This window comes from Actinoallomurus spadix (genome assembly GCF_024055725.1).
Taxonomy (GTDB): domain Bacteria; phylum Actinomycetota; class Actinomycetes; order Streptosporangiales; family Streptosporangiaceae; genus Actinoallomurus; species Actinoallomurus spadix.
The window spans coordinates 226677-281870 of record NZ_JAMXMX010000009.1; the positions used below are offsets into that span (position 1 = coordinate 226677).

At 73.0% G+C, this 55194-nt stretch carries 57 protein-coding genes (2 of these 57 running past the window's edge); 29 read left to right on the forward strand and 28 right to left on the reverse strand.

Annotated features, from left to right (window positions below):
* Positions 1–53, forward strand: the 3' portion of a protein-coding gene (locus tag NE235_RS16190; RefSeq protein ID WP_252803586.1) for an MFS transporter. 1405 nt of this gene lie to the left of the window's left edge; only the last 53 of its 1458 coding nucleotides appear in the window; its start codon lies off the left edge, out of view; it ends in the stop codon at positions 51–53.
* A gap of 42 nt (positions 54–95) precedes the next feature.
* Here NE235_RS16190 and NE235_RS16195 read toward each other — a convergent pair whose 3' ends face one another.
* A complete protein-coding gene (locus NE235_RS16195) occupies positions 96–986 on the reverse strand; it encodes a MarR family transcriptional regulator (protein WP_252803588.1) in 891 nt (296 codons plus the stop codon).
* Between the two features lie 61 nt (positions 987–1047).
* Between NE235_RS16195 and NE235_RS16200 the strand changes: the two genes are divergently transcribed.
* Positions 1048–1284, forward strand: coding sequence for an NAD(P)-binding domain-containing protein (locus NE235_RS16200; RefSeq protein ID WP_252803590.1), 237 nt, complete (start codon positions 1048–1050; stop codon positions 1282–1284).
* On the forward strand, positions 1281–2771 hold the full coding sequence (locus NE235_RS16205) for an MFS transporter (RefSeq protein WP_252803592.1): 1491 nt from the start codon (positions 1281–1283) through the stop codon (positions 2769–2771). Before NE235_RS16200 ends, NE235_RS16205 begins: the two co-directional genes overlap by 4 nt.
* A gap of 13 nt (positions 2772–2784) precedes the next feature.
* Here NE235_RS16205 and NE235_RS16210 read toward each other — a convergent pair whose 3' ends face one another.
* A complete protein-coding gene (locus NE235_RS16210; protein WP_252803594.1) occupies positions 2785–3423 on the reverse strand; it encodes a hypothetical protein in 639 nt (212 codons plus the stop codon).
* Between the two features lie 79 nt (positions 3424–3502).
* On the opposite strand from NE235_RS16210, the gene NE235_RS16215 reads away from it, so the two are divergent.
* Together NE235_RS16215 and NE235_RS16220 are read left to right on the forward strand one after the other, a co-directional pair.
* Positions 3503–3916 carry an RpiB/LacA/LacB family sugar-phosphate isomerase gene (locus NE235_RS16215; RefSeq protein ID WP_252803602.1) on the forward strand — a complete coding sequence of 138 codons (414 nt, stop codon included), beginning with the start codon at positions 3503–3505 and terminating at the stop codon, positions 3914–3916.
* Between the two features lie 25 nt (positions 3917–3941).
* Positions 3942–4478, forward strand: coding sequence for an NUDIX domain-containing protein (locus NE235_RS16220; RefSeq protein WP_252803610.1), 537 nt, complete (start codon positions 3942–3944; stop codon positions 4476–4478).
* 1 nt (position 4479) lies between these two features.
* On the opposite strand, the gene NE235_RS16225 is transcribed toward NE235_RS16220, so the two are convergent.
* The 6 genes from NE235_RS16225 to NE235_RS16250 all read right to left on the reverse strand — a co-directional run bounded on the left by NE235_RS16225 (position 4480) and on the right by NE235_RS16250 (position 11651).
* Positions 4480–5763, reverse strand: coding sequence for a protein kinase domain-containing protein (locus NE235_RS16225; RefSeq protein ID WP_252803612.1), 1284 nt, complete (start codon positions 5761–5763; stop codon positions 4480–4482).
* Between the two features lie 62 nt (positions 5764–5825).
* On the reverse strand, positions 5826–6860 hold the full coding sequence (locus NE235_RS16230) for a LacI family DNA-binding transcriptional regulator (RefSeq protein WP_252803614.1): 1035 nt from the start codon (positions 6858–6860) through the stop codon (positions 5826–5828).
* An 88-nt stretch (positions 6861–6948) separates the two neighbouring features.
* The gene (locus NE235_RS16235; RefSeq protein WP_252803616.1) at positions 6949–8376 is read right to left on the reverse strand and encodes a GH1 family beta-glucosidase; all 1428 of its coding nucleotides are present in this window, start codon (positions 8374–8376) and stop codon (positions 6949–6951) included.
* Positions 8373–9269 (reverse strand): carbohydrate ABC transporter permease, encoded by an 897-nt coding sequence (locus tag NE235_RS16240; protein ID WP_252803618.1) that lies wholly within the window; start codon positions 9267–9269, stop codon positions 8373–8375. Before NE235_RS16240 ends, NE235_RS16235 begins: the two co-directional genes overlap by 4 nt.
* Positions 9266–10231, reverse strand: a complete 966-nt coding sequence (locus tag NE235_RS16245) for a carbohydrate ABC transporter permease (RefSeq protein WP_252803620.1) — start codon at positions 10229–10231, stop codon at positions 9266–9268. The genes NE235_RS16240 and NE235_RS16245 overlap by 4 nt, the downstream gene beginning before the upstream one ends.
* Before the next feature lie 94 nt (positions 10232–10325).
* Positions 10326–11651 carry an ABC transporter substrate-binding protein gene (locus tag NE235_RS16250; protein WP_252803622.1) on the reverse strand — a complete coding sequence of 442 codons (1326 nt, stop codon included), beginning with the start codon at positions 11649–11651 and terminating at the stop codon, positions 10326–10328.
* Between the two features lie 234 nt (positions 11652–11885).
* On the opposite strand from NE235_RS16250, the gene NE235_RS16255 reads away from it, so the two are divergent.
* Positions 11886–12302: a TIGR03668 family PPOX class F420-dependent oxidoreductase gene (locus NE235_RS16255; RefSeq protein WP_252803628.1), complete on the forward strand. Its 417-nt coding sequence runs from the start codon at positions 11886–11888 to the stop codon at positions 12300–12302.
* A gap of 14 nt (positions 12303–12316) precedes the next feature.
* Here NE235_RS16255 and NE235_RS16260 read toward each other — a convergent pair whose 3' ends face one another.
* Positions 12317–12913, reverse strand: coding sequence for an HAD family hydrolase (locus tag NE235_RS16260; protein WP_252803630.1), 597 nt, complete (start codon positions 12911–12913; stop codon positions 12317–12319).
* 158 nt (positions 12914–13071) lie between these two features.
* Here NE235_RS16260 and NE235_RS16265 point away from each other — a divergent pair, with 158 nt between their 5' ends.
* A complete protein-coding gene (locus NE235_RS16265; RefSeq protein ID WP_252803633.1) occupies positions 13072–13743 on the forward strand; it encodes a TetR/AcrR family transcriptional regulator in 672 nt (223 codons plus the stop codon).
* Positions 13744–13877: 134 nt separating this feature from the next.
* Here NE235_RS16265 and NE235_RS16270 read toward each other — a convergent pair whose 3' ends face one another.
* The 4 genes from NE235_RS16270 to NE235_RS16285 all read right to left on the reverse strand — a co-directional run bounded on the left by NE235_RS16270 (position 13878) and on the right by NE235_RS16285 (position 19153).
* Positions 13878–14447, reverse strand: a complete 570-nt coding sequence (locus NE235_RS16270; RefSeq protein ID WP_252803635.1) for a ferritin-like domain-containing protein — start codon at positions 14445–14447, stop codon at positions 13878–13880.
* Between the two features lie 74 nt (positions 14448–14521).
* Positions 14522–16669, reverse strand: coding sequence for an MMPL family transporter (locus tag NE235_RS16275; protein ID WP_252803637.1), 2148 nt, complete (start codon positions 16667–16669; stop codon positions 14522–14524).
* A gap of 149 nt (positions 16670–16818) precedes the next feature.
* Positions 16819–17979, reverse strand: coding sequence for a sensor histidine kinase (locus NE235_RS16280; protein WP_252803640.1), 1161 nt, complete (start codon positions 17977–17979; stop codon positions 16819–16821).
* A gap of 64 nt (positions 17980–18043) precedes the next feature.
* Positions 18044–19153 (reverse strand): thiolase C-terminal domain-containing protein, encoded by a 1110-nt coding sequence (locus tag NE235_RS16285; RefSeq protein ID WP_252803642.1) that lies wholly within the window; start codon positions 19151–19153, stop codon positions 18044–18046.
* Positions 19154–19325: 172 nt separating this feature from the next.
* On the opposite strand from NE235_RS16285, the gene NE235_RS16290 reads away from it, so the two are divergent.
* Both NE235_RS16290 and NE235_RS16295 read left to right on the forward strand, forming a co-directional pair.
* Positions 19326–19817: an Lrp/AsnC family transcriptional regulator gene (locus NE235_RS16290; RefSeq protein WP_252803644.1), complete on the forward strand. Its 492-nt coding sequence runs from the start codon at positions 19326–19328 to the stop codon at positions 19815–19817.
* A 109-nt stretch (positions 19818–19926) separates the two neighbouring features.
* Positions 19927–20907 carry a DMT family transporter gene (locus NE235_RS16295; RefSeq protein ID WP_252803646.1) on the forward strand — a complete coding sequence of 327 codons (981 nt, stop codon included), beginning with the start codon at positions 19927–19929 and terminating at the stop codon, positions 20905–20907.
* On the opposite strand, the gene NE235_RS16300 is transcribed toward NE235_RS16295, so the two are convergent.
* Both NE235_RS16300 and NE235_RS16305 read right to left on the reverse strand, forming a co-directional pair.
* Positions 20861–21160, reverse strand: a complete 300-nt coding sequence (locus NE235_RS16300; RefSeq protein WP_252803647.1) for a Dabb family protein — start codon at positions 21158–21160, stop codon at positions 20861–20863. The genes NE235_RS16295 and NE235_RS16300 overlap by 47 nt on opposite strands.
* Before the next feature lie 73 nt (positions 21161–21233).
* Positions 21234–22466, reverse strand: a complete 1233-nt coding sequence (locus NE235_RS16305; protein ID WP_252803649.1) for an amidohydrolase family protein — start codon at positions 22464–22466, stop codon at positions 21234–21236.
* Positions 22467–22530: 64 nt separating this feature from the next.
* On the opposite strand from NE235_RS16305, the gene NE235_RS16310 reads away from it, so the two are divergent.
* From NE235_RS16310 to NE235_RS16320, 3 genes are all read left to right on the forward strand, one after another.
* Complete coding sequence (locus NE235_RS16310) at positions 22531–23043, forward strand: MarR family winged helix-turn-helix transcriptional regulator (RefSeq protein WP_252803650.1); 513 nt, start codon at positions 22531–22533, stop codon at positions 23041–23043.
* A gap of 328 nt (positions 23044–23371) precedes the next feature.
* The gene (locus NE235_RS16315) at positions 23372–24430 is read left to right on the forward strand and encodes an LLM class flavin-dependent oxidoreductase (RefSeq protein WP_252803651.1); all 1059 of its coding nucleotides are present in this window, start codon (positions 23372–23374) and stop codon (positions 24428–24430) included.
* 49 nt (positions 24431–24479) lie between these two features.
* Positions 24480–25985 (forward strand): AMP-binding protein, encoded by a 1506-nt coding sequence (locus NE235_RS16320; protein WP_252803652.1) that lies wholly within the window; start codon positions 24480–24482, stop codon positions 25983–25985.
* Between the two features lie 3 nt (positions 25986–25988).
* On the opposite strand, the gene NE235_RS16325 is transcribed toward NE235_RS16320, so the two are convergent.
* The gene (locus NE235_RS16325) at positions 25989–26894 is read right to left on the reverse strand and encodes a cyclase family protein (RefSeq protein WP_252803653.1); all 906 of its coding nucleotides are present in this window, start codon (positions 26892–26894) and stop codon (positions 25989–25991) included.
* A 27-nt stretch (positions 26895–26921) separates the two neighbouring features.
* Between NE235_RS16325 and NE235_RS16330 the strand changes: the two genes are divergently transcribed.
* Entirely contained in the window at positions 26922–28127 is a 1206-nt protein-coding gene (locus NE235_RS16330; protein ID WP_252803654.1) for a serine hydrolase domain-containing protein, read from the forward strand.
* A gap of 11 nt (positions 28128–28138) precedes the next feature.
* Here the strand turns inward: NE235_RS16330 and NE235_RS16335 are convergent, their stop codons facing one another.
* Together NE235_RS16335 and NE235_RS16340 are read right to left on the reverse strand one after the other, a co-directional pair.
* Positions 28139–28870, reverse strand: coding sequence for an SDR family NAD(P)-dependent oxidoreductase (locus NE235_RS16335; RefSeq protein WP_252803655.1), 732 nt, complete (start codon positions 28868–28870; stop codon positions 28139–28141).
* A 10-nt stretch (positions 28871–28880) separates the two neighbouring features.
* Complete coding sequence (locus tag NE235_RS16340) at positions 28881–29504, reverse strand: isochorismatase family protein (RefSeq protein WP_252803656.1); 624 nt, start codon at positions 29502–29504, stop codon at positions 28881–28883.
* 79 nt (positions 29505–29583) lie between these two features.
* Here NE235_RS16340 and NE235_RS16345 point away from each other — a divergent pair, with 79 nt between their 5' ends.
* Complete coding sequence (locus NE235_RS16345) at positions 29584–30279, forward strand: endonuclease V (RefSeq protein ID WP_252803657.1); 696 nt, start codon at positions 29584–29586, stop codon at positions 30277–30279.
* A gap of 55 nt (positions 30280–30334) precedes the next feature.
* Positions 30335–30763 (forward strand): MarR family winged helix-turn-helix transcriptional regulator, encoded by a 429-nt coding sequence (locus tag NE235_RS16350; protein WP_252803658.1) that lies wholly within the window; start codon positions 30335–30337, stop codon positions 30761–30763.
* A gap of 82 nt (positions 30764–30845) precedes the next feature.
* Here the strand turns inward: NE235_RS16350 and NE235_RS16355 are convergent, their stop codons facing one another.
* On the reverse strand, positions 30846–32486 hold the full coding sequence (locus NE235_RS16355) for a penicillin-binding transpeptidase domain-containing protein (protein WP_252803659.1): 1641 nt from the start codon (positions 32484–32486) through the stop codon (positions 30846–30848).
* Between the two features lie 128 nt (positions 32487–32614).
* Here NE235_RS16355 and NE235_RS16360 point away from each other — a divergent pair, with 128 nt between their 5' ends.
* From NE235_RS16360 to NE235_RS16395, 8 genes are all read left to right on the forward strand, one after another.
* Entirely contained in the window at positions 32615–33013 is a 399-nt protein-coding gene (locus tag NE235_RS16360) for a Zn-ribbon domain-containing OB-fold protein (protein ID WP_252803660.1), read from the forward strand.
* Entirely contained in the window at positions 33010–33348 is a 339-nt protein-coding gene (locus tag NE235_RS16365) for a VOC family protein (RefSeq protein ID WP_308206088.1), read from the forward strand. The genes NE235_RS16360 and NE235_RS16365 overlap by 4 nt, the downstream gene beginning before the upstream one ends.
* A 39-nt stretch (positions 33349–33387) precedes the next feature.
* Positions 33388–34962: a class I adenylate-forming enzyme family protein gene (locus NE235_RS16370; RefSeq protein ID WP_252803661.1), complete on the forward strand. Its 1575-nt coding sequence runs from the start codon at positions 33388–33390 to the stop codon at positions 34960–34962.
* A complete protein-coding gene (locus tag NE235_RS38200; protein WP_252803662.1) occupies positions 34959–37226 on the forward strand; it encodes an acetate--CoA ligase family protein in 2268 nt (755 codons plus the stop codon). The genes NE235_RS16370 and NE235_RS38200 overlap by 4 nt, the downstream gene beginning before the upstream one ends.
* Positions 37226–37987, forward strand: coding sequence for a glucose 1-dehydrogenase (locus NE235_RS16380; RefSeq protein ID WP_252803663.1), 762 nt, complete (start codon positions 37226–37228; stop codon positions 37985–37987). The genes NE235_RS38200 and NE235_RS16380 overlap by 1 nt, the downstream gene beginning before the upstream one ends.
* A 151-nt stretch (positions 37988–38138) precedes the next feature.
* Positions 38139–38639, forward strand: a complete 501-nt coding sequence (locus NE235_RS16385; RefSeq protein WP_252803664.1) for a hypothetical protein — start codon at positions 38139–38141, stop codon at positions 38637–38639.
* Positions 38585–39757: a sensor histidine kinase gene (locus NE235_RS16390; RefSeq protein WP_252803665.1), complete on the forward strand. Its 1173-nt coding sequence runs from the start codon at positions 38585–38587 to the stop codon at positions 39755–39757. Before NE235_RS16385 ends, NE235_RS16390 begins: the two co-directional genes overlap by 55 nt.
* Before the next feature lie 7 nt (positions 39758–39764).
* Entirely contained in the window at positions 39765–40433 is a 669-nt protein-coding gene (locus tag NE235_RS16395) for a response regulator (protein WP_252803666.1), read from the forward strand.
* A gap of 81 nt (positions 40434–40514) precedes the next feature.
* Here the strand turns inward: NE235_RS16395 and NE235_RS16400 are convergent, their stop codons facing one another.
* Together NE235_RS16400 and NE235_RS16405 are read right to left on the reverse strand one after the other, a co-directional pair.
* Positions 40515–41060 (reverse strand): hypothetical protein, encoded by a 546-nt coding sequence (locus tag NE235_RS16400; protein ID WP_252803667.1) that lies wholly within the window; start codon positions 41058–41060, stop codon positions 40515–40517.
* A 308-nt stretch (positions 41061–41368) separates the two neighbouring features.
* On the reverse strand, positions 41369–42877 hold the full coding sequence (locus NE235_RS16405; protein ID WP_308206089.1) for an amidase: 1509 nt from the start codon (positions 42875–42877) through the stop codon (positions 41369–41371).
* Between NE235_RS16405 and NE235_RS16410 the strand changes: the two genes are divergently transcribed.
* Both NE235_RS16410 and NE235_RS16415 read left to right on the forward strand, forming a co-directional pair.
* Entirely contained in the window at positions 42865–43422 is a 558-nt protein-coding gene (locus NE235_RS16410; RefSeq protein WP_252803670.1) for a TetR/AcrR family transcriptional regulator, read from the forward strand. The two genes, NE235_RS16405 and NE235_RS16410, sit on opposite strands and share 13 nt — an antisense overlap.
* Before the next feature lie 439 nt (positions 43423–43861).
* Positions 43862–45307 carry a helix-turn-helix domain-containing protein gene (locus NE235_RS16415; protein ID WP_252803671.1) on the forward strand — a complete coding sequence of 482 codons (1446 nt, stop codon included), beginning with the start codon at positions 43862–43864 and terminating at the stop codon, positions 45305–45307.
* 18 nt (positions 45308–45325) lie between these two features.
* Here NE235_RS16415 and NE235_RS16420 read toward each other — a convergent pair whose 3' ends face one another.
* Together NE235_RS16420 and NE235_RS16425 are read right to left on the reverse strand one after the other, a co-directional pair.
* The gene (locus tag NE235_RS16420) at positions 45326–45808 is read right to left on the reverse strand and encodes a YkvA family protein (RefSeq protein ID WP_252803673.1); all 483 of its coding nucleotides are present in this window, start codon (positions 45806–45808) and stop codon (positions 45326–45328) included.
* Positions 45724–46041 carry a DUF397 domain-containing protein gene (locus NE235_RS16425; protein WP_252803675.1) on the reverse strand — a complete coding sequence of 106 codons (318 nt, stop codon included), beginning with the start codon at positions 46039–46041 and terminating at the stop codon, positions 45724–45726. The genes NE235_RS16420 and NE235_RS16425 overlap by 85 nt, the downstream gene beginning before the upstream one ends.
* A 167-nt stretch (positions 46042–46208) precedes the next feature.
* Here NE235_RS16425 and NE235_RS16430 point away from each other — a divergent pair, with 167 nt between their 5' ends.
* Positions 46209–46865, forward strand: coding sequence for an enoyl-CoA hydratase/isomerase family protein (locus NE235_RS16430; protein WP_252803677.1), 657 nt, complete (start codon positions 46209–46211; stop codon positions 46863–46865).
* 233 nt (positions 46866–47098) lie between these two features.
* Here the strand turns inward: NE235_RS16430 and NE235_RS16435 are convergent, their stop codons facing one another.
* From NE235_RS16435 to NE235_RS16450, 4 genes are all read right to left on the reverse strand, one after another.
* A complete protein-coding gene (locus tag NE235_RS16435; protein WP_252803679.1) occupies positions 47099–47932 on the reverse strand; it encodes a TIGR03619 family F420-dependent LLM class oxidoreductase in 834 nt (277 codons plus the stop codon).
* Positions 47929–49536, reverse strand: a complete 1608-nt coding sequence (locus tag NE235_RS16440; RefSeq protein ID WP_252803681.1) for a hydantoinase B/oxoprolinase family protein — start codon at positions 49534–49536, stop codon at positions 47929–47931. Before NE235_RS16440 ends, NE235_RS16435 begins: the two co-directional genes overlap by 4 nt.
* Positions 49533–51590 carry a hydantoinase/oxoprolinase family protein gene (locus tag NE235_RS16445; RefSeq protein ID WP_252803683.1) on the reverse strand — a complete coding sequence of 686 codons (2058 nt, stop codon included), beginning with the start codon at positions 51588–51590 and terminating at the stop codon, positions 49533–49535. The genes NE235_RS16440 and NE235_RS16445 overlap by 4 nt, the downstream gene beginning before the upstream one ends.
* Before the next feature lie 71 nt (positions 51591–51661).
* Complete coding sequence (locus NE235_RS16450; RefSeq protein ID WP_252803685.1) at positions 51662–52213, reverse strand: hypothetical protein; 552 nt, start codon at positions 52211–52213, stop codon at positions 51662–51664.
* Between the two features lie 190 nt (positions 52214–52403).
* Between NE235_RS16450 and NE235_RS16455 the strand changes: the two genes are divergently transcribed.
* Together NE235_RS16455 and NE235_RS16460 are read left to right on the forward strand one after the other, a co-directional pair.
* Positions 52404–52949 (forward strand): hypothetical protein, encoded by a 546-nt coding sequence (locus NE235_RS16455; protein ID WP_252803687.1) that lies wholly within the window; start codon positions 52404–52406, stop codon positions 52947–52949.
* Positions 52950–53166: 217 nt separating this feature from the next.
* Positions 53167–53781 (forward strand): hypothetical protein, encoded by a 615-nt coding sequence (locus tag NE235_RS16460; RefSeq protein ID WP_252803688.1) that lies wholly within the window; start codon positions 53167–53169, stop codon positions 53779–53781.
* A gap of 8 nt (positions 53782–53789) precedes the next feature.
* On the opposite strand, the gene NE235_RS16465 is transcribed toward NE235_RS16460, so the two are convergent.
* The gene (locus NE235_RS16465) at positions 53790–54431 is read right to left on the reverse strand and encodes a PaaI family thioesterase (RefSeq protein ID WP_252803690.1); all 642 of its coding nucleotides are present in this window, start codon (positions 54429–54431) and stop codon (positions 53790–53792) included.
* Positions 54432–54592: 161 nt separating this feature from the next.
* Between NE235_RS16465 and NE235_RS16470 the strand changes: the two genes are divergently transcribed.
* A protein-coding gene (locus NE235_RS16470; protein ID WP_252803692.1) for an alcohol dehydrogenase catalytic domain-containing protein crosses the window boundary here: on the forward strand, positions 54593–55194 show its 5' portion. 517 nt of this gene lie beyond the right edge of the window; only the first 602 of its 1119 coding nucleotides appear in the window; its start codon is at positions 54593–54595; its stop codon lies off the right edge, out of view.

Genomic DNA, 55194 nt, shown 5'->3' on the forward strand with positions numbered 1-55194 from the left:
AGGTCGCGGCGCCGCTGTCCGCCCAGGAGGAGCCGGAGAAGGTCGGCGCCTGAGAAACGCGCGGCCGAGGCCGGCCGCCGCTCCGCAGGAGGAGATCAGACGAGATAGGTCGCCTCGCCGCCGATGGCGCGGCCCGGCGGCCTCTCGTCGGTGGATCCGGGATGCAGATCCAGGACCGCGTCGAACTCGGCATCGGCACCGCGTACGGCCGAGAGCGTCAGCTTCCCGGAGTCCCGGCCCCGGCTGACGGCCGTGTACAGCGTGGTGACCGACCGCAGCGGCCGGCCGTCGGCGCGGACGAGGACGTCCCCGGTTCTGAGACCGGCGCGGTCGGCACGGCTCTCCGGCTCGACCACGCGGACGAGGAGTCCGATGGTCTCGGGCAGCCCCACACTACGGCGGATCTTCACCGTGACGTGGGCGGGAGCGAGGGTCAGCCCCAGGTGGGGGAAGGTCTCGTCGGTCGTCCAGCCCTCGAAGGAGATGAGGAGCCGTCGCAGGAGTGTGGCGAGCGCGTCCCGCTCCTCCTCGTCGAGCGCGGCGAGAAGGCGGTTCTCGGTCGCGACGTGCGCCGGAGTGACGCGCTCGAACAGCGACCGGCCCGCGTCGGTGAGCCTGACGAGGCTGTTGCGCCGGTCCGTCGTGTCCGGTGACCGGGTGACGAGTCCTCGCTCTGCCAGGCGCTCCACGCGAACGCTGACCGTGCCGGAACTGAGGTTCAGCTCCCGCATCAACCGGCGCTGGGAGACGCCGCCGGGTCGATCGAGCCGGCGGAGCGTCACCAGCGCGTAGAAGTCCGCGCCGTTGAGATCGAACTCGGAGTAGGTCGCCGCGAGCTCGGTGTCGAAGATCTGGCGGAGCCGTCCGAGCCGTGCGACGACCGCCACGGGCGAGAGGTCGAGGTCGGGCCGCACCGCCGCCCAGCCCGCCAGCAGCCGGTCCACCGAGTCGTGCGGACCGCGCATCATCGGGGCCGATTCTGACATGGCCGTAGTGTACGCTCGGCGAAAAAGCTTTGGCCCAAGCGTTCCCCCCAAGTGAGGCTTTATGAAGATCGGTGTCATCGGTGCCGGCCGGATCGGCGGCAACGCCGCGAAGCTGTTCGCCGCCGCAGGGCATGACGTGCTCCTCTCCTTCAGCCATGACCCGGTGCGCCTGCGCGAGAAGGCCGCGGCCTTAGGGGAGTACCGGCCCACCGAGGCGCGGCAGGTGGTCGAGGCTCTTCGCGACGGCCACCCGCTCCCGCCCCCTCCGGACTACCGCCGGGAGGGGAACGCGCGGTGAGCACCTCCGAGGAAAAGATCTCGCCGCACCTGTCCGCCACCGATCCGGCGCGTACCACCCCTTCCCGCGAGGGGGGCACGGGTCTCGCGCTCGCGCTCATGGTGACGGCCCAGTTCATGGTGATCCTCGATTCTTCGATCATCAACGTGGCGCTGCCGACAATCCAGCGATCACTGGGCTTCACCGCCCTCGGCGCCGAGGGCGTGATCACCGCCTACGCCACCGCCTTCGGCGGTCTGCTGATCCTGGGAGGCAGGCTCTGTGACCTGTTCGGCCACCGCCGGATCTTCGTCACCGGCCTGCTCGCCTTCGGCGTGACCTCGCTGGCCTGCGGTCTGGCGATCTCCCCGGCGTTCCTGGTCATCGCCCGTGTCGCGCAGGGTGCGAGCGCCGCCCTCCTGGCGCCCTCGGCCCTGGCGCTGCTGACCACGACCTTCCCCGAAGGCGCCGCGCGCAACCGGGCCCTGGGCGTCTTCGGCGCCGCCACGTCGCTGGGCTTCGTCGCCGGGCAGATCCTCGGCGGGGTGCTCGCGCAGACCGTGGGGTGGCGCAGCGTCTTCCTCATCAACGTGCCGATCGCGGCCCTCGCCGCCGCGCTGACCGTACGGGTGATCGCCGGCTTCACCCCGTCGGGCGGCCGTCGGACGCCCGACGTCCTCGGGGCCGTCCTCATCACGTCCGCCGCCGCTCTGCTGGTGTGGGCGCCGACGTACGGGTCGGGCCACGGTTGGACCTCAAGCGGCTTCCTCGGCGTCGTGGTGGCCTCGATCGTCCTTGCGGGGATCTTCGTGCTGATCGAGAGATCCCGGCGCGATCCGCTCATCCGCTTGTCGCTGCTGCGTTCCAGGTGGCTGCTCGGCACGAATCTCGCGACCGCGGTCACCGGCGCGCTCAACGGCGCGGTCGTCCTGCTGTGCAGCCTCTTCCTCCAGCAGGCGCACCACTACAGCCCGCTCCGCGCGGGTCTGGCGTTCGCGCCGACCGGCGTGGCCGGCCTCGTCGCCGGAGTCCGCCTGGCGGGGCCTCTGGTCACCCGGCTGGGCGTCCGCTCGGTGCTGACCTGGATGCCGCTGATCTCCGCGGTCGCGATCGCCGGGCTGAGCCGCCTCCCCGGTCACGCGCCGTACTATCCGCCGCTGCTCCCGTGGCTCGTGGTGATCGGGGTCTCGTTCACCACCGCCGCGGTCGCGACGACGGTCGCGGTCTCGACCGGTGTCGCGCGCGGTGAGCAGGGGATGGCCGCCGCCCTGCGTCAGACTGCGTTCCAGCTGGGCGTCGCCCTGGGCGTGGCGGTCTTCGTCTCCCTGGCGGCGAGTCACACCGCCGCGCTGCTCGGCCACGCGCACGCGCCGAGCCGGGAGGCGGCGCTCACGGCAGGGTTCCGCCTGTCCCTGGTCGTCCTGGCCTTTCTCTCGGCCGCCGGAGGTCTGATCGCGTTCGCGCTGCTCCGCTCTTCGGAAGAGAGCGCGGAGCCGGCCGGAGGCTAAGACCGGCCGGAGACTAAGAGACGAGGCGGGCGACGGCGGTCATCGTGCCGGGGGCGACCTCGGTGAAGCCGCCGTCCCGTACGGCCACGTCGGCCTCGGCGACGCTGCGGGCCCAGTCGTCCGCCTCGACGACCCGGACCCGCAGCCCCGGCCACTCGCCCTTGGCGCGCAGCAGCAGCTGCGCGGCGTGGCCGGACTGCGCGGCGGACTTCCCAGTGGTCATGGCGACGCCGGGGTCGAGGGTGACCAGGGCGTACGGCGCCTCGGGCGGCGGTTTCGGCTCGTCGTCGCGCGGCAGGTCGGTGCCGCCGACCTGCAGCTTGGAGATCTCGGGCGGCACCTCCGTGACCGGTCCGGGCACGAAGGCCCGCGCCGGCGCGCCGTCGTGGTCCACCAGCACCCCGGGCAGGGCCGCGAGGGCCTCCCAGCGCGCGCCCCGCGCCCGCCGCGCCACCTTGCGGATACGCCGCGACTCCCATGCCGCCACCGCGTCGTGCCACTCCCCGCCGGGAGCGGAGCGCGGATCGGTGAGCAGCCGGACGACGGCCATGGCGGCCGCCTCGCAGACCGCCAGGTGCGACGGCGGCGCGGCCTTCTCGATGCGCAGGGCGAGCTGCATGGCCCAGGCGGGCTCCTCGGGTTCGTCGGTCACGTCCCAATGTCTACCAGCCCCGCGATCCGGGCCGTCCGCCACCTCGCGCCCCGCCGCGCCGGCGTGGCAGGGTGGGCCCATGAGGGTGGTGTTCGGCGCGGACGACGAGAACGACTGCACGCGGGCGGTGCTGGAGCACCTGGGCAAGGTCGCGGATCTGCGGGTCATCGACGGTCTCCCGGCGTGGCCCGACTTCTCGCGGGAGGCGGGCCGGGCGGTGGCGAGCGGCGAGGCCGACTTCGGCGTGCTCATGTGCTGGACCGGCACCGGCACGTCGATCGCGGCGAACAAGGTCCCCGGCGTGCGCGCCGCGCTCGCCTGGGAGCCCTGGATCGCGCGGAACGCCCGGCTGTGGAACGACGCGAACGTCCTCGCGCTCAGCCTGAAACGCCTCGCCCCGGACGTCGCGGTCGAGTGCGTCACGGCGTTCCTCGAGACCGAGCACGAGGACCCCGAGGAGACCGCCACCATCGACCTGATCCGCGACCTGTGAGGATCCCTGTGGGACGCTGAACCGCATGATCCAGGTCTCCAGTCGCGTGGTCTATCAGAACCGGTGGATGACGGTCCGCGAGGACGACATCCGTCATCCGGACGGCTCCCCCGGGATCTACGGCGTGGTGGACAAGCCCACCGCGGCGCTGATCATTCCGATGGAGGACGACGGGTTCCACCTCGTCGAGCAGTACCGCTACACGCTCGCCCGCCGGTCGCTGGAGTTCCCGCAGGGCACCTGGCCGGACGACCGGGAGACGAGCACGGAGGAGCTGGCGCGCGCCGAGCTCGTCCAGGAGACGGGCCTGCGCGCCGAGACGCTGAAGCGGATCGGGTCGTTCGCCATCGGCCCGGGGTTCACGAGCCAGCGCTGCGACGTCTTCCTGGCCACCGGCCTGACCGCGGGAGAGGCGGCCGACCGCGACCCGGAGGAGCAGGAGATGACGCAGCGCTGGGTCGCCCGGCCGGACCTGGAGCGGATGATCCGCGACGGGGAGATCGTCGACGGCTGCACCATGGCCGCCTACACCCTGCTGGGGCTCGGCGAACCCTCCCGGTAGGTCAGACGGAGGGCAGTTCGCGGAGCAGCGCGTCGGCGCGGCCGCGGGTCAGGCCGCCCTCACCCAGCCGCGTGATGATCTTCTGGCGGAGATCCGTGATCCGCTGCCGCAGGTCGACGCGCCGTCCGGCGGCGACCTCGTTCGTCAGCGCCGTGATGATGTTGTCGAGGTCCACGGCCACGTCGGAGCGGACCTCCCGGGCGGCCGTGCCCTCGTCCACCGTGCGCCGCATCCGGGTGAGCGCCTCGACCGTGCCGGCCGGGGCCGGCGCGGTCCGGGTCCTGACCTGGCGGGCCGTCGGCGGTGGCGCGGGCGGCGGGGCTGCGCTGGTCACCGAACCGGGGGTCCTGGCGTCCGGTGCGGGCGTCACGGGTTCGGAGGTCCTGGGCGCGGCCGACGACGGCGCCGTGGACGCCACGGGGCCGGATGGGGCGGTCAGCGCGGCCCGGGAGCCGTCGTCGCCGGAGCTGAGGACGACGGCGATCACCGCCGCCGTGATCGCGGCTGCGGCGCCCGCCGCCATCGGCACCCGGCGCCGCCGGACGGCCGGGGCGGTCAGGACGCGGGTGATCGGATGCGCGGGTCTCCTCGGCGTGACCGCGCCGGGGCCGGCGACGGGCTCGGCGTCGGCCCCGAGCGCCGCGGCGACCTCGGCGGCGGTCGGCCGGTCCGCGGCGGACCGGGCGACGCAGCGCGCCTGCAGGCCGCCGAGGGTCTCCCCCGGCTCGGGGCGGTGGCCCTTCACCGCCTCGAACCACACGATCCCGAGGGAGTACACGTCGGCGGAGGGCGACAGGTCGTTCTCGGGCGGCAGGTAGTCGGGCGTCCCCATCCGCGCGTCACCGGCGATGCCGAAGTCGAGGACCTTCACCCCGGACGCCGTGACGAAGACGTTGGTGGGCTTGATGTCGCGGTGGACGATGCGCGCGGCGTGCGCGGCGGCCAGCGCCGAGGCGATCTGGCCGATCACCCGCTCGGCGTCGGCGACCGGGCGCAGGTCGGCGAGCGTCGAGCCGGTGAGCAGCTCCATCACGATGTACGGCGTGTCCTCGGACTCTCCGTAGTCGTGCACGGTGACGATGTGCGGGTGGGACAAGGCGGCCGCGGCGCGCGCCTCGTCCCGGAACCTCCTGCGGAACTCCGGGTCCCGGGCCAGCTCCGGGTCGATGAGCTTGACCGCGACGTCGCGGACCAGGACCTCGTCCCGGGCCAGCCAGACGGATGCCATGCCACCACGGCCGATCCGCTCGCGGAGGCGGTACCGGCCGGCCAGATGCGACTGCATCGGCTCAGTCTTCCCCAACTCCCGCGCTTCGCACGAGCGATCTCGTATCCCGCCCGATCTCCTCAGCGTCCTCCCGATCTCGCGCTGCCGAGGGAGGACTCTCGGGCCACCAGGTGGGTGTCCAGGATGACGACGGGGCGTTCGAGCTCCTCTCCGCGGATGCGGGCGACGAGCAGCCGGGCCATCTCCCGGCCCATCGCCTCCAGTGGCTGGTGCACGGAGGTGAGGGGCGGGTCGGTGTGCCGTGCCGTCGAGGAGTCGTCGAATCCCGCGACCGCGACCTGCCGGGGAATGGGGATCCCGCGGTCCTTCAGCACCCGCATGGCGCCGACCGCCATCGGGTCCGACGCCGCGAACACGGCGTCCAGTTCCGGTTCGCGGGCGAGGAGTTCGAGCATTCCACGTTCGCCGGACTCCTCGCTGAAGTCCCCGTGCACGATCGGCCCGGTGAGCCCGGCCGCGGTGAGGGCGTCGTGGTACCCGTTGAGACGGTCGACACCGACCTGCATGTCCTGCGGGCCGGTGATCGTGCCGATCCGGCGGCGCCCCAGGCCGATGAGGTGTTCGACGGCCTGCCGGGCGCCGCCGCGGTTGTCGGCGTCAACGCAGCTCACCGGGACCACGCCGACGGGCTTGCCGCCGAGCACGGTCGGCACGCCGTTCTCCTCCAGGTGAAGCGGCAGCGGGTCGCCGCCGTGCAGGGAGATCAGCAGGACCCCGTCGACGTGCTGGCCGGTGAGGTAGCGCTCGAACCGGGCGTGTTCGTCCTCCGACTGTGCGATCACCAGCAGCAATTGCAGGCCGGTGTCCGCAAGGCCCGCGCTGATCCCGCGGATGATGCCGGCGAAGTACGGCTCGCCGAAGACGCGTTCCTCCGACTCCGACACGAACAGCGCCACGGTGTCCGTACGGCGCGTGACCAGGGCGCGGGCCGCGCGGTTCGGGACGTACCCGAGCTCGTCGATGGCCCGCAGGACGGCCTCACGCGCCTCCGGGCTGACCTTCGGCGAGCCGTTGATCACCCGGGAGACGGTGCCGCGGCCCACGCCGGCCCGTGCGGCGACGGCCTCGAGGGTCGGTCGCCGCCCGCTCGTCACGGGACCTCCGGCCGGGGCGCAGAGAGCGCTCTCTGGCCCGGCGGAAGAGCCCGCGACGGCGGGCGGCTCGATGGTCGGTCGACAGTGTTCACGTGTTAATTGTGCCGAGCCCGCCCTGACCGATCACGGAGGAGTACCACTGCGCGCTGGTCTTGGGGATCCGGGCCTGGGTCAGGAAGTCGACGTAGACGAGCCCGAACCGCTTGGCGTATCCCCAGCCCCACTCGAAGTTGTCCAGCAGTGACCAGCAGAAATAGCCGCGCAGCGGCACACCCGCGCTGATCGCCGTGTGGCAGGCGCGCAGGTGCGCCTCGATGTAGGCGACGCGGTCGGGGTCGTCGACCCGCGGCCCGTCGCCGTTCTCGCCCTCCGCGACGACGTCGTCGAAGGCCGCGCCGTTCTCCGTGACGTACAGCGGCACGGAGGGGTACTCCTCCGCCACCCGGGTCAGCACCTCGGAGAGCCCGGACTCGTCGATCTCCCAGCCCATCGCGGTGACCGGCCGGCCGACCTGGACGAACCCGACGTGTTCGCTGGCGGGCCACGGCGAGGCCTCGGCGAACGGCGAGGTGATCGCGCGCGCCGCGCCCTCCTTGCCGGTGACGAAGAACCGGTTGTAGTAGTTGATCCCGAGCTGGTCGACCGACCCGCCGATGATCTTCATGTCGCCGTCGTGGACGTCCGGCGCGAAGTCGCCGAGGTCCGCGATGACGTCCTCGGGGTACGTGCCGCGCAGCAGGGCGTCCAGGAAGAGGCGGTTCTGCAGCCCGTCGATACGCCGGGCGGCGTCGACGTCCTCCGGGGCGTCGCTGGCCGGTGACACGGCGTACAGGTTGACCGACGCGCCGACGTTCCTGCCCTCCCCGCGCAGGGACTGCGCGGCGAGGCCGTGGCCGAGGAGCAGGTGGTGGGCGGCGTTCAGGGACGCCCCCGGCTCGCGGCGGCCCGGCGCGTGGTCCCCGGACGCGTACCCGAGGAACGCCGCGCACCACGGCTCGTTGATCGTCGTCCAGTTGACGACCCGGTCACCGAGCGCGTCGCAGAGGAGCTGGGCGTACTCGGCGAAGCGGTACGCCGTGTCGCGTGCCGGCCAGCCACCGGCGTCCTCCAGCGGCTGCGGCAGGTCCCAGTGGTACAGCGTCGGCCAGGGCTGGATGCCGGCCTCGAGGAGGGTGTCCACGAGGCGCCGGTAGAAGTCCAGGCCCTTGGCGTTGACCGGTCCGGTGCCGCCCGGGCGCACCCGCGACCAGGAGATCGAGAACCGGTACGCCGTCAGGCCGAGGGAGGCCATCAGCGCCACGTCCTCGCGGAACCGGTGGTAGTGGTCGGTGGCGACGTCGCCGGTGTCGCCGCCCAGCACCTTGCCCGGCGTGTGAGCGAAGGTGTCCCAGATCGACGGCCCGCGCCCGTCCTCGCTCACCGCCCCCTCGATCTGGTACGCCGCGGTCGCCGCGCCCCAGATGAAGTCGGTCGGGAACTTGAGCTCTGTCTCCGCGCGTGATCTCTGAATCGTCATGCCTTGACGGCCCCTTCCATGATTCCGCTGATGATCTGGCGGCCGAATACGACGAAGACGACGAACAGCGGGATGGTCGCCACGACAGTGCCGGCGAACATCAGCGTGTAATCGTTGAAGTAGGCGCTGTTCAGCAACGCCAGGGAGTACTGAACGGTCGGGTTCTCCGGGTTCAGGACGGCCCGTGGCCAGATGAACTCGTTCCAGGTCGACATGAACGTGAAGAGCGCCAGCACGGAGGCCGCGGGTCGCAGCGCGGGCAGCACCACGCTCCAGAAGATCCGGAACGTCGACGCGCCATCGACGCGGGCCGCCTCGACGAGGGCGTCCGGGATGGCCTGCGAGGCGTACTGCCGCATCATGAACACGCCGAACCCGGTGACGAGGAACGGCACGATCACCGCCTGGAGCTTGCCGGTCCAGTGCAGGTGCACCATCACCATGTACAGCGGGATGATCCCCATCTGCACCGGCACCATCATCGTGGCGACGACGATCAGCAGGAGCGCGTTGCGGCCCTTGAAGCGCAGCTTCGCGAAGGCGAAGCCGGCCAGCGACGCGAAGAACACCGTCGACAGGGCCACGACGGCCGAGGCGATCCCCGAGTTGATCAGCGCCTTGGCGAAATGCGCCTGCTCGTTCTCGAACACCCGGCGCAGGTTGCCGCCGAGGTGCTGACCGGCGATGAACGGCGGCGGCACGGCGCCGACGACCGCGTTGGTCCGCGTGGCCACGACGAACATCCAGTACAGCGGGAACGCCGATAGGACGATCGCGAAGATCAGCACGATGTACGTGAGCGGGCTGGCCTGCCACAGCCGCGCCGAGCCGGCGACGGCCTGCCGGGAACCGCGGACGACGGCGCGCCGGGAACGTTTCGCGGCATGCTTCATTTGTCCTCACCTCCGGCGAAGCGGCGGATCAGCAGGAAGTTGACGAGTGAGAACAGCAGGATCATCAGGAAGAGCATCCAGGCGACCGCGGAGCCGTAGCCGTACTGGAAGCGGTTGAAGGCGTTCTCGAACATGTACATCGCCACGGTCTGCGACTGCCGCAGCGAACCGCCCTGCATGTAGCCGAAGTTGAACAGGAGCGGCTCGGTGAACAGTTGCAGGCCCCCAATGGTGGAGATGATGGTGGTGAAGATGATGGTCGGACGCAGCATCGGCACGGTGATGCGCCAGAACTGCTGCCGCCGGGACGCGCCGTCGATCGCCGCGGCCTCGTACAGGTCGCGCGGGATCGCCTGCATGCCGGCGAGGAAGATCAGCGAGTTGTAGCCGGTCCATCGCCAGTCGACCATGGTCGAGACGGCGACCCAGGAGCCCCACCGGTTCGCCTGCCAGTCGATCTTGTGGACCCCGAAGAAGTGCAGGATCCAGTTGATCATGCCGTAGTCACGGCCGTAGAGCTGGGTGAACACGATGGCGACCGCCGCGACGGACGTCACGAGCGGCAGCAGCACACCCATCCGGAACAGCGTCTGGAAGCGCAGCCGCCGGTTGAGCGCGTTGGCCAGCATCAGCGCCAGGATCAGCTGCGGCACGGTGGCGATGGCGAACATGCCGAGCGTGTTGACGACGGCGTTCCAGAACTGGTCGTCGGTCATCAGCCGCGTGTAGTTGCGCAGGCCGATGAAGTTGTGGCCGCCGATGATCTCCCAGTGGTTCAGGGAGACCCAGAACGTGTAGCCGAGCGGGAAGAGACCGAACGCCAGGAAGATGATGTAGAACGGCGAGATGTAGAGGTACGGCGAGTACTTCAGGTCCATCCGGGCGAGCCGGGCGCGCAGAGAGCGCCGCCCGGGAGGTGCGGCGCGAGGTGCGGCCGTTGCGGGCCGCATGTCGACAGCCATCCAACAGGTCCTTTCAGGGAAGAAGACGGGCGGGTGTGGAGACGGGCGGCGCCGGCCGACGCGTCCTGGGGAAGGCCGGCGCCACCCGCCGGTCTCAGAGGCCCGCCGCCTTCTTGGCGTCGGAGACGGCCTTGTTCCAGCCGGCCGACGAGGACAGCTTCTTCTGTGCGATCGCGCGCAGGTCCGCCTCGACCGCCTGCCGGACCTCCTGGTTGTCGGCCCCGAGGTAGACCGGCTTGAGGTTCAGCGCGGTCGTCCCGTAGATCTGGCCGACCGGGGCGTTGTTGAAGTAGTCGTTGCTGAATCCCTTGACCGCCGCGTCATTGAGCGCCTGCGGGCTGGAGGGGAGGTTGTTGGCCGACTTGAACGCCGCGATCTGGCCCTGCGGGCTGGTCAGGAACTTGGCCAGCTCGGCCGCCTCCTTGGGGTGCTTGCTCTGCGTGGGCACGGCCAGCCAGGAGCCGCCCCAGTTGCCGCCGCCGCCCGGCACGCCCGCGACGTCCCACTTGCCCTTCTGGCCGTCACCGCCGAACTGCTTGATGAGGCCGAGCATCCACGCCGGGCACGGCGCGGTGGCGAACGCGTCCTTCTTCAGCGCCTGGCTCCACGGGTCGGACAGGAACTGCACGCCGTTGGCGAGGCCGGCGTCCGACATCTTCACCGTCTCGTCGAACGCCGCCTTCACGGCCGGGTTCGACTCCATGACGAACTTGTTGCTCCGGTCGAAGTACGTCTGGTTGGCGCCCTTGCCGGCCTCCTGCATGAGGATGGTGTTGTAGTACGTCTCGGGGCTGTCGATGAACTTCGTGTCGCCGCCGACCTTGTCGGTGAACCGCTTGCCGACGTTGATGAAGTCGTCCCAGGTCGGCCAGAGCTTGGTGACCTCGTCGCGCTGCGTGGGCAGGCCCGCCTTCTTGAACAGGTCCGTGCGGTAGCACAGCGACATGCTGCCGACGTCGGTGCCGAGGCCGATCAGCTTGGAGCCGTCCGCGCTGATGCCCGCCTGCCACTTCCAGCGCAGGTAGTTGCTCTGCAGCGACGACGCGCCGTACTGCTTCAGGTCGACGAACTTGTCGGGCTGCGCCATGAACTTCGTGACGATGCCCTCTTCGAGGGCGACCACGTCACCGGCGCCGGCACCCGCGGCGATCCACTGCTGAAGCCGCGGCAGGTAGTCGTCGAGCTTGGGGACGTTCCGCTCGTTGATCTTGATGTTCGGGTGCTGGGCCTGGAACTGCTTGTACAGCTCCTGGTAGCCGAAGTTGCCGAAGTTGTCGACGTTGAGCGTGACCTTCTCGCTCGAGCCGTTCGGATCGTCCGACTTGCCGTCGTCACTGGAGCATGCGGACGCCGCCGCGAGCGCGGCGGACAGCACGATCGCCAGGGCGCCGACTCGCCCGCGGTGCATGTTGACCCTCATGACGGACCCCTCTCAGGTCGTCTCCATAGGCGGGGGGTTACCGGGCTCCGCGATGAACCCGGGATGTTCTGTGGGAGCGCTCCCACGAAGGGAAGCCGGGAGGCACCGTCGGTGTCAATAGCCCGAAACATATTCGTTACGCGGACGTCACGTCGTCCTTCCCCGCGGCGACACGGCGAGTCCGCCGCACGCCGCCTGCCGCCTCGGGCGGCGGACCCGTGGCAGCCTCGGAGAATGAGGCTCCCGGAGCAGATCGCGCGCACCCGTTTCGCGGCCGCACGCGCCGTCCGCATGGCGACCGTCGATGAGACGGGGCGTCCGCATCTGGTCGTGATGACGTTCGCCGTGGACGGCGATCGGATCTACTCCGCCATCGACGCGAAACCGAAGCACACCCGGGACCTCAAACGGCTGCGCAACATCCAGGCGGACCCCCGCGTCACGGTGCTGGCCGACCACTACGAGGACGAGTGGTCCCGTCTCTGGTGGGTGCGCGCCGACGCCACCGCCCAGATCATCGAGGACCCGGAGGCCATGGCAGGGCCGATCGGTCTCCTGCGCGAGCGGTACCGGCAGTACCGCGCCCATCCCCCGGACGGCCCGGTCATCGCCCTGACCGTCCACAAGTGGACCGGCTGGTCCGCCTCCTGACGCCGGGCGGGGCGTCAGGAGGCGATGAGCGCCCGGACCTGGCCGGCCGAGCGGAAGACCTCCGCGCGCATGCCGAGTTCACGGGCGGCGACGACGTTGACCTCGGTGTCGTCGATGAACAGGCAGTCGGCCGGAGCGACGCCGAGTTGCTCGGCCGCGATCTCGAAGGCGCGATGGTCGGGCTTGGCCACACCGATCGCGCAGGAGTACGTCCGCGCGTCGAAGTGCGCGAGCCAGTCCCCGTGCCGTTCCTCGAAGACCGGGACCAGGTTGGCGATGATGTTCGACAGCAGGCCGAGCCGGCGGCCCTCTCCCGCCAGTTCCCCGATGAGGGACACCATGGCCGGGTCGGCGTTGGTCCAGCTCGCCAGGTCGGCCCCGGTCAGAGCCTCGATCGTCGCGGGCGCGAACCGAACACCGAGCCGGTCGGCGACCGCCGTCCAGTACTCCGCGCTCGACTGTCCCGCGTCGTACGGTTTACGGAGCGCCCAATAGGCGTCCCAGAGCGCGTCGGAAGCAACACCGGCGATCTCCTCGATCCGGCGTTTGGCCTCGGGCGTCTGCTGCAGGGCGATGACGCCGAACAGGTCGAACACGATCGCACGCGGCATGCGGTCCTCTCCTCAGGCGATGACCAGGGGCGATGCGAGCCTATGCCGGGCAGGCGCCGCCTCACGAGGGCGGGCGTCCGGAGGGATCGTTCAACCGGTGACCGGACGTGACCCTGTTAGTTGAGCAAGCGGTTGGGCGGACAGGCCATAATGAGGGGGTGACGACCACGCGCAAGGACAACGAACGGCCGCGGGCCGACGCCCGCACCGGCACCTCGGGGGGCGCTCGCCGTCGCGCGAAGGGCTCGTCGACGCTCGCCTCCGAGCGCCGCGAGCACCTCGTGAGGCTCGCCGCCGAGCTGTTCGCCGAGAAGGGCTACCAGGCGACGACCGTCCGCAACATCGCGGACGAGGCCGGGATCCTGTCCGGGAGCCTCTACCACCACTTCGACTCCAAGGAGTCGATCGTGGATGAGATCCTCACGTCCTTCTTCGACGAGCTGGCGACGGCGAACCACGCGGCCTTGGCCAAGGGCGGCGACCCGCGGGAGGTGCTGTCCGAGCTCGTGCGCATCTGCTTCGGCACGCTGGTCCCGCACCGCGCCGCCATCATGGTGCTGCAGAACGACTGGAACTACCTCAAGCAGTTCGACCGGTTCGACTACCTCGCCAAGGCCGAGGCCGAGACCGAGCGCCTGTGGGTCGGTCAGATCGAGCGCGGCCAGGAGACCGGACTGTTCCGTGAGGACATCGACCCGAAGCTCACCTACCGCATGATCCGCGACACCATCTGGGTGACGGTGCGGTGGTTCCAGCCCGAGGGCCGGCTCGACGCCGCGGGCCTCGCCGACCACTACATCAAGGTCCTCTTCGACGGCATCTCCCGGTAACCGTGAGAGCCGGGTTCGAGGACGTCCAGGTCATCGCCAGCCCTCTGGGACGGCTGGTCCTCGCGCGCAAGCCCGGCCACTGATCCGGCCGGCCATCGCGGGGCGCCGGGCTCGATGCCGGCGCCCCGGCGCCGTCAGATCTGTTCTGGGCTCTCGTTCACCCTCCTGAGCTCCTCCGGAAGGCGTTCGAGCAGGCCTCGCAGGTCGTCGGCGTGCTCCTCCTCCTGCGCGAGGATCGTCTCGAACACCCGCTTCGTCGTGGGGTCCTTGTCCCCGATCCACTGGATGATCTCGGTATAGGACATGATCGCGACGCGCTCGGCGACGAGATCCTCCTTGATCATCTCCACCAGGTCGAGACTCCCGGCGTACTCGGCGTGCGCGCGGGTCGCGAGCGTGTCTGGGTTGAAGTCGGGCTCACCGCCGAGCTGGACGATGCGCTCGGCCAGCATGTCGGCGTGGTTCTGCTCCTCCTGGGCGTGCTCCAGGAACTCCCCGGCGACCGACTCGGCGTGGATGCCGGTGGCGGTGAAGTAGTGCCGCTTGTACCGCAGGACGCAGACGATCTCCGTGGCCAGCGCCTCGTTGCAGACCTGGATGACGCGCTCCAGATCGGCGCCGTACGCGTCGGTCACCGGCCCCTTGTCGATCTCGGTCTTGGCCCGCTCGCGGAGCGTCTTGATGTCGGTCAGGAATTCGGCCATGGCGTTGGTACCTCCCGCCCCTGACCTACCTCAGCGCGCACGGTCTACACACCGATCGGCCATTTCCCCGGCGCTCACCGGCCCGACTCGACGCGCACCGGTACGGCCGGCGCCGCGGCGGGCGGCTCGGCGGCGGGCAGCAGGCGGGCGAGCCACCCCGGCAGCCACCAGTTCACCGCGCCGAGCAGCTCCATGACGGCGGGAACGAGCACCATGCGCACCACCGTCGCGTCGACCAGCACGGCCACTCCCAGGCCCAGGCCCATCTGCTTGACCGCGATGTCCGCACCGAGCAGCACCGACAGGAACACGCACACCATGATCGCCGCGGCGGCGGTGATCACCCGGGCGGTACGGGCCAGGCCGCGGGTGACGGCGAGCCGCGTCGGCGTCCCCGCGTCGTACTCCTCCCGGACTCGGGAGATGAGGAACACCTCGTAATCCATCGACAGCCCGAACAGGATCGGGAACATGAACAGCGGCACCCAGGCGGTCACCGGCATCCCGGTCGGGAAGCCCAGCGCGTGCCCCAGCCATCCCCACTGCACGACCGCGGTGAGCACGCCGTACGCCGCCCCGATGGACAGCAGGTTCATCAGCGCGGCCTTGAGCGCGATGGCCACCGAGCGGACCAGCACCAGCAGCAGGACGAGGGACAGCCCGACGACCACCGCGATCAGCCACGGCAGCCGCGAGATGACCGCGTCGGCGAAGTCGATCGCCACGGCGTTCGGCCCGCCGACGTAGACCCGCGGGCCGCCGGCGCGGTGCCGCTCGGCCATGGCGTCCCGCAGCCGGTGCACGAGCCTCGGCGTCGCGGCGTCCTGCAGGCCCGTCCTCGGATACGCGACGAACATGGCGGCCGTGCCGTCCGCGCCGGCCCGCACGGGAGTCACCGAGGCCACCCCCGCCGTACGGCGGACGGCCTCGGCTACCGGCCGTACGTCACCGGGCGACCGGACCACCACGACCAGCGGCGCGTCGTACCCGGCTCCGAAGCCGTCGGCGAGGATCCGGTGCGAGGCGTACGCGCTCGTGTCGTGCGGCTGGGTGCTGGAGTCGGTGAAGCTCAGCCGCATCGACAGCGCCGGCACGGCCAGGACGAGCAGTGCGGCCGCCGAGACCGCCAGGGCGACGACCGGACGCCGCTGGATCACTCCGGCCCACCGCTCGGACAGAGGCCGGCGCGCGTGCCGCCGGGTCACGAACGGAAGCCCGAAGCGGTCGATGTTCCGGCCGGTGAAGCCGAGCAGCGCGGGCAGCAGGGTCACGGCGGTGACCATCGTCATCAGCACCGTCAGCGACGCGGCGACGGCGACCGCGTTCAGCAGCCGCTGGCCCATCACGAACAGCCCCAGCAGTGCGACGACCACGGTCGAGCCGGCGAACAGCACCGACCGCCCCGCCGTGGCGATCGCGACGACGGTCGCGTGCTCGGGATCCGCGCCCTCCTCGCCCAGGGTCTCGCGGTAACGGGTCACGATGAACAACGCATAGTCGACACCGACGCCGAGCCCGATGAGACCGGCGACGATCGGGCTGAAGCCCGGCGCGGGCAATACGTGGCCGAGCAGGGCGATGCCGGCCAGACCCGTGCCGATGCCGAAGACCGCCGTCACGATCGGCAGGCCCATGGCCAGCAGCGACCCGAACGCGATGAGCAGCACGATCACGGCCGCGAGCAGCCCGATGCCCTCGGTCGGCCCGCCACCCGGGGTCTCCGCCTTGACCACGGCCCCGCCGCCGAGCGCGAGGGTGAGGCCGTCTCCGGACGCTCTCCGCACATCGGAGATCATCGCGGTGACGTCCTTCACCGGCATGTCGTCCTCGTTCACGTCGAGCTGGACCGCCGCGAACGCCGTCCGGTGGTCCGGGGACACCTGGCCGGGCACCTGGTACGGCGAGCTCACGGACGCGACGTGCGAGGCGCGGGCCAGGTCACCGAGCACCCTCTCCACCCGGGGCCGCACGGCCTCGACGCCGCCGTCCGCGCGGACGGCGAGGGTGAGCGTGTCGCCGCTCCGGCCCGGGAAGTGCTTCTCGATCAGGTCGTGCGCCTGGGAGGACTCGGCCTTGCCGCCGGAGAAGTCGTTGTCGGCCGGCGCGGCGAAGCCGAAGCCGACCGCGATGACGATCGCGGCGCCGACCGTCCAGGCCGCCAGGACCAGGCGCCTACGGCGGTAACAGAAACGGGCCAGCCGTGCGAGCGGTCCGTCGTACATGGGATCACCTCGTGGGACGTGTCAATGGCGTCCCGAGGTTCGCGGGCGGTCGTGCTCACGCGCGTCCGTCCCGCGATGACACTTCCCGGCCCCCGTACTCCCCCGGGAGTACGGACGGGTCGTCGCCCGTACGGAGCGGCGAGCGGCGCTCACCCGCGCCGCGGCGGATCCTCCGGTACACCCGAGACCGGCAGCCGCGCCGACACCGTGAACCCACCGGCGCCGCCCCGCCCCGCGGCGAACGAACCCCCGACCGCCTCGGCGCGCTCCCGCATCCCCGTCAGCCCGTTACCGGGCCGCCCGTTCCCGGGCGGGCCGGCACCGTCGTCGGCGACCTCGATGCGGAGCTCACCGGCGGCGTACGTCAGCGACACCCGCGCGGTCACCACCGGCCCGGCGTGCCGCAGCACGTTGGTCAGCGCCTCCTGCACGATCCGGTACGCGACGTGGTCCACATCCGCGGCGAGCCGTCCCGACCCCTCGCGGACGAGGTCGACCCGCAGCCCCGCCGTACGCAGCTCGTCCAGCAGGGCGGGCATCCGGTCGAGACCGTGCGCGGGCGCGGACGGGCCGCCGTCCCGCAGCATCCCGAGTGTCGCGCGCATCTCGGCCAGCGCCTGCCTGCCCGTCCTGCGGATCGCCGTCAGCGCCGCCCGCGACCCGTCGTCGCCGTCTCCGAGCAGGTGCAGGGCGCTGCCCGCCTGCACCGTGATCGTCGCCATGCTGTGCGCGACCGTGTCGTGCAGTTCGCGGGCGATCCGCAGCCGCTCCTCCGCGACCCGCCGGGCGGCCTCGCGTTCGCGGCTCTCCTCGGCCTGCCGGAGGCGCTCGCGCGTCTCGGCGGCCAGCTCGCGGCGGCTGCGGGCGTACTCGCCGAACAGGATGATCCCCGCCAGCAGCGTCACCTGCGGCAGCGAGTCGCTGAGCGTCTGCAGCAGCGCCTGGTCCTTCAGACCGAGAAGGACGATATACCCGGCGATCAGGTAGAAGAGGGTGACCCCGGTCGCCCAGCGCCACTTCCCCGCCAGGGACGCGAAGTACAGCTGGACCGACAGCGCGAACGCAGGGGAGAAGCCCGGATACCCCGTCGAGTAGTAGACGAACAGCAGCGCGGCGGAGGCCAGCAGGGCCCCGAGCGGCCGGCGGCGGTGCAACGGGATCGGCAACGCGATCAGCGCGGCCATGAGGTACGCCCCGAGGTCCACCGGCCGCGCCCGGGGCTCGGTCGCCACCGACACGGTGACGCACAGCCCGACCACCACGCCGGTCGTCAGCAGCAGATCGAGCACCACGGCGCGGGACGGACGCATGCGCCAGAACCTACGCCGCGCCGCCCCTCCCCCGCAGTCGGGCTGCCCCTACCCCCGCCGGAGTTCACCGGCCGGTCCCCGGGCGGACGAGGATCGCGGCACTGCCGTAGGAGCCGCCGAAGCCGGTGCAGAGCGCGACCTCGGCGCCGGGGACCTGGTTCACCCCGTCGCCCCGCAGCTGCCGGACCGCCTCGGCGACGTTGTTGAGGCCGTGCACGTAGCCCTCCGACAGCAGCCCGCCGTGCGGGTTGACGGTGGCCAGGCCGTCGTGGAGGGTCGCGGCGAGGTCGGCGCGGGCGCACAGCCCGAAGTCCTCCAGCTGGCGCGGGACCAGCCAGGAGTAGGCGTCGTACAGCAGGGCGACGTCGACGTCGGCCGGCGTCATCCCCGCGGCGGCGAACAGCGGGCCGGCCACGTGGGAGGAGAAGATCCTCGTCACGTCGTCGGTCCGGTCCATGGCCGAGGCGCCCGGACCGCCGCCCCGTACGACGGCGTGGACGCGTGGCGCGGCCGGCGCGCGGTCGGCGGACGTGATGACGAGCGCGCAGGCGCCGTCCGTCTCCTGGCAGCAGTCGGCGCGGCGCAGGGGCGAGGCCACCATCGGGCTCGCCCAGTAGTCCTCCACCTCCCGGCGCAGCGCCCGGGGATTGGCCACGGCGTGGGTGCGCGAACCGCGCACCACCGCGCACAGGTGCTCCTCGGTGAGGCCGGTGTGGTGCAGGTAACGCTGGGCGGCGAGGGCGAACTGCTGCACCGGGCCGGCCAGGCCGTACGGGTGGGTGAACTGCTCCTCGACGCCCTCCCCCAGCTTCAGGGAGAGGGTGTTCATCCGCCGCCCGGAACGCCCGTTCAGGGCGCGGTAGACCAGGACCGTACGGGCCAGGCCGGCGTCGATGAGCATGGCGGCGTCACCGAGGATCGAGGCGCACTGGGTGCCTCCGCCGTAGATCTCGTTGTGCCAGCCGAGTTCGATCCGCAGCTCCCGGGCGACGTGGATCACCGGGGCGGAGTCGCCGAGGTGGTAGCCGAGGATCGCGTCGGGCCGCTGCCCGGCCTCGTCGATCGCGTGGCGGGCGGCCTCGACGGCGAGCTGCAGTTCGGTTCGGCCGGAGTGGCGGGACAGGTCCGTCATCCCCACCCCGGCGACCGCCGCCTTACCGGAGAAGCCCTGCATCCGTCCAGTCTAGCCAAGCGCTTGTTCGCGAAGCCGTCCGAGTCATCAGGGCGCCGACGCGTCGCCATCGGTATCACGGCCAGGTGTGGTCCGAATATTCTTCGGACGACGGACCGTTGAGCCGACGTTCCGCGTACGGCGTTCGGCGCGGCGGCGATGAGTGGAGGGTCACATGGACGCGGTGGATCAGGCGATCCTGCGGCGGCTGCAGCGGGACGGCCGGCAGACGAACCGGGAGCTGGCCGAGGCGGTCGGCATCGCGCCGTCGACCGCGCTGGAGCGGACCCGGGCGCTGCGCGCCCGGGGCGTCATCACCGGCTTCCACGCCGCGGTGGACCCGGCGGCGCTGGGCCGGAGCGTGCAGGCGCTGATCTCGATCCGGATCCGGCCGCAGTCGCGCGAGGCCATCGAGTCGGTCCGCGACACGATGGCGGCGCTGCCCGAGACGCTGGGCGTGTTCGTGGTCACGGGCAACGAGGACGTCCTCGTGCACGTCGCGGTGCCGAGCACGGCGTACCTCCGCGACTTCGTGCTGGACCGCTTGGCCCGGCGCAAGGAGTTCGTGGACGTCCGCACCACGGTGGTCTTCGACTATGTCCAGCCGGTCGAGCAGGCCGAACTTCCGGCGGCCGATGACCGTGGTCGCCGAACTCCGTACGCCTGAACCGCCCCGGACCCGGTTTCGACCGAAGGAAAGCCCGCTCTGAGCGGTGACACCGAACGATCGTCGGTCCAGCATCGGTATCTCCGCACTTACGCCTAGCGTTCCCGGCATGGAGCAACGAAATGACCTGGCCGGAGTCTGGCTCGTGCTGGCGGCCGGGGTGCTGTGGGCGACGGTGGGGCCCGCCCAGGTGTTCGCGGACTCGCCGGCCGGACCGGTGGCGCTGGGCGGGGCCCGCATCCTGACGGGCGGCCTGGTGCTGGCCCTGGTGGTCCTGGCGACGCGCCGGGACGCGTTCCGCACGCTGACGCGGAGCGCGTGGCCGCCTCTGCTGGCCGCCTCCTGCGCGACCGGGGTCTTCCAGGCGGCCTTCATGAGCTCCGTGGCCCGTACCGGCGCGGCGGTGGCCACGGCGGTCGCGTTCGGCGTCGCGCCGGTCAGCACCGGTGTCGTCGAGCGGATCGCGCTCGGCACCCGGTTCTCGCGGGGATGGGTGGTCGGCACGTGCGCCGCCGTCCTCGGCTGCGCCCTGGTGGTGACGCCGGACGGGCCGGTTCACGTCGACCCGTACGGCGTGCTGCTCGGCGTCGTGTCGGGTGGCTGCTACGGGGTGTACACGGTGGCGGCCAAGCGGCTCACCGGGGACCGGGTCGACATGCGGGCGGCGGTATCGGTGACCCTTCTCATCGGCGGGTCGTTCCTGGCGCCGTGGACGCTGTCGCGGCTGCCGGATCTCGGCACGGCGCGTTCTCTCCTGGTGGCCGGCTGGCTGGGCCCGGTGACGGCGGCGCTGGCGTACTCGCTGTTCGTCGCCGGGCTGCGCCGGGTCACCGCGGCGACGGCGGGCACCCTGTCGCTGGCCGAGCCGCTCGTGGCCACGGCGCTGGCCGTGCTGTTCCTGGGCGAGCGGATGTCCGTGCCGGTCGCGGCGGGGTCCGTGCTGCTGCTCGGGGGGCTGGTGGTGGTCTCGATCCCCGGTCGCCCCTCCCGGCGCCCGGAGCGCGCGGGAGGGCTCCCGTCCGCGGCCGCGGACGCGCCGGGGGTCAGAGTCCGTACTGGACCGCGGCGCGTTCGGCGAGGATCGGCGTGAGGCACTCGTCGATGACGGCGCGGTGCACCGGGTGGTCGCGGTAGACGGTGTAGGCGTCACGGTCGGCGAAGTCCGCGACCACGGCGAAGTCGAAGTTGCCGGGGTTCAGCCCGGCGTCGGCGCCCACGTGGTACGCCTCGATCTCGCGGATGGCGCCGGGGAGGGCGGTCAGCCGCTCCACCAGCTCCCGCTTCCGCTCTTCCGTCGCGCTCTCGTTCCAGCGGAACATCACCACGTGCCGGAACCCGGCCATGTCGCCTCCTCGATCGATGGTTCGCCGACGACGATACGAGAAGGGCCGCGGCGGGGGGCGGGCGCCACGCGGTTCACTCAGCGAGATGCGCGGCCGTGCGTTCGGCCAGGTCGAAGGCCCGCCGGAGGTCGGCGCGCAGCAGCCGGCCGCCCCGCTTGACGATCTCCCCGCCGACCAGGACGGTGTCCACGTTGCTCAGGTCGGCCGCCGTGACCACGGCGGTGATCGGGTCGCGCAGCGGCACCAGGTTCGGGGTGTCGGCGCGGAGGAGGACGAGGTCGGCCTGCTTGCCGGGCCGCAGCGACCCGATGCGGTCGTCGAGGCCGAGCGCGGCGGCGCCGTCGAGAGTGGCCATGCGCAGCACGTCGGCCGCGGAGACGGTGGGATCGTCGGCGCGCGTCGCCGCGAAGGCCGCGCGCATCAGGCCGAACATGTCGCCGCCGACGCTGGTCACGGCGTCCGCGCCGAGCGTCGTGCGGACCCCGGCGGCGCGCAGGCGGCCGAGCTCCGGGCGGCCGAGGCGCATCTGCTCCTCCAGGACCGGGGCGACCGAGGCGGTGCCGCCGCTGTCGGCGATGAGCTTGAGCGCCTCGTCGGTGACCCCGTTGAGGTGGATGTAGGTGGTGTCCGCGCCGAGGAGGCCGTGGTCGCGCAGCCGCTCGATCGGGCCGGGGCCGTTGACGTGGACGCTGATCCGCAGGCCGAGTTCCCGGGCGAGGCGCCAGTCGGCCTCCGTGTCCTCGACGCTCGCGAAGCCGGGCCCCCAGGCGGCGAGCGTCGCCGAGACGCGGCCGCCGACGAGGCCGAGCACCCGGCGCACCTCGCCGGGCCGCCGCTCGTCCGGCGCCGGGTGGGCGTAGCCGAAGACGGCGCGGATGCCGGAGTCGCGCAGGGCGGTGACGGCCGCGTCGGTGTGGTCGGGCGAGCGCTGGATGTGGGACCAGTCGAGCAGCGTGGTGATCCCGGAGTTGAGGCATTCGAGCGCGCCGGCGAGGTTGCCCGCGTGGACGTCCTCGGGCCGGAACCGGGGCGCGGCGCCGTACACGATCGCCTCGAGGTACTCGGCGAGGGAGGCGTACGGGGCGGTGGACCGCAGCACGCTCTGCCAGGTATGGCGGTGGGTGTCGACGAAGCCGGGGAGCACGATGTGGTCCCGCGCGTCGATGACCTCGGCGCCCTCGGCGGGCAGGCCGGGACCGACGGCGGTGATCACACCGTCCTCGATCAGCAGGTCGGTCGCGGGCGTGGCGCGCGGCGCGGGCTCGGTGTCGATGACGAGCCCGCGCCGGATCAGGATCCGGGACATGATTAATCCTTTTCCAGAAAGCTTTTTGGAAAGCTATCACGCTGGCCGACTAGGCTCAACGGCCATGGAACGGCGGGATCGCGTGGACGCCATGCTCGCGGCCTGGCGCGCGGAGGACCCTGAGGTCGCGACGCTGACGCTGGAGCTCACCAAGCGCGTCGGGCGCCTGTCCGCGCTGAGCATGGAGGCCACGCAGCGGGCACTGGAGGAGTTCGGCGTGACCTACGCGGAGTTCGACGTGCTGGCGACGCTTCGCCGGTCCGGCCGGCCGTACCGCCTCAAGCCGGGCACGCTCGCGGAGTCGTCGATGCTGACGACCGGCGGCACCAGCAACATCCTGCAGCGACTCGGCGCGGCGGGCCTGGTGCGACGGGAGCCGGACCCGGACGACCGGCGCAGCTCGTGGGTCCGCCTGACCCCGGAGGGCCTCGAACTGACGGGCCGGATCGTCGCCGCGACCGGCCGGGCCCACGAGGCGCTGTTCGAGAAGGTCCCGGAGGAGACCGGGCGGGCACTGGCGGATCTTCTCCGGGAGGTTCTGCTCACGCTCGGCGACGAGGCTCCGCGCCGGCCCTGAACGGAGACGGCAGGGCGGCCGGGTCGTCCGCCCGGCCGCCCTGTCGCGGGGCCCTTCAGGCCCAGGACACGCCGCCCATCGCAGCCTCCTTCCCCGACGCCGATCAGGGTCGCCGCTCCCCCGAGCCAGACGATGCGTGGACCATAAATGCTAGGGAAACGATCACTGCGGGCAAATACGTCGTTTGACATATTTTGTGGCGATCACCGCCTGTATGCGGATATCGACGGCCGGTATTTCGCAATCCCGCGCTCCGCCGGGACTCCTTCACGGACCCGGCACCTGCTACGCTTACCAAGCGAGCGCTTGGTACGGAGGTGCCGTCCGCATGAAGTTCTCCACGTTCCAGCTCTTCCACCGGTTCGAGGGCCAGACCGTCCGGGAGGTGTACGACTACCAGCTCGAGATCGCCGAGCTCTGCGAGGAGCTGGGCTTCAACGGCCTGTGGGTGGCCGAGCACCACTTCCGGGACTACGGCGTCGTGCCGAACATCTTCACCCTGCTGTCCCACCTCGCCGCCCGCACGGAGCGGATCCGGCTCGGCACCGGGATCGTCGTGCTCCCCCTGCACAACCCCGTCCACGTGGCCGAGGAGGCCGCGATGGTCGACCTGCTGTCCGGCGGCCGTCTGGAGATGGGGATCGGCCGCGGCTACCAGAGCGTGGAGTTCGAGAGCTTCGGGATCGACCTCGGCGAGGCCCGCGAACGCTTCGACGAGGCCCTCGACCTGATCATCGCGCTGTGGACCCGGAACGACGTCCACTTCCAGGGCGAGTACTACGGCACGGGCAACGAGGTCACCCTCACCCCGCGGCCGGTGCAACGCCCCCACCCGCCCCTGCACGTCGCCGCGGTGAGCCCCGAGACGGTCGAGCGGTACGCCGCGCGCGGGCTGCCGATCCTCGCCGACCCGGCCGCGCCCTTCAAGAAGATCGCCCAGGCGGCGGAGACCTGGTACGCGACCGCGCGGGCCAACGGGGTCGACACCGAGCAGGCCGAGCTGGTGGCCACGCGGTCGGTGTACGTCGCGCCGACCGTCGAACAGGCCCGCGCCGACCAGGCGCGCTTCGAGAGCTCCTTCGACCGGTCGCGCATCTTCAACCGGCAGAGCGCCCCCATCGACTCCAGGACCGGTCAGGTCGCCAAGGGGTTCGAGTACTGGCAGGACCGCTACCTCAAGGGCGGTGAGGTCGGCGCCGACTTCCGCTGGGAACAGCTCGAGGTCATCGGGGACCCCGACCGGGTGATCAACCAGATCAAGATGATCGCCGACTTCGGCTTCACGAACCTGATGTGCGACTTCGGCAGCACCCGGCCCGTGCCCATCGAGGACATGAAGAAGGTCCTGAGGTTCTTCGCCGCCGAGGTGATGCCGGCGTTCCGCTGACCTTGATGCCGACGTTCCGCCGACCCGCCCCGACTCGATGGGAGACGCGATGTCCGTGCACGGGCTGACCCTCGGAGACGTCCTCGGCGAGCACCGGCGCGGCAGGCCGCTCGGCCTGGCGGTGGTGGACGCGGACGTCCGCCTGACCTATCCGGGCCTCGACGAGCGGGTGAACCGGCTCGCGAACGCGCTCGCCGCCGACGGGGTCGCCCCCGGCGAGCGCGTCCTGTGGCTCGGCCGGAACTCCTTCCGGATCCTGGAACTCCTGCTCGCCGCCGCCCGGCTCGGCGCGATCTGCTGCCCGGCGAACCGGCGGCAGAGTGCCGGCGAGCTCACCTTCGTCCTGGACGACCTGCGGCCCGCCGTCGTCGTGTTCGAAGAGTCCGAGGCGGCCGGGCAGGCCCGCGCCCGGACGGTCGCGAAGGCGCGCTGGGTCGCCGCGGGCGAGGAGTACGAGGCCTACGCCGCCGCCGGAGCGCCCTCCGAGCCCGCGGTGACGGTGGACCCCGGCGATCCGGTCCTCGCCCTCTACACGGCGGCGTTCGACGGGCGGCCCGCGGCGGCGCTGCTGAGCCACACGGCACTGATCGCGCACACGATGACGTTGCTGCACGTCCGGCGGATGGAGGACGGCTTCACCTACCTCAACAGCGGGCCCCTGTTCCACGTCGGGACGATGATGTTCTGCCTGGCCGCCTTCCAGCTCGGCGGCACCAACGTCTTCACTCCCGCCTACGACCCGGAGGAGGTCTGCCGGCTCATCGAGGCCGAACGCTGTACGCACGCGTTCCTGTTCGGGCCGATGATCGACCGGCTCGTCGAGGCGAACGCCGGCGGCGCCCACGACCTGTCGTCCCTGCGCTTCGCCTCGCACTCCCCCGCATGGGACGCCATGATCACCGTGGACGACAGCCCGTGGGGCGCGTCGAAGATGGGCGGATACGGGCAGACCGAGGTGGGCGGCATGCTGACGTTCCTCGGCCTGGCGCCCGGCGGGCGCGGACCTGCCGGACGGCCGTCCCCGCTCGTCCACGTGCGGATCCTGGACCCGGCGGGAACCGAGGTCCCGCCCGGCGAGACCGGCGAGATCTGCGCGCGGGGCGCCACGATCTTCAGCGGCTACTGGAACCGGCCCGAGCGGAACGCGGCGAAGACGGCGGGCGGCTGGCACCACACCGGCGACCTCGGCCGCCGCGAACCGGACGGCACGATCACGTTCATCGGCCCGGGCCTGCGGATGATCAAATCGGCGAACGAGAACATCTACCCCGCCGAGGTCGAGCGCGCGCTCAGGGAGCACGAGGCCGTCGCGGACGCGGCCGTGATCGGCGTGCCGGACCCCGCGTGGGGTCAGAGCGTCAAGGCGATCGTGGTCTTGAAGGACGGCGCGTCCCTCACGCCCGAGCAGGTCGTCGCGCACGTACGATCGCGGATCGCCTCGTACAAGAAGCCGCGGCACGTGGAGTTCGCCGACGCGATCCCGAAGAAGGGCCACACGCCCGACTACGACGCCCTCGACGCGGCGTACGGCGGCGGAGGCCATCCCGGCACCTGACCTTCACAGGATCGCCAGGGGGTTGATCGGGCTGGCGGTGCCGCCCTCGATGACCAGCGGCGCCGCCACGAACAGGAACTCCGTACGGCCCGTCGCCGCGAGGTCCTCCAGCCAGAGCATCTCGGCCAGGTGGATCCCGTGCCGCCACAGGAGGATCAGGTGGAGGTCGTCGCCGAGGTCCTCGTCGGCGAGCTGGCGCTCGTTCAGCCCGCCGATCGCGGCGTTGTCGCACGCCACCATCGCGACGTCCCGGTCCGCCAGCCAGCGCCCGGCGCCGGCCGACAGGCCCGGCTGCCCGGCCCAGTACGCCTCCGGAGAGTCCTCCCACGTCAGCGGCCACCCCGTACGGACGACGGCGATGTCACCGGACCGGATCTCCGCCCCGCACGCCGCCAGGTCCGCGGCCGGGACGCGATCCCCGGCGGCCAGGTGACGGACGCCCCGGAGCCGTGGGACGTCGAACAGCACGCCGCGGCCGACGACCGGCCCCGCCTTGTCGATGCCGCACCGCGTCGCCCCGTACGAGCGCACCCGCCCGGCCGGATGCCCGTTGTACAGCTCGTCGCCGGCCCACATGTGGCACAGCGCGTCCATGTGCGTGGTGGTCCCGTGCGGCGTGACGACGATGGCGTCGTCGGCCATCCGCAGGCCCGCCCCGATCGGCCGGGCACCCGCGGCGTAGTCGCCCGCGTCGACGGACATGAAGTGCTGGGGCAGCGGGCGTCCGCGCAGGTGCGGGACGGTGGCCGGCGCCGGGGACGACGTGGCGCCCCGGATCGGCAGCGACAGGCTCAGCGTCCGGCCCTCACGGACGCAGGCCACGGCGGCCCGTACGGCCTCGGGGGCGAGGAGGTTCAGCGTCCCCCGTTCGTCGTCGGGTCCCCACCGGCCCCAATTAGACTCGCTCACAATTGTTTCCTCCAGGAGTAGAGGCACATGATCGAAGGTCACTGCGATCCCGCGTTCGAGGCGGTACGTACGGCGTTCACCGACGGCTTCGAGCGAGGTGAGGAGTTCGGCGCCGCCGTCGCGGTCCATGTGGGCGACCGGTGCGTCGTGGACCTCTGGGGCGGCGTCGCGGACCGCAGGTCGGACCGGCCCTGGGAACGCGACACGACGTGCCTGGCCTTCTCCTGCACCAAGGCGGTGACCGGAACGGCGGCCCTCCTGCTCGCCGAACGCGGCCTGTACGACCTGGAGGCGCCGGTGACGTCGTGGTGGCCGGAGTTCGGCGCCGCCGGAAAGGAGCACGCGACCGCCGAGCACCTGCTGTCCCACCAGGCAGGGCTGCCCGCGCTCGGCCGGGACGTCCCGGTCGCCGAGGCCCACGACCCGGCCGCGGTGGCGGCGCTGCTGGCGGCCCAGGAGCCGGAGTGGAAGCCCGGCACCGCGCACGGGTACCACGCGCTGACGTACGGCTGGCTGGCCGGGGAGATCGTCCGCCGCTGCTCGGGCCGCACGGTCGGCGCGTACGTACGCGACGAGATCGCCGGGCCGCTCGACCTGGACCTGCACGTCGGCGCGCCCGACGACGTCATCGAGCGCACCGCGCGGCTCAGCGCCGGCCGTAAGGTCGACAAGGGCGCCTCGGCGCGCACGGGCGGGCCGAGCGCGACCGGCGAGGTGCCCCGCCCCATGAACCCGGACGACCCGCTCGCCAAGATGATGGCCGGGTTCCGCGACCCGGACAGCCTGCTGAACCGCACGTTCGGCAACCCCGACATCAACCGCCTGCCCGGCGGCAACAACAACCCCGAGATGCTGCGCGCCGGCTGGCCCGCGCTCGGGATGGTGACGACGGCCCGGGCGCTCGCCGGCTTCTACCGCGACCTGCTGGCCGGCCGGATCATCTCCCGCACGACGCTGCGCGACGCCGTCGTGCGCCGGGTCGCCGGCCCCGACCGCGTCATGTACATCGACAGCTCCTTCGGCCTGGGCTTCATGCGGCCGTCGCTGGTCTTCCTCACGCCCAAGGCCGGCTGGGACTCGGCGTTCGGGCACACGGGCCTGGGCGGCTCCATCAGCCTCGGCGACATCGAGAGCGGCCTGGCCCTCGCCTACATCCCGAACCGCATGGGCGACGAGGTCTCCGGCGGGGTCCGCGCGTACCGCCTGCTCGAGGCGGCGTACGGGAGTCTGTAGGCCGTCCACGGTCAGCACATGGTGATGCCGCCGCTGACGGACAGGGTCTGGCCGGTGATGTAGCCGGCCCGGTCGGTGCACAGGAACGCGACGAGGCCCGCCACGTCGGCGGGGCGGCCGATGCGGCGCAGCGGGATCTGCCGGGCCAGCCTGTCCACCAGGCCGGGGTGGTGTTCGGCGATGGCGCGCTGCATCGGGGTGTCGGTCGGGCCGGGGCAGACGACGTTGCTCGTCACGCCCTGCCGGGCGGCCTCGCGCGCCAGGGTCTTGGCCAGCCCGAACAGCCCGGCCTTCGTCGCGGCGTACGCCCCTTCGCCGCCCGAGCCCGCCCGCGCGCCGTCGGAGGAGATGAACACCAGCCGCCCCCAGCCGCGCATGCCCGGCAGCAGCAGGCGCGTGAGGTACATGGGGGCGCGCAGGTTGATCTTCCACATGAGGTCCCAGGACGCCGGGTCGCCGTCGACGAACGGCTCGACGACGCTCACCCCGGCGTTGTGCACGAGGACGTCGGCCCGGCCGACGCGGCCCGCCAGGTCGTCGATGCTCGCCGGGTCGGCCAGGTCGACCCGCTCGGCGACCGCGTCCGGCAGTGCGGCGGCGGTCGCGCGGGCGGCGTCCTCGTCGAGGTCGGCGACGACGACGCGGGCACCCAGCCCGGCGAGGTCGGCGCAGATCGCCGTGCCGATCCCGCCGGCGCCTCCGGTCACCAGCGCGGTGCGCCCGGTGAGCGACAGCCCGTCCATCCGGCCTCCTTCAGGCGTTCCAGGCGCGCAGCAACTCGCCGGTGGTGACGCGGGCGGCGAGCAGACTGATCGTGTGGGTGAGGACGGCGTCGGCGTAGCCGGCGGGGACCCCCGCCATCGCGTCGGTGACCGCCACGACCCGGTAGCCGAGGTTCACCGCCTCCAGGCACAGGCCCGGGACGCCGAGGTTGAGCGAGACGCCGACGGCGACGACGGTGCGGACGCCGAGGGAACGCAGCGTCTGGTCCAGGGAGGTGCCGGTGAACGGCGAGAAGCCGTGGTGGCGGCGCGACTCCAGGTCCGCCGGGCCGGCCAGCTCGGGCACGACCTCGATCGCGGGCGTCCCCTCCAGCATGTGCGCCGGGTCGCGGAGCAGCCGGCGGACGAACGGCGCGTTGTCGGTGTGGCTGCCGGCCCGGTCGGCGCGGAACGCCGCGGTGCACTGCACGACCCGGACGCCGGCGGCCCGCGCGGCGGACGCGACCCGCGCGGCGTTGCGGATCACGTCGCCCTCGGCGCAGGCGCCCGCGAGCGCGGGGAAGCTCGTCAGGTCGCCGACGACACCCCGCTGCATCTCCATGACCAGGACGGCGCTGTGCCCCGGCGCGGCGAGCTCGGTCAGGGTGATCGGCATGACGCCACCATAATCGAACGAGCACTTGCTTGGGTAGCCCGATCGGTGGCCCGCCCGGATGCCGGTAGCGTGACCTCCCGTGGATGTACCGGATCTCCCCCCGTGGCCGGCCACCGTCCGTGAGGCCGAGGCCGTACAGGACCGGCTGCGCTCCCGCATCGATCTCGCCTGCCCGGACCCGCCGTCCGTACGGACCGTCGCCGGGCTCGACGTCGCGTACGCCGAGGACCGGCTGGCCGCCGCCATCGTCGTCCTCGACCTCGACCGCCTCGACGTGGTCGAGGAGACCGTCGTCCTCGACCGGCCCTCCTTCCCGTACGTCCCGGGGCTCTTCGCGTTCCGTGAGCTGCCCGCGCTGATCGAGGGGCTGCGGCGGCTGAGCGTCACACCCGACCTGCTCATCTGCGACGGGCATGGGCTCGCCCACCCGAAGCGGTTCGGGCTGGCCTGCCACCTGGGCGTGCTGACCGGCCGGCCGGCGATCGGCGTCGGCAAGACCCGGCTGGTGGGCGCGTACGACGAGCCCGGCGCCGACCGCGGGTCCTGGAGCTCCGTCACGGAGGACGGCGAGGTGGTCGGCCGCGCGCTGCGCACGCAGACGGGCGTCCGGCCGGTGTTCGTCTCCGTCGGGCACCGCGTCGACCTGGACACGGCGTGCGCCGTGACGCTACGGCTGACGCCGCGCTACCGCCTGCCCGAGAGCACCCGGCGTGCCGACCGCCTCTCCCGGCGCGCGCTCGCCTCGGACCGGGCCCGGCCCGGGGGCGCACCCTGACCCGGATACCGAACCTTATATAAGGTCGCTTGTCGAGGGTGGTAGATTCCGGGGCATGCCGCCTTCACTTCAGGACGTGGGCCTGGCCGTCAAGCGCCTGCAGTGGCGTCATCACCGCGAGGCCAACCGGAGGCTGGCCCCCCTCGGGCTGTCGCTCGCCCAGTGGGACGTGCTGCGTCACCTGCACGCCCATCCGGACGCGTCCCTGCACGACCTGGCGGTGCTGACCTTCCAGACCGACCAGTCGATGGGCTCGCTCGCCACCCGGATGATCGACCGGGGGCTCCTGCAGCGGCGCGACGGGCCGGGCAGGGCCGTCCGCCACCGCATCACCGACGAGGGCGACCGGCTCCGCAAGGCCGGCTCGGAGGTCCTGGACACGGTTTTGACCGACTCGCTCGGCCGGCTCCCCGAGCAGGACCTCGCGACGTTGCACCGGTTGCTCATCGCCGCCGGCGCGACCGGCCCCGGCCCGGACGACTGACCTCAGCGCCGGACCGGGCGGGCCGTTCAGCGGGACCCCGCCGGCTCCGCCGGCGAGGTCTCGGTGATCCTTACCGCCTCGCTCACAGGGCCTTGAGGAAGCGGGCGGCGATGGGCGCGGCGGCCTTGGCGCCGAAGCCGCCGCCCTCGACGACGACGGCGAACGCCACGTCACCGCGGAACCCCATGAACCAGGCGTGCGTCGGCGGCTCCTTGCCGTGCTGCGCCGAACCGTACTCCGCCGTGCCGGTCTTGCCCGCCGTGCCGGACGGCAGCCCGGCCGGCTTGGCGGTGCCGGAGGTCACCACGGCCCGCATCATCCCCGCCAACCGGCTCCGCGCGGTGGAGTTGAGCCGGCTCGGCTTGGCCTTCTGCGGGATCTGCGGCTCGGTGACGAGCACGGGCGGCCGCCAGGTGCCGTCCGCGACCCCGGCGGCGACTCCGGCGATGCTGAGCGCGTTGGCCAGGTCGCGCCCCTGACCGAAGCCGGCGACGGCCTTCTCCGCGTCACTGGTCGGCGTGGGGAAGCTGCCCGCGGTGGCGGTGACGCCGGGGTCGATCTTCTGGTTGAAGCCGAGCGCGCTCGCCGCGCTCGTCAGCTTCGGGGCGCTGAGCAGCTTCTGGGTCTGCAGCGCGAACGCGGTGTTACAGGACTCCGCGAGGGCGGTCTTGAACGTCATGCCGCCGGCGCCGCCCTCACCCTCGGAGTTGTGGATCACCTGCCCGCCGACGTTCGCGGTCTTGGGGCACTGGACGGAGGAGGAGGGGGTGAGCCCCGCCTGCAGCAGCGCGTACGCGGTGACGACCTTGAACGTGGACCCCGGCGGGTAGATGCCCTGCATCGCGCGGTCGAAGCCGCCCGGGATGTTGCCGACCGCGAGGATCTGCCCGGTCGCGGGGCGGATCGCCACCATGGACGTCGGCTTGCCCTGGCCCTGGAGGGCGGTCGACATCGCGCGCTGCACGTGGAGGTCGAGGCTCGTCTTGACGTTCTGACCGGGCTTGCCGGTGAAGCCGCCGACGGCCTTGACGGTGTGCCCGGACGAATCGGCGGTCGAGATGGTCGTGGTGGGCGTGCCGGCCAGCCGCTTGTCGAAGCGCTGCTGGATGCCCGACTGCCCGACGACGTCCCCCTTGGCGTACGGGGCGCCGAGCTTCTTGGCCTGCTTGTCGGTCAGCGGCGCGAGGAGCCCGACCAGCTGCTGCACCGAGCCGGGGACGCCCGCTCCGTCGATGGGCGTGTCGTCTGCGGCGAGGACGGTGCCGCGTTTCAGCCACTTGAACGAGGTGGTGAAGTGCTGTCCGGCGTGCAGGTCGGGATGGACGGCCTCCGGAGTCCAGGCGACCTTCCACTTACGGTCGCTGGTCACCAGCCGCAGACCGCCCTGGTACCTCCAGGTCCCGGCCGGGAGCGTGAGCGCCGCCGCGAAGGGGGCGGTCGCCTGCTTCCCATGCCGCGTCAGGGCGCCGAGTGAGACGGTGACCTTCGTGGTTCCGAGGTCGGTGCGCAGCCCCTGGTAGTACCGGTCGAAGTCGGCCGGCGGGGTGACGGTCACCGCCCGCATCGCCGCGAGGTCGCCGCGTCGCCAGCCCGCCAGGAACTCCTCGGCCGTCTGCCTCGGGCTGCCCTTCGTGCGCAGCAGGACGTACGCGCCGCCGCCCGCGGCACCCAGAACCACCACCAGGACGGCGGCGACGATCAACCAAAGTCTCTTCTTCCCCATGAGCCCCGTTTTTCCCAACGTTTACATTTCCCCGCCGGACAATTGTAATGGCCTTCGTCAAAGCGGGCCGCGCGGACGTGATCACCAGGCCTTGCCCGCCTACCAAGCGTGCGCTAGCTTGGCACTCGATGGACCCGCGCCCACTGCCCCGGCCGAACGCGCTGACCGCGCCTTACTGGGAGGCGTGCCGACGCGGTGAGCTCACGGTTCAGCGCTGCCGCTCCTGCGGCCGCCGCGTCCACCTTCCCGAGCCCGTCTGCCCGCACTGCGGCGGCACGGACCTGCCGTACGAGGCGGTGTCCGGGCACGGCCGCGTGCACACGTTCAGCGTCGTCCACCGCGCGTTCCTGCCAGGGTTCGCCATCCCGTACGTCATCGCCTGGATCGACCTGGAGGAGGGCGTCCGGGCGTTCGGCGGCATCGTCGGCGACATCGCCCCGGATGACGTGCGGATCGGCCTGCCCGTACGCGTCCGCTTCGACGACCTCCCCGGATTCGGCCACATCCCCAACTGGAGGCCAGCGTGAAGATCGGCAACGTCCTGTATCCGGTGCGCGACGTCGACCGGGCCGTCGCGTTCTACCGCGACGGGCTCGGCCTCGCCGTGAAGTTCACCGACGGCGGCCGGTTCGCCGCTCTCGACGCGGGCGGCACGACGTTCGCGCTGGCCGGACCGGCCGAGGACGTCACCGGCGGCCGGCCGGCCGCGTCGTTCAAGGTCCCCGACGTGAGGAGCGCCGTCGAGCGGCTCACCGCGGCCGGCGCGCGGCTCGTCGGCGGCCCGGACGAGGGGCCGCACGAGACACGCGCCGTGCTGTGCGACCCGGACGGCAACCCCCTCGTCGTCTACGCGCCCCACTGACCGCCCGACCCGAACCCCTCCCCGCACCAGGAGACCCCAGTGGCGCGATCCCCCTTCGGCAACTACGGGCACGCGATCCTCACGGCCGGCGCGCTGCGCACCCCCGGCAAAGTGGCGCTGACCTACTGCGGCCGGACGAACATCACCTACGACGGGCTGAACAAGAAGGTCAACCGGGTGGCGCACGCGCTGCTGGAGGCGGGGATCCGCCCCGGGCAGCGCGTCGCGTCGCTGCTGAACGAGACGCTGAACGTCGCCGAGGTCTACCTCGCCCAGATGAAGCTCGGCTCGGTGGTCTGCGCGCTGAACCCCTACTGGCCGGAGGACACCCTCGCGCAGGTCGTCGAGCGCTCCGAGTGCACCGCCTTCGTGTACGACGCGAGCGTCGAGAGGCTCGTCGCGGCCGTACGGCCCAGGCTTCCGGAGGTGCGGCTGTGGCTCCGGGTCGGCGGCCCCGCCGCGGACACCGCCGACCTGGACGCGCTGGCGGCCGCGGCGGCGGAGGACGAGCCGCCGCTGGGCGGCCACGGCGACGACCTGATGGCGCTGTTCTACACGTCGGGGACGACCGGCCTGCCCAAGGCGGTCCGGCACACCCACGCCTCCAGCCTGGCGTCCGCGCAGATCTGGCTGGACATCCCGCACGGCGCCGGCTCGGTGATGGGCACCGGCGCGATCATCTGGGGCATCGGCTTCCCGGCGCTGGTCGGCCCGGCGTTCTACGCGGGGATGCGGCTGGTGCTCGAACAGGACTGGGGTCCGGCGAACTTCCGCACGGTCGTACCGCGCGCGCGCGTCACCCACGTCAGCCTGATCCCCAGCTTCTTCTCGGCCCTGCTCGGCTTGGACGAGCACGCCGGCGCGGACCTGTCGTCGCTGACCGCGATCGTGCTCGGCGGCGAGCCGCTGCTCCCCTCCCTCCGCGAGAAGATCATGAAGCGGCTGCCCGGAGCGGCGATCTTCAGTTACTACGGCCAGACCGAGGCGCCCTACACCTGTATCGGCCGCCAGGACGACGGCAGCCAGGACATCACCTCCGTCGGCCGGGCCCGTACCTCCACGGCGGTCCGCGTGACCGGCCCGGACGGCGAGCGGCTCGTCGACCGCGTCGGCGAGATCAACCTGACCGGGCCGAACCTCATGCAGGGCTACGACGGGCTCCCCGACCTGACCGCGCAGGTGCTCCGCGACGGCTGGTACGTCGGCGGAGACCTCGGCATCCTCGACGAGAACGGCTTCCTGACCGTGCTCGGCCGCCGCGAGGACGCCATCCTCAAGGGCGGCGTCTGGTCCCAGCCGAGCGCCCTGGAGGACGCGGCCCTCGACCTGGACGGCGTCGCGGAGGCGGGCGTGGTGGGCGTCCCGGCGCAGCCGGAGGGCGAGGACGCGGTCGAGCAGCGCGTCCTCGTCGCGGTCGTCCCCCGGGCCGGCGCGAGCCTCGACCCGGAGGACCTGAGGGCCCGGCTCACCGCCCGGCTGCCCGCCCACCAGACGCCCGACCTCGTGGTCGTGGCGGACGAGCTGCCGCACACCCAGGACGCCTCCGGCGGCCCGGGCAAGCTGCTCCGCCGCGAGATCCGCACCCGCTACGCCGATCGCCTGGAGCGGCCGTGACCGGCCTCGGAGGGCCCGGCGTGGTCGCCGAGCACGTCGTCAAGGACCTGGTGTCCGGGTTCGGGATCGCGGTACCCCGCGGCGCGACCGCCCGGGCCGCGGAGGACGTGGCCGCCGCCGCGGGCGGGCTGGCCCCGCCGCTCGTCGTCAAGGCGTACGGCCCCGGGCTCGTGCACAAGAGCGACGCCGGCGCCATGCGGCTGGGCCTCGGCTCACCGGCCGAGGCCGCGCGGGCCGCCGCCGCGATCGGGGCGGCGCTCGCCGGCGCCGGGAGCGTGGTCGAGGGCTACCTCGTCGAGGAGCAGGCGCCGCCGGGCGTCGAGGTGATCGTCGGCGCCGTCCGCGACCCGTCGTTCGGACCCGTGCTCCTGGCCGGTCTCGGCGGGGTCTGGACCGAGGTGCTCCGCGACACCGCCCTGCGACTGTGCCCGATCACCAAGGACGACGCCCGGGACATGCTCGCCGGGCTGCGCGGCGCGGCCCTGCTCGACGGCCTCCGCGGCTCGCCGGCGGCCGACCGGGACGCCCTCATCAAGGTGCTGCTCGCCGTCGGCGGCCCCGGCGGCGTGGTCGAGAGCCTGGGCGACGGGTTCACGGAGTTCGAGCTGAACCCGGTGATCTGCACGCCCGAGGGCGCGGTCGCGGTGGACGCCCGCCTCCTGCGCCCCTCCCCCGCCGGGAGGCGACCCGCCCTCGCGCATGCGGCCCCCGCCGAAGGAACCCCCGGCCACGCCAACCCGGGCCCCGCCGAGGAAACCCCCGGCCACGCGAACCCGGCCACCGCCGAGGGGATCCCTGGCCACGCCAACCCGGCCACCGCCGAGGGAACCCCCGGTCTCCTGCGCCCGGCCTCCGCCGGGCCGGCCGGCGGGCGGCCGCCGCAGGATTTCACCCGGTTGTTCGCGCCGCGCGGCATCGCGGTCGTGGGCGCCTCCGCCAAGCGGCCGAACTTCGGCAACATGTTCCTCGGCTTCTACCGCGCGGCCGGGTACTCCGGCCGGCTCATCGCCGTCCACCCGACCGCGGACGAGATCGACGGGGTTCCCTGTGTGCCCTCCCTGACGGAGGCCGACGTCGACTACGCGCTGGTCGCCGTGCCCGCCGAGCGGTGCCCGGACGTCGTACGCGAGGCCCACGGCGTCCCCTTCGTCCAGGTGATGAGCGGCGGCTTCCGGGAGACCGGCGCGGCCGGCCTGGAGGAGCGGCTCGTCGCCGCCGCCCGCGAGGCGGGCGTACGGCTGCTGGGTCCGAACTGCATGGGCGTCTACTCTCCGGCGGGCGGCCAGACGTTCATCGGCGGGCGACCGGGCCCCGCCGGGCGGATCGCGCTCATCTCGCAGAGCGGCGGGCTGGCCGGTGAGGTCGTCAGGGTCGGTGAGCGCCGTGGCCTGGCCTTTTCGAAAGTGGCCACGGTCGGCAACAGCGCCGACGTCGGACCGGCCGAGCTGCTGCATCACCTCGCCGGTGACGCCGGCACTTCGGTGATCGGCCTGTACCTGGAGGACCCCCGGGACGGCAGGGCGCTGTTCGAGGCGCTGCGGGCGGTGACCAAGCCGGTCGTCGCCCTCGTCGGGGGGCGTTCGGCGCAGGGTCACCGGGCCGCCGCCTCGCATACGGGCGCGATGGTCGGCGACGCCCGGATCTGGACGGCGCTCGCCCGGCAGGCCGGCCTGCCGCTGGTGACCGGCCAGGACGACCTGATCGGCGCGCTCGACCTGCTCGACCTGCACGCCGGGCGGGACGTGCCCGCGTCTCCTAGCGTCCTCGTCATCGGGCCGAGCGGCGGGGCCGGCGTGCTCGCCGCCGACGCGCTCGACCGCGCCGGACTGGGGCTGCCCCCGCCGCCCGGCGTCGACCTCGGCCTGCCCGTCGGCGCGGTCCCCGGCAACCCCCTGGAGATCCCGGTCGGCCCGCGCGGCAGCCCGGACCTCGTCAGACGGGGCGTCACGGCGATCCAGCGGGCCGCGCGGCGGCCGTACCCGGACGTCGTCGTCCATGTGAACGTGCAGAGCTTCTTCACGTTCGGCGACAGCGCCGGCCCGTTGCTCGCGTACGCCCACGCGGTCGGGGAACTGCAGCGCGGGGCCGCCTGGATGAGGGTGACCCTCGTGCTGCGCAACGCCGAGTACGCCCCGCCCGGCGTCGAGGACGAGCTGCGGGCGATCGCCCGTTCGGCGGGCGTGGCGACCTATCGGAGCATCGAGGCGGCGGCCACGGCGGTCGCGGCCGCCAAGGTCCGCGATCAGCGGCGGGAGAAGGTGTGATGGGCAGACTCGACGGCAAGGTCGCGCTGATCACCGGCGGCGCGCGAGGAATGGGCAGGGCGCACGTGAGGCGCTTCGTCGCCGAGGGCGCCGCGGTGGTCTTCGGCGACGTCCTGGAGGAGGAGGGCGGCAGGCTCGCCGCCGACCTCGGCGACGCGGCGCGCTTCGTGCCGATGGACGTGACCCGGCCCGACGACTGGCGGAACGCCGTCGAGGCCGCCGTGACGGCCTTCGGCGGCCTCACGGTGCTGGTGAACAACGCCGGGATCATCAAGCACAAGCCGATCGAGGAGATGACCCTGGAGGAGTGCAGGCGGGTCATCGAGGTCAACCTCATCGGGCAGTGGCTCGGCGTGAAGTCGGTCATCGAGCCGATGCGGGCGGCCGGCGGCGGGTCGATCGTCAACGTGTCCTCGACCGAGGGCTTCATCGGCGCCGCCGGGCTGGCCGCCTACAGCGCCAGCAAGTTCGGCGTCCGGGGGCTGACGAAGGCGGCGGCGCGCGAGCTGGGCCCGTACGGCATCCGGGTCAACTCCATCCACCCGGGTGCCATCCTCACCGCGATGGCCATGGATCCGGACGTCGTCGCGGCGACCGCGAGCAGCGCCGAGGCGTTCTTGGGCGCCCTGCCCCTCAAGCGGATGGGCAAGGCGGAGGAGGTGCCGGGGCTGGTGGTCTTCCTCGCCTCGGACGAGGCGGGCTACTGCACCGGCAGCGAGGTCCTGGTGGACGGCGGCATGCTCACGGGCGCCGGCTACTGACCGCGCGGCCCCACCGTCCGGTTCACGAGGGCCGACGTCGAAGGAGGTGCGAGTCCACCGGCTCCGCCGCGCCGCCGGACGCCACCGCGGGATCCCGGGAACTGACTTTCGTCGGTATCGACACGGATCCGCCCGCCTGTACCGTTCGCCCGTGCACAGATCGGTCAGGGACGCGCCGCTGTGGGGCTTTCTGGCCCTCACCATCGTGGCGGAGAGGGCGGCTCAGGGCGGGGTCGGCGCGCCGTGGCCCGTCGTGGCGGCGGGGCTGGCCGCCACGGGGGGCATCGTCGCGGCCGCGCGGCCCCGCCCGCTCGCCGCGCTGTACGGGGCGGCGGCCCTGGCGCTCCTGCAGTGGGCGTATGTCGCGGTCCGGCCGGGTCCCTTCCCCCTCGCCTACGTCGTCGCGTTGCCGGTTCTGAGCCACCTGGCGGGACGGCGGCTGCCGCGCGACCGGCCCGTGCTGCTGTCGTTCGTGGCCGTGGCCGTGCTGGAGCTCGTCCTGGCCGTCGCGGTCGGAGCCGCCGAGGGATCGGCGACCCGGTGGGCGGTGACCTGGTTCGACCTGACCCTCGCGCTGATCTTCCTGGTCATGTGCCCATGGCTGATCGGCCGCTACCGGCGCCTCCAGCAGGAGCTGGTGCGCGCCGGCTGAAGCGCGCGGAACGGCTCGAACGCGAACAGTGGATCATCGCCGACCGGGAGCGTCTGCGCGAACGCGGCCGCATCGCCCAGGACATGCACGACTCGCTCGGCCACGAACTCAGCCTCATCGCCCTGCGCGCGGGCGCGCTGGAGATGGCGCCCGACCTCGCCGGGCACCATCGCGCCGCGGCGGGCGAACTCCGTGCGAGCGCCGCGGCGGCGACCGAGCGGCTCCGCGAGATCATCGGCGTGCTCCGCGAGCACTCCGCTCCACCGCTCGACGGACCGCACGAGCCGGCCGCGCCGCTGGTCCCGGCCCGGGAGGACATCACCGACCTGGTCGACCGCGCCCGCGCGTCGGGCATGACGGTCGAACTGCTGGATGAACGCGGAAACGGCGGATTCGCGCCGCTCCCGGACATGGCGGGCCACGCCGTCCACCGGATCGTCCAGGAGTCGCTGACCAACGCCGCGAAGCACGCTCCCGGGAGCGCGGTGACCGTACGACTGGCGCGATCTGCGGACGAGACGGTCGCGACCGTGACGAACGGACCACCACCCGAGGGCGCGCCGCCCGCCGTACCGGGCGGCGGCCTGGGACTCGTGGGACTGCGCGAGCGCGCCCGGCTGGCGGGCGGCACACTGCGCGCGGAACGCCGGGACGGCGGGTTCGAGGTGCGCGCACGGCTGCCGCACACGGCACCCGCCGTGTCCCCGGGTGACGACGCGGGCGGCTCCGACTCTCTGCTCGGCCTGGCGCGGGCGCGCGGTCAGGCCCGGCGGGGCCTGGTCACGGCGCTCATGGTGCCGCTGTCCATCGCGGCGGGCCTCGCGGTCGCGCTCCTCGGCTACTACCTGTACACGACCGAGAACTCCGTCCTCGGCCCCGAGCGTTTCGAACGGCTGCGGGTCGGCGAGCCGCGCTCGTCGATCGAGCTGCCGCCCGTCGAGATGATCGACGCACCGGTCGGCTCCGGACCCGCGGCCCCGCCCGGCGCGTCCTGCCGGTACTACCGCTCGGACGGCAATCCCCTCGGCGTGGGAGACGTCTACCGGCTGTGCTTCGCGGACGGCCGCCTCGTGGCCAAGGACGTCATCACGCCCGCCGACCGGCTGCCGAAGGGATGATTGATCGATGATCCGTGTGCTCCTCGCCGACGACGAGGCGATGGTCCGTGCCGGGGTCCGCGCGATCCTCTCGACGGATTCCGGCATCGAGGTGGTCGCGGAGGCGGCCGACGGGCGGGAGGCGATCGAGCTCACCCGCGCGCACCGGCCGGACGTCGCGCTGCTGGACATCCGGATGCCGCGGCTGGACGGCCTCGCCGCCGCAGCGGAGATCAGGCGTGCGGTCCCGGACACCGCCGTGGTCGTCCTCACGACGTTCGGCGAGGACGAGTACATCGTCCGGGCCCTCGCCGACGGCGCCGCCGGTTTCCTGCTCAAGACCGGCGACCCCCGGGAGCTGATCGGAGGCGTGCGCGCCGTCGCCGACGGCGGAGCGTGCCTGTCTCCCCAGGTGGCGCGGCGGGTCATCACCGAGCTGAACCGCGAGGGGCTGTCCCGCAGGACCGCGGCCCGGTCGCGTGTCGAGTCCCTCACCGGCCGTGAACGCGAGGTCCTCGCCCTCCTCGGCACCGGCCTCTCGAACGCGCAGATCGCCCGCAGCCTGCATCTGGTGGAGGGCACCGTCAAGGCGTACGTCAGCGCCGTCCTGGCCCGCCTCGGTGTGCGCAACCGCGTCCAGGCCGCGATCCTCGCGTACGAGGCGGGTCTCATGACCGGGACCGAGGACATCCGCTGAGACACGGGCGAGGCTCACCGGAAGCCCTCCACCCGAGCCCGCGTTCAGCGCTCGGCCGAAGACGTCCGCTCGAGTCCGCGTTCAGCGCTCGGCGGCCTTGCGCAGGGCCACGGTCGCCTTGGCCAGTTCGTCGGCCGAGGTGCCCGAGCCGGCGACCACGCCCAGTGTGGAGCCGTCGCCCCACGCGCAGCCGGCGCCACCCTGTGCTCCCGCCGCACAGCGCAGGACGCCGCCGAACGCTCCCGGCGGGTAGTCCTTGGGACCGCTCAGCGGCATGGCCGCCAGGGCCGAGTCCACCTCGAAGGACGGCGGGTTCGCCCGGAGCTCCTGGGCGATGGCCGGATGGTCGCCGGCCGCCAGCCCGAGGAAGGCGATCCGCTGCTGGGCGTTGCCGCGCCGCTGGTAGACCCCGATCTTCATCTTCGCCGCGTACGCCGCGTTCTGCTTCGCCTGAGCGTCGCGGATGGTCTGGACGACCCGGTCGGCCTCCGGGCCGGTCTGCCGCGTGTAGTCGTCGAAGGAGCCCGGCACCGTGATCCGGCGCTGCGCCGCCGAGGCCGGGGGGCTCGCCGTCCTGTCGTACGCCGCCGTCCGTACGCCCGGCGACCCGCAGCCGGCGAGCACCATGCCCGGTATCGGAGCGAGCGCCCCGACGAGCGCCGCGAGCTCCCTCGACCGCCTCCGACCGCTGAAGGACGCCACATCCGCCAAGCTACGCCGCCGAAGTCCGGCGATTACCCGTTGAAGGGACGGATCGCCTAAACGCACCGCCAAGACTGACAAGGCCGAAGGATCCGGCCGAATCGATCAGCCACTGTGGCGTCGGCAGTGACGCGACAGACCCGGCGAACCGGTCGTCACCTCGTCAGTGACAACGGCAACGTGACCACAGCGGCGGCGATGAGACCGCGACGGCGGCACCCATGACCGCGCCGCTAGGCGACGCCGCGGACGCTGCTCTCGAGGTCGGCGGGGCGGCGGTCGGGCCAGCGTTCGGCGGCTTCGAGCTGGGCGGCGAGCGACAGCAGGGTGGCCTCGTCGTTCGCCCGGCCCAGGAACTGCGCGCCGATGGGCAGGCCACCGGCGCTGAGGCCGGCGGGCACGCCGATGGCCGGCCAGCCGAGGACGTTCCACGCCCAGCAGAACGGGCAGGACCCGGCGGCCAGGTGGCCGGTCGCGAGCCAGCCGCGGCCGGTCAGCGCGCCGATCCGCAGGGGGAGCCGCGCGGTGGTCGGAGTGAGCACGACGTCGGCGCGCTCGAAGATCCGGCCGATCCGGCGAGCCATCCGCGGTTCGACGCGGCGCGCGAAGGGCACCAGCCGACGCCCGAAGTGCCGGCCGAGGAAGGCCTCGGTGATGGTCGCGGGCTCGGGTTCGGCGTCGGGGGTCGCCTCGAGCCAGTCGGCGACCCCCGCGGTCCCGCGCGGGAGGAAGTTCAGGCCGATCAGGCCGTAGTCCGGGTCGGCGGGGAACACGTCGTGCCCCAGATCGGCGAGCACGTCCGCGAGGCGCAGCACCGCCGCCCTGATCTCCGGGTCGACCGCCGACGGCACGCCGAAGGGCGTACGGAACGACAACGCGATCCGCAGCCGTCCGGGCTCGCGTTCGGCGGCGCGCCGGTACGGCTCGGCGGGGGCCGGCGGCCGGTGGATGTCGTCGGGGTGGTTCCCGGTGAGCACGTCCAGGAGCAGGGCCGCGTCCTCGACCGTACGGGTCAGGGGGCCGGCGACCGCGATGCCGTAGAACGAGTCGATGTACGGCCAGATGGAGACGCGGCCGCGCTGCGGCTTGAGGCCGACGAGCCCGGTCCACGCGGCGGGGATGCGCAGGGAGCCGGCGCCGTCGGAGCCGACCGCCCCGGAGACCATGCCTGCGGCGACCGCCGCCGCCGAACCCGCGCTCGACCCGCCGGGCGTGCGGTCGCGGTTCCAGGGGTTGCGCACGGTCCCGAAGCCGGTCTCCCCGGTGGGCCACTGCCCGAGCTCGCTCGTGTTGGTCTTGCCCACGATGATCGCGCCGGCCGCGCGCAGCCTCCGTACGACCTCGCTGTCGGCGGTCTTCGGCTCGTGGCTGCCGCGGCAGCCGAAGGGAGTGATGTGCCCGGCCAGGTCGGTGTCGTCCTTGATGGCGACGGGGACGCCGAGCAGCGGAGGGCGCTCGCGCCCGTGCCACCGGTCGGCCCGGTCCGCCTCCTCCAGGGCCTGCTCGGCGCAGGTGACGCGGAAGGCGCCGAGCGTGTCGCGCTCAATGCGGTCCAGAGAGTATTCGACCAGCGCGCGGGCGGAGACCTCTCCCCGGGCCAGGCGGGCGGCGTCTGCGGTGAGTCCTTCGATCACAGGATCCCCCGAGGACTGGTTTCGTTCGTTCGAACGAACGATAATCCGAGAAGGGCTTCGAGGAGAAGGCCCGAATACGCCAGACTTGCCCCGCGATGGAAGACACACGAGAACGCATCCTGCTCGCCACGTTGCGGCTGATCGGTGAGCACGGTGTCGGCGCGGTCACCAACCGGCGCGTCGCGACGGCCGCCGGCGTCGCGCTGGGCTCGCTGACCTACCACTTCCCCAGCCAGGCCGAGCTCCTGCGCGAGACCCTCAGCCGGTACGTCGACGAGGAGATCCGCCGGATCAGCGAGGTCGCCGCGCGCCTCGAGGGCATCGGCCCGGAACAGGCGGTCATCGAGACCGAGCGTGCCATCGCCGACCTGCCGGACGGCCCCGAAGAGGTCGCCACCCTCGAACTGCACCTGCACGCGTCCCGCGATCCGCTGGTCCGGGAGGCCGCCGTCCGCTCGGTCGAGGCGTACGACCAGCTGGCGACCGCGATCCTGACGGCCCTGGAGATCCCCGACCCGGAGGCCAAGGCCCCGACCGTGGTCGCGCTGCTCTACGGGCTGGCGGTCCGCCGCCTGGCCACCGGGGACCCCTCCGGCACGGCGGAGGCGCTCCGCCTCCTGCTCTACGGCGCGGCGGGCCCCTCCGGGGGGTGACCGAGGCCGCCTCCGCCCCGAAGCGACCGAGATGCCCCCTCCTGAAACGACCGAGGGTGCCCCCGCCTGAAACGACGGGGGGTCTCCGCCCGAGTGACCGAGAACGGTTCCGTCCGGAGTGAGCGGGGATTGGCCGCCCGCCGCCGGGGCACTCCTCTCCCGGCGGGCCCAACGGCGGCGGGCGCGTGCGCGGCGCACCGGATCCGTCCCCTCTCACGGGTCCGGGCTGACCGCCACGGACGACCGCGGCCCGGGACGGAAAGGTGACGCCCCGTTGCGGTCGCGGAACGTACGGTAGCCGAAGCAGGGTTGCAAGCACGTTGCAATCGCGCGATGACCCACGGCGATGATCCCAGGTCGCCAGTTTGGCCGAATCGCTTGCGGCCAGGGTCCGGAGCCCCAATGCTCGGGGCAGACACGCCCCCAGTGGAGAAGCGCCATGCGAAGCAGCCACGTGTGCGACAACCCCGCGGACTGTGATCTCCGGACCGCCGCGCCGCACGAGGCGGCGGTCGCCGGGCCGGCCCGCGCCGACCGTCCGATGATCCGGGAGTCGTGGCGCCGTTCGCTGGAGGCGGGCGTCGACCCGGAGATGAGCGCGGCGCCGCAGGCGATCGACGCCGCCCGGGTCGCCGACGTACGGGCCGCCCATCCCCTCGACCGGCACCTTCCGCGGCTGCGCGACACGTTGCGCCGCGTCGCGGACGCCACCACCCAGCTCATGGTGATCACCGACGGCGACGCGCGGGTGCTGTGGAGCGAGGGTCCGAGTGACGTACGGCGGCGGGCGGACGCCGTCGGGCTGATCGAGGGGTTCCGCTGGTCGGAGGAGGCCATCGGCACGAACGGCATCGGCATGGCGCTCAGCACCCGGGCTCCGGCCTACGTCCAGGCCACCGATCACCTGGTGCGCGTCCTCCAGCCGTGGTCGTGCGCCGGCGCGCCGGTCGTCGACCCGGACACCGGTGAGGTGATCGGGTGCGTGGACATCAGCGCGACGGTCGACGCGCTACACCCGGCCGTGGTCGCGCTCGTGGAGGCGGCCGCCCGGCTCGCCGAGGCCTGGCTGACGGTGGAGATGAACCACCGTGACGAGTGCCTGCGCGCCCGATACCACCGGCACGTTCGCGGGGACACCCGGGCCCTGGTGACGACGACCGGGCGGATCCTGGCCGCGGAGCCCGACGGGTGGCGTGGCGGGCGGGTCGTGGTCCCGGAGGCCGGGGGCAGGGTCGCGCTGCCCGACGGCCGCACCGCGGTGGCGGAGACACTGGGGCAGGCGTACCTCCTGCGCGCCGCCGGTTCCGACGAGCGGTGCTCGCTCACCCTGCGGCTGCTCGGCGACGAACAGCCCTGCGCCCTTCTCGACGGCCGGCGCATTCCCCTGTCGCTGCGGCACGCCGAGCTGCTCGCGGTGCTGGCGCTGCACCCGAGCGGCCTGACCTGTGAGCAGTCGTCGCTGCACCTGTACGGCGACGAGGGCAACCCGGTGACCGTCCGCGCGGAGATCCATCGGCTGCGGGGGCAGCTCGGGAACATCGTCCGGGCCAAGCCGTACCGCCTGGACTGCGAGGTGGAGGCCGACTTCCTGACGGTACGGCGGCTGCTGGCGGCCGGGGACGTGGCGTCGGCCGTGCGCCTGTATCCGGGGCCGCTGCTGCCCCGCTCGGACTCTCCGGCCGTACAGGCGGAGCGGGACGAGCTGACCGCGCAGCTGCGCCGGCAGCTGCTGTACCGGGGTGATGCCGACGCGCTGTGGTGCTACGCGCAGGTGGCGGACGACGACCTGGAGATCCTCACGAAGCTGGTGGCGGTCCTGCCGCCGGGCGATCCGCGCCGGGTCTCGGCGCAGCTCCGACGGGATCGGGTCCTGCGGGACGATTGACCGCCGTTCGCGGGCCGCTCAGGTGCGCGTGAGGCGGCGGACGGCCCGCAGCCCCTCCTCGCTGCCCGGCCAGTGGCGTGCGACGGCCTCCGGGCCGGCGCGGCAGATCACCGAGCGCAGCACGAACGCGACCAGGATCGCGTCGTCGGCGTAGCCGAGGACGGGGACGAAGTCGGGGATCAGGTCGATGGGCATCGCCAGGTAGGCGAGCAGCAGCCACAGGCGGAGGCGTACGCCGCCGGGCAGGGTGGCGTCGCGCGCCAGCCGGCCGACGAGCCGGAGCAGGTCGGGCAGCAGCCGAACGGCGTCGCCGAGGGCGCCGCTCTCCGGGCGGGCCAGCGCGAGGAGGATCAGCAGGACGAGCCAGAGCAGGACAAGACCGGCCGCCGCGGCGAGCAGGCCGGTGAGGATCTCCGTCAGGAGCTCTGTGAGGGGGCCGGCGCGTCCTCCACCATGTCGTCGAACTCGCCGTCCTTGACGCCGAGGATGAACGCCTCCCACTCGGCGGGCGTGTAGTACAGCGCGTCACCGTCGGGTTTGGCGGCGTCGCGCATGACCACCATGCGGTCGGCGTGCTTGTGCTTGATGGGCACGTCGGCGCCGTCGACGAACAGGATCTCGACGGATCCGGACTCCTGGCTCATGCCGTCCCTCTTCTGCTCGGGTGCTCGGGTGCTCGGGTGCTCGGGGGAACGCTCCCGCCGGACGCGACTGGCCTCCAGGCTATCGGGCATGCCGGTCGCCGCGGGGCCGAAACCCGGGCGAGGACGGGCCGGTCCGGCCGATGTCCGGGCGTCACGGCCTCCGCCCTTCTCGCGCCACCGACGCCCCTGCCGCGAGGGGCACGGAGATGAGATGCTCGTCCCGGCAGTTACTCATCGGTAGTAATGGGAGAGACGACATGATCGAGTTGCGGCGGGACGGGGACGTTCGCATCCTTCGCCTGGACGAGGGCGAGAACCGCTTCAGCCCCGGCTTCCTCGATCAGCTCGAGAAGGCCCTCGACGAACTGGAGGCCGCGGAGGGCCCGCGCGCCCTGGTGACGATCGGCACCGGCAAGTTCTTCTCGAACGGCCTCGACCTGGAGTGGCTGACGGAGAACCCCGATCGGCTCGAGCCTTACGTGGGTCGGGTCCACCGGGTGCTCGCGCGGTTCCTCACCCTGCCGATGTCCACGGTCGCGGCGATCAACGGGCACGCGTTCGCCGCCGGCGCCATGCTCGCCCTGGCCCACGACCACCGCGTCATGCGCAGCGACCGCGGCTACTTCTGCCTGCCCGAGGTCGACCTCGGCATTCCCTTCACCCCCGGCATGGCGGCCCTGATCCAGGCCCGGCTGCCAAGCCTCGTCGCACAGGAGGCCATGCTCACGGGCCGCCGTTACGACGCCTCGGACGCGTGCGAGGCGGGGATCGTCCAGCGGTACGTCCCGGAGGCCGAGGTCCTGACCGCGGCGCTCGGCATCGCCGCCCCGCTGGCCGCCAAGGACGGCGGAACGGTCGCCAAGATCCGCACGGTCATGTACGAGTCGGTCCTGACCGCCCTCGCCTCCCGCTGACATCGCGGAGCACGGGGCTTTACTTTGCAATCCCGACCGATATAGTAGGCATATGAGGCCGGCGCTCCTGCGGCAGCCATCGCGGGCCGGTCCTGGGTAACCGTTTCGGCGACCGAGCGCGTCCGGTCGGATGAGACGGCGGTGGGGCCGGCCCCGGGTGGCAGCGGGGCCGGCCCCGCCCTCCCCATCCGGCGGGCGAAGAGCGCGCCGACGTCCCCCGATCCCGTGGCGCGCTAGCGCCCCTCGATCCCGTACTCCCCGGCGAAACGCCGTAGCGCGCCGAGGGCCTCGCCGGTGCGCGTCCAGGGCCGTACGATCAGCCGGTCCACGCCCAGCGCGGCCCACGCGCCGACCTCCTCCGGCCCGGCCAGCTCGTACGCGTGCACGGTGATCTCGAACGGCCGGTCCCGGCCGGCGAGCCGGCGCCGCAGCCGGTCGAGCAGCGGGCGAACCGACTCGAGGGTGTGCGGCATGCCGATCCAGCCGTCGCAGCGCGTGGCCGCGCGGCGCAGGGCGGCCGGCGACTCCCCGCCCGCGAGGATCGGGATGCCGCGCGGCTTGGGCTCGAAGGCGACCTCGCCGAAGTCGAAGAACTCGCCGTGGTACTCGACGACGTCCTCGGTCCACAGGCGGCGGGTGACGTCGATGGCCTCGTCCAGGCGCCGTCCCCGGCTCGCGAAGTCGATCCCGGCCGCCCGCCACTCCCCCGCGTACCACCCGGCGCCCACGCCCGCGATGGCGCGGCCGCCGGAGACGTGGTCCAGCGTCGCGAACGCCCGCGCCGCGACGAACGGATGGCGCAGCGCGAACAGGTACACCGCCGTGCCGAGCCGGATCCGCTCCGTCACCGCGGCGAGCGCGCACAGGTGGGCCGGGGCGTCGAACAGCGGCGTGGACGGCACGATGCCGGGCCGGCCGGTCCCGGGGTACGCGGCGGTCGACAGGTCGGTGGCGAACACGAGGTGCTCGGGCATCCACACCGACTCGAAGCCGAGGCGGTCGGCCTCGACCGCCAGGTCCCGCCAGATCCCGGGGTGCACGAGCCCCAGCGGTACGCCGAACCTCACCGGGTGACCCTCCCCTCGCGCAGGTCCCGCGCCACGGCGTCCGGATCGCGCTCGGCGGGATCGCCGTAGCCACCGCCGCCGGAGGTCTCGACGACGAGCGCCTCGCCGGCGCGCAGCGGGGAGCGCGTCGCCTTCGGCGGCAGCGGCTCGCGGGTGCCGTCGGGACGCTCGCGGAAGTAGCCGCCCGCACGGCCGGGCCCGCCGCCCTCCGCCCCGGCGGGCGGGTCGCGCAGCCGGTCGCCGCGCGTGTCGACGAGCGCGTCCTCCAGGACACGGATGACCGTGCGCGTGCCGAGCCCGCCCCGCCAGCGGCCACGCCCGCCGGAGTCGGGGATCAGCGCGACCTCCTCGATCCGCACCGGCAGCCGCGCCTCGATCGGCTCGGCCTGCGGGATGATGTTCCGCCCGCCGCCGAACAGCGCCCCGGTCGCGTCCGGCCCGTCGCGGCCGTACCGCGCGCCCATGCCGCCCAGCTCGAACGCCATGTGCAGCCACGGCCGCGTCGCGCCGCTGATGCTGAAGGCCTGCAGGATGGCGGAGGCCGCCGCGCCGCTGCCGGGCAGCGCCCGCGTGAGGGCGGCGAAGACGGCCTCCTCGGCCGCGGCCACGGTGGCCCACCGCCCGCCGCCCGGGTACGGCTTCGTGCAGTTGACCAGGCTTCCCTCGGGCATCCGCACCTCGACCGGCGCGAAACAGCCCTCGTTCATCGGCAGCGCCGGATCGACGAAGCAGCGCAGCGCGTACATCACGCCGCCGAGCGTCTGGGAGAACCCCGAGTTGACCGGCCTGGCGACCTGCGGGTCGGTGCCCGCGAAGTCGACGAGCACCCCGTCGTCGCGCACGGTCACCGCGACGCGGACCCGGCGCCGCTCGTCGCCGTCCTCGACGGCGTACTCCCCCGTGTACGTGCCCCTCGGCAGCCGCGCGAACTCCTCGCGCATCCGCGCCTCGGTGTGGGCGAGGTAGCCGTCGATCCCGGCCGCGAGGTCCCGGTCGGCGGCGAGCGCCTCGACCCGGCGCGCGGCGACGTTGACCCCGGCGACCAGCGCGCGCAGGTCGCCGAGCAGCCGGTCGGGCGTACGGCTGTTGGCGGCGAGCACCCGGATGAGGCCCTCGTCCCACCCGGCGGCGGTGGCGATCCGGACCGGCGGCAGTTGCAGCCCCTCCAGGAACACGTCGGTCGCGTCGCCGGCCATTCCGCCGGCGGACAGTCCCGACAGGTCCGCGACGTGGATGAGCGTTCCGGTGAAGTAGGCCGGGCGCCCGCCGGCGAAGACCGGCCGGAAGACCAGGAGGTCGTTGGCGTGCACACCGCCCTGGTAGACGTCGTTGGAGCAGAAGACGTCGCCCGGGCGCATGCCGGCCGGCGGGTAGGCGTCGAGGACGTACGGGAGGGCGCTGCGCAGGCTCGCGCACTGCACGATCGCGGTGGACAGCGAGTGCGCGACCAGGCGCCCGTTCGCGTCGAGGATCGCGGCGGCCGCGTCCGCGCCCTCGACGATGAAGGTGGAGTACGCCGAGCGGACGACGACGATGCTCGCCTCCTCCGCGGCGGCGCGGAGGGCGCCCCGGAGGATCTCGGCCGTCAGATCGGGCGCGCTCATTCCGGTCCCCTCTCCAGCGAGACGGCGCCGTGGTCGTCGAGGACGCCGTGCCAGCCGGGTGGCACGACCAGCGACGCCTGCGGTTCGATGATGACGCAGGGACCGGTGAACGGCTCGCCCGGGACGCAGGCGGTCCGCTCGCGCACCGGGACCTCGTGGAACGCGCCGCCGAACCAGGCCCGCCGGGTCCGTCCGGGCGCCGGCCGCGGCGGGTCCGTCCCGCGGACGTCCGGCGCGTCCGCGGGAAGGGACACGCGCGCCCGTGCCACGGTCAGCTCGGCCGGGTCGCGCAGGTCGATGCCGTACGACTCGTGGTACCGCGCGTAGAACTCCTCCACCGCGGCGTCGACGGCCTCGCGCGTGACCGGTCCGGGACCGAGGCCGACGGTGAACGCGTGCGCCTGCCCGGCGAACCGGATGCCGACGGACCGGGTGACCCCGCCCCGGGCACCGCCGACGGCGAGGTCGGCGCGGCAGGCCGCCTCCAGGCCGGCGAGCACGGCCTCGAGCGCCGCCGGGTCGGCGGCGGCGGCCGGAGCGAGGAAGGAACGCGACCGCTCGATCGCCAGGTCGGCGTGGAGCAGCCCGGCGGCCGAGCCGACGCCGCAGCGCGCCGGGACGAGCACCCGGCGGATGCCGACCCGCTCCGCGAGGCCGGCTGCGTGCGTCGGCGCCGCGCCGCCCAGGGCGACGAGGGTGAAGCCGCGCGGGTCGACGCCCCGCCGCACCGTCACCACGTGCACGGCGGTCCCCATCTGCGCGCCGGCGATGTCGTGCACCGCCGCGGCGGCCTCGACGACGTCGACACCGAGCGGCTTGCCGACGTGCCGGGCGAGGGCGTCCTCGGCGAGACCGGGACGGAGCCGGAGGTCGCCGAAGCCCTCCGGGGCGAGGTAGCCGAGGACCAGGTCGGCGTCGGTGACCGTCGGCAGGGTGCCGCCCCGCCCGTAACACGCGGGGCCGGGCGCGGCTCCGGCTGACCGCGGCCCGACCCGCAGCGTGCCGGCCTCCACCCAGGCGATCGAGCCGCCGCCCGAGCCGACCTCGGCCAGGTCGATCGCCGGGACCTTGATGGGCACGCCGGTGCCCGGTCGCCGGCCGCCGAAGCTGCCCTTTCCGCCGACCTGGAACTCGTGGGTGACGCCCGGGCGCCCGTCCCGTACGAGCCCGGCCTTGGCCGTCGTGCCGCCCATGTCGAAGGAGATGAGGCCGGTGAGCCCGTGCCGGGCGCCCTCACGGGCGGCCGCGATCACTCCGGCGGCCGGGCCGGACTCGATCGTGCAGACGGCGCGGGAGGCGGCGAGTTCGGCCGGCAGCACCCCGCCCGCCGACTCCATGACGTGCACCGGCGCGGTGATCCCCGCCTCGGCCAGGCGGTCGCGCAGGCGCCGCAGGTAGGCGCCCATGACGGGACCGACGTACGCGGACATCAGCGTGGTCGTCGCCCGTTCGTACTCGCCGAGTTCCGGCCAGACCTCCGATGAGGTCACGACGGGGGTGCCGGCCGGAAGCCGCTCGGCGAGGAGGGCGGCGAGCCGTCTCTCGTGCGCGTCGTTCGCGCAGGAGTGGAGGAGGCAGATCGCCACGGCGGCGACGCCGAGGTCCGCGACGCGCTCGGCGACCCGCCGGGCGGCGGCCTCGTCCAGCGGGGTCAGGACGGTGCCGTCGGCGGCGACGCGCTCGGGGACCTCGAAGACGCGGGACGGGGGCACCGGCGGTTCGCCCGGTGAGAACGCCAGGTCGTACCGCTCCTCCTCGACGCGCGCCTGGCGGCCGAGCACGAGCATCGACCCGAAGCCGCGCGTCGTGACGAACGCGACGGGCACGCCCCGGCGTTCGAGGATGACGTTCGTGGCGAGCGTCGTCGCGTGCGTGAACCGGTCGACCGACGCGGGCGCGACGCCCGCGTCGGCGAGCACCCGGCGGACGCCGCGCAGCAGCCCTTCCGCCGGGTCGTCCGGGGTGGTGAGCGTCTTGGCGACGTGGACGCGGCCGTCCGCGACGAGGACCACGTCGGTGAAGGTGCCGCCGATGTCCGTGGCCAGTGCCGTCACGCGACCTCCACCCAACCTAGCGCACGCTTGGTGTGAGCGTAGGAAGCCCTCCGGCGGCTGTCAATCGCCGGTCACTTGCGTTCGCCGGCGGTCTCGCTCGGGAACTTCGTTTGGTGACGGCGGAGCGGCCCGCGCGGCCCCGAGGTGACCAGCCGCTCTAGATTCGTCGTCCGGCGGCCCCTCAGCGTCCGGTTCGCTATCACGCCGCCGACACGTCCCGTCCCGCGCCTGCGGCGACCGCCGGCGGCACCGGCACCAACGCCGCGACCGCCGAACGCGGACGGCCAGTGCTTCGTCTCCCAGAACTTCCAGCCCTCGCGGATCGTCGGGAAGACCGCGGTGCCCGAGTTGATCATGAGCCGGCCACAGTCGTGGTAGATCTTCCACTCCTCGAACCCGACCCGCAGGCCGAACACCCGATAACGCACATGCCCGATCATTCCCTTGGTCACGTGAACGGTGTACTGATGCCCGCTTTCAATGGAGTGCTCTTCCTCGACCTCCGGGTGCAGGTCCTTCCTGACGCGGGCGACGAAGTTCTGGATGTTGGTATCGACGGCCGTTTCCTTCTCCAATTCGACATGGAGTCTGACCGTATGCACGCGCCTGAGCCAGACCTGCATGTCGCCCCCGGGCCCGTCGACGAAGTACGAGTTCGGCACGAAGAGGTCGACCGGTTTCGTGTAGCGAAGGCGGAAGTAGACGCGGGGGTCGCAGCGCGTCCGGAGCGGCACCAGCCACGGACGGCGCGGCCTCGGGAACGCCGTCGGCGTCGGTGAGGCGGAGGCCGCCGATGAGGCCGAGGCGCTGGGCGTGGCACCGATCGACACCGTGATGCCGCTGGACTCCGGCGCCGGCGCCGGACTGACGGTGGGCGACGCCGACGCCGACGCCGTGGCCGTCGCCGTGGCAGTGGCCGTTGCAGTGGCCGAGGACGTCACGGTGGGTGAGGCCGTCACGGTCGCGGTGGGTGACGGAGTCGGGCTCGCGGACGGGCCGGCGGCGGGCCGCGGGCCCGGCCTCGGACCCCGCGGGGCGACGACGCGCGGAGCGGCCCGGCGGACTCGGCGCATCGCCGCCGGGGCGGCGGGACCCGGCACCCCGGCGCCCGTACTGGGCGACGAGGACACCCCGCGCCCCGAGGCGGCCCGCACGGGAGCGAGGGACGAGACGGCCACGGCGACGATGACGCTCAATGACCCGACGGCGACCGAGCCCGGCACCGTCCTCAGGAAGGTAAAGACCGCGGCGTTCATCCGGGGATCACGCATTGGTTCACCATTTCCGTGCAACGCGGCATTTCGTCCACATCGGAATGACGAGAACGCCGCGAAGCGCCTCCCAACAAAGCACCATTGATGAAGATCGGGCCTCTTCCAGAGCAGACGGTAACATGACACCAAAGGAAAACACGGAAGGCACGGAGCGCGTTCCCCGGAGAAGCCTCGGTGCGAATTCCCCTGGCCTGCCCGGCCCGGGGCGGGCGGCGGTGGGTCCGTCGACGTGAACGACGGCCGGCCGTCCACCTGAGCCTGATGGCATCCCCATCGTCGTGATCGCGTCCTACGATGTGATCGTGCCGGGGTCGTACACGTGGTTGCGCCTAACCGAGGCCGACATGGTCGAGTTGCGCGATCTCGTGTCCGGGCGTTCGACGGTGCTGCGCCGCCCGCCTCCCGACCTGCTGGCCATGGACGACATCGTCCGGCTCGAGGCACTCGCGTTCCGTGGGGTCAGCGGACCGCAGGCGGAGCTCTTCGGCGCGCTGGACACCGACCCGCTGCGGGTCCTCACCGGCATGAACTGGCTCATCGCCTTCTGGGCGGTGCTGTGGGACCTGCGCGCGGCCGAGCCCGCGGGCGACCTGGTCCGTACGCTCGACTACGACGGCCCCTGGCGTAAGGGTGCCACCCCCGAGCAGGAGCAGGTGTGGCGGTCGATGAGCCAGCGGGTCCGCACCGGGGTGTTCGCCGCGCTCACGGGGAGCCCGGAGTCCCATCGGGTGTACGCCGACGAGGTCCGCCGGCTCGCACCGGACGTCTTCCTGCACGTCACATTGACGATCATGGACACGCTGAGCCGCAACCTGACCCGGCAGGGACTCGAGCTCGCCGGCATGGCGGCCGAGCTCGAGGCGTACACCGAGCCCGGCCGGCCGGGCGGGGGGCCGTCGTTCAGCCCACCGCGCTGAGCACCCCGTCAGCGCGCCGGCATGACGAACACCGCGGTCGCCTCTGCGGTGACCTGCCCGTCCGGCCCCGTGATGCGGCTCTCGACGAAGGTCTTGCGCCCGTCGACCCGCACCGTCCTGGCCTCGGCGGTCAGGGGAACGCCCAGCGGTGTCGGCCGCCGGTAGCGCAGGTCCAGCCCCGCGGTCATGCCGGGCGTGCCGTTGGCGGACGCGGCCGCGCCGGACAGGTGGTCGAGGATCATCGCCGACACGCCGCCGTGCACGAATCCCGGAGGGCCCTCGTACAGCACGCCGAGGGTGAACTCGCTGCGCGCGGTGCCGTCGGGCAGCACGCCGATCTCCAGCGGCGGTGCGAGGACGTTGAGCGCGCCGGTGACCGGGCTGCCGAGCTGGCGGACGGCCCCGCCCTCGTCCACGTCGGCGCCCGGCGGGACGCCCCGGCCGGCCTCGGCGAGCCGCCGGGTCGCCAGCTCGACCTCGCGGGCGGCGGCGGCGACCTCGTCCCGGCCGGCGCGGGTCAGGACGACCAGCTCCGACAGCTCCCGAACGCGCGCGGCCAACTCGGCGAGGCCGGTGACCCGTGTCTCGTCGACCTCCTGCCGCCCGCGCTCCTCGAACACCCGCCGCATGGCCGCCCAAGCGTCGGTCACGGGACCTCCTTCGCCGGAGGGGTGACCCCAGGTGCCGTGCCCGTGGCCCGTTCGCCGCGCTCACTCCCCGGCCGCCCCACCTCGATACCGAGCTGAATCCTAAACCGCACCATCTCCGCGGTCACTCGACCAAGCAAATGCTTGGTGTTAACGTCCCCTCCATGGCGGGAGAACGGATGGCACGCGCGGCGGTGGTCCGGGAGTTCGGCGTCCCGATGGACCTGACCGAGATACGGATTCAGCCGCCCCGCGGCGGTGAGGTCCTCGTGCGGATCGCGGCATCCGGGGTCTGCGGCTCGGACCTCAAGGCGCTCGACGGCCACAGCCCGGTCGCGCGGCAACCGCCGCTCGTTCTCGGCCATGAGAGCGCCGGTGTGGTGGCCGAGGTGGGGCCGGGCGTCACGAGCGTACGGCCCGGCGACCATGTGATCATCGCGATGAACGGCCCGTGCGGGCGCTGCCGCAACTGCTCACGCGGCCGTGTGCACCTGTGCTCCGGCCGTGCCCGGCTGAACGCGATCACGGGCCTGATGGGCGACGGCACCACCCGGCTCACGGTCGACGGCGTCCCCGCCCGGCCCATGATCGGGATCGGGTCGTTCGCGGAGTACGCCGTGGTCGGCGAGGCGGCCTGCGTCAAGGTGCGCGCCGAGGCGCCGCTCGACCTGCTCGCTCTGACGGCCTGCGCGGTCGTCACCGGCGTCGGCGCGGTCCTGAACACCGCACGGGTCGAGGCGGGGGCGAGCGTGCTGGTCGTCGGCTG

What these genes read in the sequence shown, in the direction of transcription:
- NE235_RS16200 (WP_252803590.1), top strand. Translation starts at nt 1,048, where the DNA reads ATGAAGATCGGTGTCATCGGTGCCGGCCGGATCGGCGGCAACGCCGCG.
- NE235_RS16285 (WP_252803642.1), bottom strand. Translation starts at nt 19,153, where the DNA reads ATGCAGGGCTTCTCCGGTAAGGCGGCGGTCGCCGGGGTGGGGATGACG.
- NE235_RS16215 (WP_252803602.1), top strand. Translation starts at nt 3,503, where the DNA reads ATGAGGGTGGTGTTCGGCGCGGACGACGAGAACGACTGCACGCGGGCG.
- NE235_RS16335 (WP_252803655.1), bottom strand. Translation starts at nt 28,870, where the DNA reads ATGGACGGGCTGTCGCTCACCGGGCGCACCGCGCTGGTGACCGGAGGC.
- NE235_RS16450 (WP_252803685.1), bottom strand. Translation starts at nt 52,213, where the DNA reads ATGCAGGTCTGGCTCAGGCGCGTGCATACGGTCAGACTCCATGTCGAA.
- NE235_RS16220 (WP_252803610.1), top strand. Translation starts at nt 3,942, where the DNA reads ATGATCCAGGTCTCCAGTCGCGTGGTCTATCAGAACCGGTGGATGACG.
- NE235_RS16300 (WP_252803647.1), bottom strand. Translation starts at nt 21,160, where the DNA reads ATGGCCGGGTTCCGGCACGTGGTGATGTTCCGCTGGAACGAGAGCGCG.
- NE235_RS16275 (WP_252803637.1), bottom strand. Translation starts at nt 16,669, where the DNA reads ATGTACGACGGACCGCTCGCACGGCTGGCCCGTTTCTGTTACCGCCGT.
- NE235_RS16430 (WP_252803677.1), top strand. Translation starts at nt 46,209, where the DNA reads ATGATCGAGTTGCGGCGGGACGGGGACGTTCGCATCCTTCGCCTGGAC.
- NE235_RS16425 (WP_252803675.1), bottom strand. Translation starts at nt 46,041, where the DNA reads ATGCCCGATAGCCTGGAGGCCAGTCGCGTCCGGCGGGAGCGTTCCCCC.
- NE235_RS16290 (WP_252803644.1), top strand. Translation starts at nt 19,326, where the DNA reads ATGGACGCGGTGGATCAGGCGATCCTGCGGCGGCTGCAGCGGGACGGC.
- NE235_RS16400 (WP_252803667.1), bottom strand. Translation starts at nt 41,060, where the DNA reads ATGGTGCTCGCCGGCTGCGGGTCGCCGGGCGTACGGACGGCGGCGTAC.
- NE235_RS16195 (WP_252803588.1), bottom strand. Translation starts at nt 986, where the DNA reads ATGTCAGAATCGGCCCCGATGATGCGCGGTCCGCACGACTCGGTGGAC.
- NE235_RS16305 (WP_252803649.1), bottom strand. Translation starts at nt 22,466, where the DNA reads ATGTCCCGGATCCTGATCCGGCGCGGGCTCGTCATCGACACCGAGCCC.
- NE235_RS16255 (WP_252803628.1), top strand. Translation starts at nt 11,886, where the DNA reads ATGAGGCTCCCGGAGCAGATCGCGCGCACCCGTTTCGCGGCCGCACGC.
- NE235_RS16315 (WP_252803651.1), top strand. Translation starts at nt 23,372, where the DNA reads ATGAAGTTCTCCACGTTCCAGCTCTTCCACCGGTTCGAGGGCCAGACC.
- NE235_RS16280 (WP_252803640.1), bottom strand. Translation starts at nt 17,979, where the DNA reads ATGCGTCCGTCCCGCGCCGTGGTGCTCGATCTGCTGCTGACGACCGGC.
- NE235_RS16240 (WP_252803618.1), bottom strand. Translation starts at nt 9,269, where the DNA reads ATGAAGCATGCCGCGAAACGTTCCCGGCGCGCCGTCGTCCGCGGTTCC.
- NE235_RS16295 (WP_252803646.1), top strand. Translation starts at nt 19,927, where the DNA reads ATGGAGCAACGAAATGACCTGGCCGGAGTCTGGCTCGTGCTGGCGGCC.
- NE235_RS16340 (WP_252803656.1), bottom strand. Translation starts at nt 29,504, where the DNA reads ATGCCGATCACCCTGACCGAGCTCGCCGCGCCGGGGCACAGCGCCGTC.
- NE235_RS16320 (WP_252803652.1), top strand. Translation starts at nt 24,480, where the DNA reads ATGTCCGTGCACGGGCTGACCCTCGGAGACGTCCTCGGCGAGCACCGG.
- NE235_RS16355 (WP_252803659.1), bottom strand. Translation starts at nt 32,486, where the DNA reads ATGGGGAAGAAGAGACTTTGGTTGATCGTCGCCGCCGTCCTGGTGGTG.
- NE235_RS16250 (WP_252803622.1), bottom strand. Translation starts at nt 11,651, where the DNA reads ATGAGGGTCAACATGCACCGCGGGCGAGTCGGCGCCCTGGCGATCGTG.
- NE235_RS16310 (WP_252803650.1), top strand. Translation starts at nt 22,531, where the DNA reads ATGGAACGGCGGGATCGCGTGGACGCCATGCTCGCGGCCTGGCGCGCG.
- NE235_RS16415 (WP_252803671.1), top strand. Translation starts at nt 43,862, where the DNA reads ATGCGAAGCAGCCACGTGTGCGACAACCCCGCGGACTGTGATCTCCGG.
- NE235_RS16395 (WP_252803666.1), top strand. Translation starts at nt 39,765, where the DNA reads ATGATCCGTGTGCTCCTCGCCGACGACGAGGCGATGGTCCGTGCCGGG.
- NE235_RS16390 (WP_252803665.1), top strand. Translation starts at nt 38,585, where the DNA reads ATGGCTGATCGGCCGCTACCGGCGCCTCCAGCAGGAGCTGGTGCGCGC.
- NE235_RS16440 (WP_252803681.1), bottom strand. Translation starts at nt 49,536, where the DNA reads ATGAGCGCGCCCGATCTGACGGCCGAGATCCTCCGGGGCGCCCTCCGC.
- NE235_RS16380 (WP_252803663.1), top strand. Translation starts at nt 37,226, where the DNA reads ATGGGCAGACTCGACGGCAAGGTCGCGCTGATCACCGGCGGCGCGCGA.
- NE235_RS16360 (WP_252803660.1), top strand. Translation starts at nt 32,615, where the DNA reads ATGGACCCGCGCCCACTGCCCCGGCCGAACGCGCTGACCGCGCCTTAC.
- NE235_RS16270 (WP_252803635.1), bottom strand. Translation starts at nt 14,447, where the DNA reads ATGGCCGAATTCCTGACCGACATCAAGACGCTCCGCGAGCGGGCCAAG.
- NE235_RS16245 (WP_252803620.1), bottom strand. Translation starts at nt 10,231, where the DNA reads ATGGCTGTCGACATGCGGCCCGCAACGGCCGCACCTCGCGCCGCACCT.
- NE235_RS16225 (WP_252803612.1), bottom strand. Translation starts at nt 5,763, where the DNA reads ATGCAGTCGCATCTGGCCGGCCGGTACCGCCTCCGCGAGCGGATCGGC.
- NE235_RS16260 (WP_252803630.1), bottom strand. Translation starts at nt 12,913, where the DNA reads ATGCCGCGTGCGATCGTGTTCGACCTGTTCGGCGTCATCGCCCTGCAG.
- NE235_RS16350 (WP_252803658.1), top strand. Translation starts at nt 30,335, where the DNA reads ATGCCGCCTTCACTTCAGGACGTGGGCCTGGCCGTCAAGCGCCTGCAG.
- NE235_RS16235 (WP_252803616.1), bottom strand. Translation starts at nt 8,376, where the DNA reads ATGACGATTCAGAGATCACGCGCGGAGACAGAGCTCAAGTTCCCGACC.
- NE235_RS16410 (WP_252803670.1), top strand. Translation starts at nt 42,865, where the DNA reads ATGGAAGACACACGAGAACGCATCCTGCTCGCCACGTTGCGGCTGATC.
- NE235_RS16330 (WP_252803654.1), top strand. Translation starts at nt 26,922, where the DNA reads ATGATCGAAGGTCACTGCGATCCCGCGTTCGAGGCGGTACGTACGGCG.